Raw genomic sequence first — 55,618 nt, 5'->3', positions numbered from 1 at the left:
CCTCATCGAGCAGGTACGGGACACCGGGGTGACGATCGTGCTGGTCACCCACTTCATGGAGGAGGCCGAACGGCTCTGCGACCGGGTCGCCGTCATCGACCGTGGCCGGGTCGTGGCGCTCGACAGCCCGGCCGGCCTGGTGTCGCGGGTGGCGCCGGAGCAGCGGATCCGTTTCCGGCCGTCTGCCCCGCTGGACGACCGGCTCCTCACCGAGCTGCCCGAGGTGACCGCCGTGCACCGCAGCGGCAGCCAGGTGGTGGTGACCGGCACCGGTGACGTGCTGCACGCCGTCACGTCGGTGCTCGCCCGCAACCAGATCGTGGCCGCCGAGTTGCGGCTGGAGCAGTCCACCCTCGACGACGCCTTCGTCGAGCTGACCGGGCACCGGCCCGCCGAGTGAGGGAGAACGGCATGCACGCCTTCGGGCAGATCCTCAGGATCGAGACCAGGCTCTTCCTGCGGGACCCCGCCGCACCGCTGACGACCGTCGCGTTGCCGCTCGCGCTGCTGGTGGTGTTCGGGCTGATCCCGGCCGGGCGGCAGCCGGAGGCGCAGTTCGGCGACCTGCCCTTCATCCAGTACTTCGCGCCCTCGCTCCTGGTGATCACGCTCGCCATGACCGGGGTGAACATCCTGCCGACGGTGCTGGCCACCTACCGCGAACGCGGGGTGCTGCGTCGGTTGTCCACCACCCCGGCCAGCCCGGTCGCGCTGCTCGCCGCCCAACTGGTCATCTCGCTCGCCACCATCCTGGTCAGCGCCGTGCTGCTCGTCGCGGTCGGGCGGCTGGCCTTCGACGTGCCCCTGCCCCGGCACCTGTTGGGCTTCGCGCTGGCCCTCGTCCTCGGCACCGCGGCCCTGCTCGCGCTGGGGCTGCTGGTGGCGGCCGTGGCGCCCACGACGAAGGCGGCGCAGGCGCTGGCCGTGCCGCTGTTCCTGGTGGTCATGTTCTTCGGCGGGGTCTACGTGCCCCGGTTCCTCCTGCCCGACCTGCTGGTCCGGATCGGTGGCTACACGCCACCCGGCGTGCAGGCGCTGCTCGACGCCTGGACCGCCGATGCGCCGCAGCCGCTGCACCTCGCGATAATGGCGGCGGTCGCCGTGGTGGCGGGCGCGGTGGCGGCGAGGCTGTTCCGCTGGGAGTGAGCGGGGGTCCGATGACGAGCAGCGCCGAGGAGGTCGACCGGCTGGCCACCTGGGAGGACCGCCAGGTGGGCATCCACCGGGTGGTGCCGTACGTGGGGCTGGCCGTCGGCGCGCTGCTCACGACGGCCGCGCCGGCGCCGGTGGGCTTCTCGCTGGCCCCGCACCTGCTCGTGGCCGCGGCCGCGGCGTGCTGGATCACCTGGTTCGTCACCCTGCACCCCGGTTGGGCCACGCGGACCGGACTGATGACCTTCTACTACGTCGGTCTCATCGGGTTCGGCACGGTGCTGGTCCTCGACAGCCCGTGGTACGGCTTCTTCGCCTGGGCCGGTTTCCTGCACGCGTTCGTGCTGCCCGGCAACTGGCGCTTCGCCGGGGTGGGCGCCTCGGCCGTCCTGGCGGCCACCGCCCAGGGCGGCGGCCCGCCGGCGTCCCTGGCGCACTGGCTGCTCTGGTTCGTGCTGCTGGCCTTCAACCTGGGCGTGGCCGGCGCCGTGACCTGGTTCGGCACCGTCGCCGACCGGCAGCACGCCAACCGGAAGCGGCTCGTCGAGGAACTGGCCGAGGCGAACCGGCGGCTGGCCGAGACGATGCGGGAGAACGAGGGGCTGCACGCCCAACTGCTCACGCAGGCCCGCGAGGCCGGCGTCATCGACGAGCGGCAGCGGATGGCCCGGGAGATCCACGACACCCTCGCGCAGGGCCTCACCGGCATCATCACCCAACTGGAGGCGGCCGGCCAGGCCCGGGACCGCCGGGCCGACTGGCAGCGCCACGTGGACACCGCCATCGCCCTGGCCCGCGAGAGCCTCACCGAGGCACGCCGCTCGGTGCGGGCGGTCCGCCCCGAGGCGCTGGAGTCCGCCCGCCTGCCCGACGCGCTCGCCGAGCTGGCCGGGCGGTGGTCGACGATCACCGAGGTACGCGCCGACGTGAGCGTCACCGGCGACGCCCGCCCGCTGCACCCGGAGGTCGAGGTGACCCTGCTCCGGGCCGCCCAGGAGGCGCTGGCCAACGTGGGCCGGCACGCCCGGGCGTCCCGCGTCGGGCTGACGCTGTCGTACATGGAGGACGTGGTCACCCTCGACGTGCGCGACGACGGGGTGGGGTTCGACGTCACCGGCCAGCCGGCCTCCCGCGCCCCTGACGGCGGGTACGGGTTGACCGCCATGCGGCAGCGGGTGGCCGGCGTCGGCGGCGAACTGGCCATCGAGAGTGAGCCGGGCGGCGGCACCGCCGTCTCGGCGTCCGTGCCCGCGCTCTCCGGAGGTGCCGGTTGACCACGCCCGTACGGCTGCTGATCGTCGACGACCACCCGGTGGTGCGGGACGGGTTGCGGGGCATGTTCACCGGTGATCCGGACTTCGAGGTGGTCGGCGAGGCCGGCGACGGTGCCGAGGCGCTCGCGCTCGCCGCCAACCTCCACCCGGACGTCGTCCTCATGGACCTGCGGATGCCGGGCATGGACGGGGTCACCGCCATCGGTCGGCTCGCCCGCTCCGGCAGCACCGCGCGGGTGCTCGTGCTCACCACGTACGACACGGACGGCGACGTGCTACCCGCGATCGAGGCGGGCGCGACCGGCTACCTGCTCAAGGACGCGCCGCGCGACGAGCTGGTCCGCGCCGTACGCGCCGCGGCCCGGGGCGAGTCCGTGCTCTCCCCCAGCGTGGCCGGCCGGCTCATGGGGCGGCTGCGTACGCCCGCCGAGGAACCGCTCAGCCAGCGCGAGCTGGAGGTGCTCACCCTCGTGGCCCGCGGCTTCACGAACCGGGAGGCGGCGGTCCGGCTGTTCATCAGCGAGGCGACGGTCAAGACGCACCTGCTGCACGTGTACGCCAAGCTCGGGGTCAACGACCGGGCGGCGGCGGTGGCCGCCGCGTACGACCGGGGTCTGCTCACCCCCGGCGGGCGGTGAGCGGGTCCGGGGCAGGATGGACCGGTGCGGGCGTCCCGGTTGATCTCGTTGTTGCTGCTGCTCCAGTCGCGGGAGACGATGACGGCCGCCGAGCTGGCCCGCGAGCTGGAGGTCTCGGAGCGGACCATCTACCGGGACGTGCTGGCGCTCTCCGCGGCGGGTGTGCCCGTCTACGCCGACCGGGGACGGGCCGGCGGGTACCGCCTCCTGGGCGGCTACCGGACCCGGCTGACCGGGCTCACCCGGGACGAGGCGGAGGCGCTCTTCCTCGCCGGGCTGCCCGGGCCGGCCGGCGACATGGGCCTGGCCGACGCGGTCGCGTCCGCCGAGCTGAAGGTGCTCGCCGCGCTCCCGCCCAGCCTGCGTGACGCGCCGGCCCGCGCGGGACAGCGGTTCCACCTGGACGTGCCGGGCTGGTTCCGGGAGGCCGGGCCGCCACCCTGGCTCGCCGAGCTGGCCGGCGCCGTGTGGCGGGACCGGACGGTGCGGATGCGCTACCGGCGCGGCGACCGGGAGGTGACGCGGGAGCTGGCCCCGTACGGCCTCGTGCTCAAGAGCGGCACCTGGTACCTGGTCGGCCGGGTCGGCGAGGGGTACCGGACGTACCGGGTGGACCGGGTCGCCGGCGTCGAGGTGGGCGAGGACACGTTCGACCGGGACGACGGCTTCGACCTGGCCGCGTACTGGCGGGGGCAGGCCGGGGAGTTCCTGCGGAGCATGCTCCGGGCCCGGGTCACGCTGCGGCTGAGCGCCGCCGGCCTGCGCCGGCTCCGCCACCTCGTCGACGCTCCCTTCGTGTACGACGAGGCCGTGGCCGCCGCCGACGGACCCGACGCGCAGGGCCGGGTGGTGCTGCGCCTGCCCGTCGAGTCCGTCGAGGTGGCGTACGCCCAACTGCTCACGCTGGGCCCCGAGGTGGAGGTGCTCGACCCACCGGAGCTGCGGGAGCTGATGGCGTCCGCCGCGGCGCGCACCGCGGCGCTCTACGCCTCGTCCGACCCGGTCAGCGGTAGCCGGTGACGTCGGCCGGCTTCCCCCGGTCCTGCACCTCCACGATGTACCGCCACGCGTCCGGCTGGCTTCCGTCGAGGTCCGTGAAGCCGTACACCTTGGCGAGCTCCCCGCTGGAGACCGACTTCCCCGACCAGCGTCCCCGGTCCTCGTCGGCGGCCAGGGCCGCGACCGCCCGGCCGACGTAGGCCGGCGACTCGGAGATGGCGAAGTGCGGCTCCTTGTCGAGCGCGTCCCGCCAGTTCTCCTCGGTCACCCCGAAGATCTCCAGCATGATCTCCGACCGCAGCCAGCCAGGGCTGAGGGCGACGGCCGTGCAGCCGTACGGCTCCAGCTCCTTCGCCTGGCTGAACGCGAGCCGGTTCACCGACACCTTCGCCAGGTCGTAGAAGAGCGACAGCCGGTAGTTGTGGTCGTTGTACGCCGTCGTGCCGTCGCCGATCTCGACGACCAGCCCGCCGGGACGCCGGGTCAGCAGCGGCAGGGCGAAGTGGCTGGTGATGATGTGCGTGTCGACGGCCAGCCGCAGCGTACGCAGGCCGGCCTCCAGGGGCTGGCGCCAGACCGGCTCGTTCCAGGTGACCAGCGACTCGGCACCCCAGATGTCGTTGACCAGCACGTCCAGCCGGCCCTGCTCGGCGTCGATGCGCGCGACGAGGTCGCGGACCTGCTCGGGGACGAGGTGGTCGACCACGACGGGGATGCCCTCGCCGCCGGCCGCGGTGACCAGCTCGGCGGTCTCCTCGATGGTCTCCGGCCGGTCCATCTCCGAGCGGCTGGCGCGGCTGCTGCGGCCGGTGGCGTAGACGGTCGCACCGGCCGCGCCGAGCTGGACGGCTATCTGTCGGCCCGCGCCACGGGTCGCGCCGGCCACGAGGGCGATCTTTCCTGTCAGCGGTTTCGTCATGCCCCGAGGCTGTCACCGATACCCGACAGCCGTTGTCCGGATTTCCGGACCGGTCCTGTGGGGGCGGCCACGGCTGGCGCGACTCCCCGTCAGTCCACGAGGCGGATGCGGACGCGCCGGTTCGCGCGGCCCTTGCTCTCCACCTTGACCACCTGCACCTTGCCGATCTGCGCCGTGGACGCGACGTGGGTGCCACCGTCGGCCTGCACGTCCAGCCCCACGATGTCGACGATCCGCACCTCCTGCTCGTCGGGCGGGATCAGGTTGGACTGGGTACGGATGATGTCCGGCAGCGCGAGCGCCTCCGCCCGGGGCAGCACCCGGACCGCCACCGACCGGTCGGCGGCCACCTCGGCGTTGACGAGTTCCTCGATCCGCGTCTTGAAGTCCGGCGGGACCTCGGGGAGGTTGAAGTCCATCCGGGCCTCGCCGGGTTCCATGTTGCCGCCGGTGACGAGCGCGCCGAAGTCGCGGAAGACCACACCGCAGAGCACGTGCAGGCCGGAGTGCGTCCGCATCAGCCGGGTGCGCCGCTCGTCCTCGACGGCGCCGGTCACCGTGGTGCCGGCCGGCGGCAGCGGGTCACCCTCGGCGGGGATCAGCCACAGGTCGTCGCCCTTGCGCGTGCCCACGATCCGGGTCTGTACGCCCTGCCACAGCAGCACACCGTGATCCGGCGGCTGGCCGCCGCCACCGGGGTAGAAGGCCGAGCGGTCGAGGACGATGCCCTGCTCGGGGTCGGCGTGCAGCACGGTGCACTGCCATTCGCGCAGGGACGGGTCGGCGAGGTCCAGCCGGTGGGTCCGGCCGTGATGTGTGACACCCATGTCAGGGCAGGTTACTCGTTGAGGAAGGCGGAGATCCTCGTCCGAAGGTCGGCGCGTTCGGTCCAGAGCACGCCCGGCCGGTCGTACACGTGCAGCGCGGCCGCCGGGAGCGCAGCCGCGAGCCGTTCGGCGACGTCGACCGGGTGCAGGTCGTCGCCCGCGCAGGCGATCACCAACGCCGGCGCGGTGACCGCCGCGAGCGCGCCGACGTCCGCCAGCGCGACCTGGTCCGGCAGGCTGGCCAACCCGGGGGCGAGCCCGTCGCGCAGCAGCTGGTCGAGGCGCTGGCGCAGGTACGCCCACCCGGCCGGGGTGTTCCGCACGGCGGCCGGCAGCTCGACGCTCACCACGTCGGCGACGGCCGAGGCGTCCCCGCTCTCCACCGCGTCCAGCAGCGCGGTGAGCCGCTGGCGGGCGGCGTCACCGCGCGGGCGGTCGAGCACGGCGGGGAGGAAGAAGACGAGCCGCTCGAAACGGTCGGGGCTCTCCGCGAGCAGCCGGCAGAGCGCCCCCGCGCCGAGGCTGGCGCCGAACGCGCGGCTGGCGCCGCCCAGGTCGGCCATGGCCCGCAGGTCCCGGGCCAGGTCGGCGTAGCTCCACGGGCCGGGCGGGGCGTCCGACCGGCCGTGCCCCCGGAACTGGAAGAAGACCTTGCGCCCGGTGACGCCGCTGCCGAAGGGCCGGGTGGTGGCGATGCCGTTGCCGAGCCCGTGGGCGAACACCGTGACCGGGTCGCCGGTGCCGGTGACGAGCCGTTCCAGGCGTACGCCGTGCGGCGTCGTGACCAGCTCCGTGTCCGGCTCGGGCAGTGCCGGCCGCCCGGTACGCGGGGCGCCCGGGCCGGGGCCCCAGGTCCGCGGACCGCCGTCCGGTGGTGGTGGCCAGCGGAAACTTCTCACCAGGACCCTCGGCCGTCGCTCAGGTCGCGCAGCCCGACCCGGACGTCCAGCAGGTAGATGAGCGCCGCCGCGATGCCGATGAGTCCGAAGAGGCTGATCGGCCCGAACAGCAGCAGGGTGAGCACCAGGCAGACCGCCAGGATCGCGATCCACCCGCCCTTGGGCAGGGTGCCGATGGCGTTGAACGCGTCGGACCGCTGGGTGATGGCGTGCACCAGCGCGACGCCCTGGACGATCAGCGCGAAGACGAGCAGGACCAGCTCGATCACGTAGCGGACTTCGAAGGCGAAGAGCGGCGCGGCGTAGGCCATGACGGCAAGCTTATGCCGGCGACCCCGGAAACGTCCGACAAGGATGCTTCCGGGGCCGCCGGCGTACGGCTCACTCCGCGGACGGGCGGGTCCGCCGGGTGGACCGGGGCAGCTTCGCCGAGGGGGTTTCGGCGGCCTTCGTGGCCTTGCTGGTGGTGGCCTTCGTGGTGCGGGTGGTGCGGGCCTTCTTCACCGCGGCCGGCTTGGCCTCGGCGACCTCGGCCACCTCGGCCGGGGTCGGCACCTCGGCGGCGGCCGGCGTCGGCGTCCCGGTGGCGGTCGCCGTCTCGACCTGCGCGGCCTCGGTCGCCTCGATGTCGGCGTTCACGGTGTCGGCGGCCTCCAGCACGCCGGCCCCGACCACCCGCTCACCGCGGGCGACCAGTGCCCCGTACGCGGCCAGCGCGCGCTCCTGCGCGACCTGCGCGCCGGCCAGCACGACGGCGGCGTTGCGGGTGGCGGCCGCCCGCAGCTTGTCGAGGTCGGCCACCTCGCGCAGCTTGTCGAGGTCGGCCACCTCGCGCAGCCGGTTCAGGTCGGCGGCGGCACGCAGCTTCTCGAGGTCGGCCACCTCGCGCAGCCGGTGCAGGTCGGCCGCGGCGGCCTTCTCCCGCAGGCTCTCGGCGGTCTGGTTGGCGCTGCGCAGCGTCTCGTTGGCCTTCTGGCGCAGCTCGAAACCGGTCACCACGGCCTTGCCGCCCAGGTCGGCGACGACCCGGGTGCCGAGGTCGCTCACCACGGCGGGAAGCTTGCGCAGGCCCTGGAGGGCCAGTTCGCCGGCGCCGGCGGCGGCGTAGAGCGGGGCCGGGATCCGGTTGGTCTTCGGCTGGGTCATGACGATTCCTCCTCGGCCGACTCGGCGGCCTTCGGGGCCGCGTTCTCGGCGGCCTTCTTCTCGGGGTCGGTGGTCCGGGGGGCCGGTGCCGCACCCGCCTCGGTGACCGCGACGGACTCGAGCACGGCCTCCGTGGGCGTACCGTCCGACGTGGTGGGTCCGGTGGTCGTGGGGTTGACCAGCGACGCCGACTCCGTCGGGGTCGCGGGCCGGCCGGCGCCGGGGTGCGGTGCAGTCCGGGCGTCGTCCGCCGCCGCGGTGGCCTCGGCGAGCCGGGCGTTCTCGCGGCGGAAGGTCTCGTAGATCTGGCTCAGGGACTGCTTCTGCGCCATCGTGAGGTCGGGGTCCACGGCGATGGCGGCGAGCACGCCGTGGCCCTCCTTGTCGTCGAGCAGCCCGGCGCGCAGGTACATGGCCGGGGTGGAGACCCGCAGGGCGCTGGCGATCTGCTGGAGCACCTCGGCGCTCGGCTTGCGCAGGCCGCGTTCGATCTGGCTGAGGTACGGGTTGCTGACCCCCGCCTGCTGGGCGAGCTGGCGCAGCGAGATCTTCGCGTTGCGTCGCAGGTCGCGAATGAACCCGCCGATGTCGGGTAGCTCCTTGCCACTGGCCATGCCACCGACGGTAGCCCTCGCTGCTAGCTACTGCAAGCAAAGTGCTAGCCGGAGTTAGCGATGTCTCATTCACACCCTTGCGTGCCGGGCCGCCCGGTGCGTACGGTCCTCCGATGACCAAGATCGAAGTGAACGGCGCCGTGCTGGCGTACGACGACCTCGGCGCCGGCACCCCCGTGGTGCTGCTGCACGCCGGCATCGCCGACCGGCGGATGTGGCGGGGGCAGGTCGACGCGCTCGCCGCCCGGCACCGGGTGCTCGCCCTGGACCTGCGCGGCTACGGCGAGTCCGAGCTGCCGCCGGCGCCGTTCGCCCACCACGACGACGTGGCGGGCTTCCTCGACGCGCTGGGAGTGCCCCGGGCGGCCCTGGTCGGCTGCTCGTTCGGCGGCAAGGTGGCGGTGGACACCGCGCTGGCCCACCCCGATCGGGTCTCGGCGCTCGCGCTCTTCGGCGCCCCCGTCTCCGGCCACGAGTGGTCCGAGGAGACCGAGCAGCTCTGGGAGGACCTGGTCGGCGACGTGGACCCGGAGGACTTCGCCGCCACGGCCGCCGGTGAGGTGCGGTTCTGGGTGGTGGGCCCGGGCCGCCGCACCGAGGACGTCGACCCGGAGCTGATCCGCTTCACCGAGGAGATGGACCAGCGGGCGCTCGCCGCCGAACTGGCGCTCAGCGCCGTCGAGGTCGGCGAACTCGACCCGCCGGCGATCGACCGCCTCGGCGAACTGGCCGTACCCGTGCTGGTCGGCACCGGCGTGCACGACGTCGCGGACATCCGCCGGCTGGCCGACCGGATCGCGGCCGAGGCGCCCCAGGGCGTACGCCTGGCCGACGTGCCCGACGCCGCACACCTCGCACCCCTGGAGCGACCCGAACCGGTCAACGAGGCCCTGCGCGAGTTCCTCCCCTGACCCGCACCCGGCCGGGCGCGGTCACCAGGCCGGGCGGACCGCCCCGACCGGTACGCCGCCGCCGAAGATCGGCACCTCGGCGTACTCGGTGAGCACCGGAGCGTCGACGCCGAGCCGGCGCAGCGCGGAGACGAGCACCGGCATCCGGGCGCGGGCGGCGCCGTCGTCGATCTTGAGGGCGACCGCGCCCACGCCGGGGAGCGCCGCCGCGATGACGCCCTCGGCGCCGACCTTCGCCAGCAGGCCCGGGATGCCGCGCATGAGGCGGGTGTCGTCGGCCTGGGTGCCGCCGACGATCTCCGGGTGGGCGCGCATGGCGTCGACCACCGTCCGCTCCGGGAAGCCGACCTCGGCCGAGACCAGCCGCAGGAACGCCCCGGCCAGCCCGGTGAGCGAGACGGCGAGCACCGGTGCGCCGCACCCGTCCACGCCGACCGCCGCCACCTCCTCCCCGGTGAACTCCTCGACCGCCGCCCGCAGCGCCTGCTGCAACGGGTGCTCGGGCCGCCAGTAGCCGTCCACCGGCCAGCCGGCGGCCTGGCAGGTGAGCAGCATCCCGCTGTGCTTGCCGGAGCAGTTCATCTGGATCCGGGTCGGACCGCCGCCGGCGCGCAGCACCGCCGCCCGGGCCTCCTCGCCGACCGGCAGGTCGGGCGGGCAGTGCAGCGCCGACTCGTCGAGCCCGGCGCGAGCCAGCAGCGCGCCCACCCGGGCCAGGTGGAACTCCTCACCGGCGTGACTGGCCGACACCAGCGCCAGGTCGGCCGGATCGGTCAGCGGCAGGCCGGCGCGGAGCATCCCGACCGCCTGCATCGGCTTGTTGGACGACCGGGGGAAGATCGCGGAGTCGAGGTCGCCCGCGGCGGCCACGACCGCCCCCGTCGCGTCCAGCACCGCGACCGACCCGCGGTGCACCCCCTCCACGAACTCCGACCGGACCACCTCGGCGAGCGGCACGCCGCCCTCGTACGTCTTTCCCACGAGGTGGACGGTACCGACGCGCCGGCGGGACCGGACGGCCGGGTGAGCAGGTCGTCCGCGAATCTGTGACAGGAGTGCCGGACGGGACCGGCCTTACATGCCGAGGAGCTGCCGGGCCTCGGCGGTGGTCAGCGGCGGACGCTGGGCGAGCTGCGCGAACCCGACCGCGCGGGCGACCAGCTGCATGTTGGACTCCACCGGGCGGCCCTTGGCGTACGTCACGGTGTCCTCCATCCCGACCCGCAGGTGCCCGCCCGTGGAGAGCGACGCCAGCAGGACGGGGATGGTGCTGCGCCCGATGCCCGTGGCCGAGAACGTGGTCCCCTCCGGCAGGTCGCGCAGCATCTGCCGCGCGGCGACCAGGGTCTCCGTGGTGCCCGGCATGCCGCCCGGCACACCCATCACGAAGTCGACGTGCACGTGCCCGCCGTGGGGCAGGCCGTACTTCCCGAGCAGCCGCTGGAGGGCGGTCAGGTGGCCGAGGTCGAAGATCTCGTACTCGGGCACGATGCCGCGCTCCTGCATCCGGGTGTGCAGGTCGACGATGAACTCCCACCGGTTGAGGAACACGTCGTCACCGAAGTTGACCGTGCCCATGGTGCAGGAGGCCATGTCGGGCGCGGCGTCGAGCACCGCGAGCCGGTCCGCCTCCGGGTCGGTGACCGCGCCGCCGGAGGAGAGCTGCACGATCAGGTCGGTGCTCTCCCGCAGCGCCGCCACGGTGTCCCGCAGCCGCCCGAGGTCGAGCGTGGGCTTCGCCTCGTCGTCGCGGATGTGGACGTGGATCACGGCGGCGCCGAGCGCCTCGCACTCCTTCGCGGTGGCCAGCAACTCGTCGAGGGTCACCGGCAGCGCGGGAACCTCCGCCTTGGCCGACTCCGCGCCGGTGGGGGCAACCGTGATCAACGTCCCTGTCGTCATGCCCGGATCCTAGACGCCGCCCCGGGGAACGGTCGATCGGCGGCGACCCGGGTGCGTGAGCCGCGCGAGGACGCGGGCCGCGTGTCGAGAGGGGGCCCCGGTCAGAACCTCACTCCGGGTCGATGGCCGCCGCGATGTCGCCGACCATGAGGCGGGCGTCCTCGGGGACGTTCCGCTTGACCACCGCCAGGGCGATCTGGCCCAGCTCGTGGTGGTGCACGGCAGTGCCCACGAAACCGACCGCCCGGCCGTCGAGGGTGACGGGCGTGCCGGCGGCCGGAGGCTGGTCGGTGGTCACCCCGTCGAGGTGCAGCAGGACGAGGCGGCGCGGCGGCCGGCCCAGGTTGTGCACCCGGGCCACCGTCTCCTGGCCCCGGTAGCAGCCCTTGTCCAGGTGCACGGCCGGGCCGATCAGGTTCACCTCGGCGGGGATGGTCCGGTGGTCGGTGTCCACCCCCACGCGCGGCCGGCGGGCGGCCACCCGGACCGCCTCGTACGCCCACAGCCCCGCCACGGGCACCCCGGCGCCGCGCAGTTCCGCGACCACCTGGTCCATCGACTCGCGGGGCACCAGCAGGTCCACGCCGAGCGGCACCCGACGCGCCCACCCCCCGGCGGGCAGCGGCTTCACGGCGTACCGGACGGTCGGCCGGGGCGGCAGTTCACCGTGCCGGAACTTCGGACCCGGCACCGCGACGGCGTCCGGCGCGGCCAGCCCCGTCACGCCCAGCGTCTCCAGGGCGGCCGGCGCCTCCGGGCCGACCAGCGAGAGCAGGGCGTGGTCGGCGGTCGCGTCGCGCGGCTCGACCTTGCTGAAGAAGCGCATCTTCTCCAGGTACGCCAGCAGCCCGGTGGTCGCACCCGGCTCCGTGTCGAGCCAGGTGGTCACGCCGTCCTCGGCCACGAGCGCGTGCTGCTCGATGTGCCCGTGCGGGGAGAGCACGAGCAGCTCCGTCCCCTCGCCGGCCGCCAGGTCCGCGAGGTGCTGCGAGGTGAGGGTGTGCAACCAGCCGGCGCGTTCCTCGCCGGGCACGGCCACGACGCCCCGGTGCGACCGGTCCACCAGGCCCACGGCCGTGTCGAGGAGGCGCTGCTCGCGCATCGGGTCGCCGTAGTGGGCGGCGACTCCCCGCACCCCGGCCGCCGCGTGCACCGGCTCGGGCTGGTCGCGGCTGGCCTCGTCGATGCTCTCGACGGCCACCGCACCCGCGATGTCGATCATTCCTGGTCCCCGTTCTCGCACCGGCCGCAGACGCCGAAGAGTGACACGTGCCCGATGTCGACGCGGAACCCCCGCTGCGCGGCCAACTGGTCGGCGAGGGGGCGGAGCAGCTCCGGATCGATCTCGTCGATGCCACCGCACTCCCGGCACACCAGGTGGACGTGCTGGTCCTCGCCCGCCGCGTGGTACGTCGGCGAGCCGTGGGACAGGTGGGTGTGCGTCACGAGGCCGAGCCGCTCCAGCAGCTCGAGGGTGCGGTAGATGGTGGTGATGTTCACACCGGCCGCCACCTCACGGACGGCGGTGTGCACCTGCTCGGGCGTGGCGTGGCCCAACTCCAGCACCGCCTGGAGGATGAGCTGCCGCTGCGCCGTCAGCCGCAGCCCACGGGAGCGGAGCATCTCCGCGAGCGAGGATTCGGACACCGTCCGATCATAGTTCGCCGTCACGGCGGTCCCGGTTCACCTCGTACGCCGCTACGCTCGGCGGTCATGGTGGCCTCGAGGATCGCCGTGCTGGGCCGGGGCGCCGTCACCGTCGGCGATCCCGTGCTCCGGGGCGACGACCGGGGCGTGCTGCACGGCGACGGGCTCTTCGAGACCATGCACCTGCGCGACGGCCGGCCGTGGCTGCGGGACGCGCACCTCGCCCGGCTGGCCCGGGCGGCCGCCGCCGTCGAGCTGCCGCTGCCGCCCCGGGCCGTGCTCGTCGGGCTGCTCGACGCGGTCCGCGCGGGATGGCCGCCCGAGGTCGAGGGCGCGCTACGGCTGGTCTGCACGCGGGGCCCGGAGAGCGGGGGGCCGCCCACCGTCTACGCCACGCTCGCCGAGGTCCCACCGGCGTCCCGCCGGGCCCGGGCGACCGGGATCACCGTGGCGACCCTGCCCCTCGGGGTGGCGGCGACGGCCCGGGCCGCGCTCGACTGGCTGCCCGCGGGGATCAAGTCGACGTCGTACGCCGTGAGCACCGCGGCCCGGCGCTGGGCGCGCCGGGCCGGGGTCGACGACGTGCTCTGGGTCTCGTCCGACGGGTACGCGCTGGAGGGGCCGACCGCCAACCTCGTGTGGCTGGACGGGGGCACGCTCTGCACCGTGCCGGCGGCCAGCACGGGGATCCTCCCCGGCACCACCGCCGGCTGGCTGCTCGACCACGCCGGCGAGCTGGGCCTGGCCGCCGCCGAACGGATGGTCACACCGGCCGGGCTGCGCGACGCGGACGGGGTGTGGTTCACCTCGTCCGTACGCGGCCTCGTCGAGGTCACGGCACTCGACGGCGAGCGCCGCCCGCGCTGCGCGCACACCGCCCCGATGCAGGAACTCCTCGGCTTCCCGGTGCCCCCCGAGGACGGCGGTCGCCTCAGCCGCCCACCCGGATGAGCCGCGCCGAGAGGTGCGGGTGGAGGCCCTGGCCCACCGCGGCCATCTCCTGGGCGTAGAGCAGGGCGCCCTCGACGATGCCGAACAGCCGGTGGCCCGCCGTGACCTCCTTGGCCGTCGACGTGCGCACCACCGCGTCGGTCACCAGCTCGACCTGCGTGCCCGTACGGCGCCCCAGGTACAGCTCCATGACCCCGGTCGGCGTCATCATGAGCACCTCCAGCTCGTCGGTGGCACGCTCACCGTCGAGCACCGGCCGCCACCAGCCGACCTCGCGGCCGGCGGGACGGACCGGTTGGCTCTGCTCGTCGAGGATCCACGCGCGGGACTCGTAGAACAGGAAGGGCCGGCCGTCGTGGCTGATCCGGATCTCCTGCGCGAAGTCGAAGTCCTCGATCGTGGGGTAGCCGCCCCGGCCGCGGCCGCGCCACACCCCGATGTAGGGCAGCAGGCCGTCCAGCGTGGGATGCAGCTTCGGGCCGACGCGCAGGTCGTGGCTCTCCTCGTACGGGTACGGGTCGACCGGTGGCGCGTTCAGCCACGGAGGCGGCTGCAGCGGGTTGTCGTCCGACGGATTGGCGCTCACCGCGGCATCTCCGTTCGCGACTGCGGGGCTCGCGAGCCCAGCTCACTCCTCGCGCTCACCAGTTTCCTCTCGAGATGCGTACGACCAGATACACCAGGCCACCGGCGAGCGCGCCCAGGCCGGCGACCAGCAGGCTGACGAACCCGATCTCGGTAACCATCGCGGCCATCCTATGCTGGGCGCCATGGCGCGTACTCTCGTCGTCAAGGCCACCGCGGGGGCGGACGCCCCGGAGCGGTGCGCGCAGGCGTTCACGGTCGCCGCGACGGCCGCCGCGGCCGGCGTTCCCGTGTCGCTCTGGCTGACCGGGGAGTCCACCTGGTTCGCCCTGCCCGGGCGTGCCGAGGAGTTCGCGCTTCCGCACTCGGCCCCCCTGGCCGAACTGCTGCACGTGGTGCTCGCCTCCGGCACGGTCACCGCCTGCACCCAGTGCGCGGCGCGCCGCGAGATCGGGCCGGACGACGTGCTGCCGGGCGTGCGGATCGCCGGGGCCGCGGTCTTCGTCGAGGAGGCCATGGCCGACGGGGCCCAGGCCCTCGTCTACTGACCGTTACGCACGGACCGCCGATACTGACCCGACATGTCGGGTTGATGCCTACGATCCTTTTGTGAGCCAGGCGATCGAGCGGTTCTTCGAATCGCTGCCGGCGCGCGCGCCCGAGGTCCTGCGCGGGCTGGTGAGCGGCACCCTCCAGATCGATCTCACGACCGGCGGCCTGACGGAACACTGGCTGGTCCGCATGCGGCCCGGCGCCGTCGCGGTCGGCCGCGAGCGCGGGCCGGCCGACGCGATCTGGTACAGCAGCGCGGAACTGTTCGAACGCCTGGTCACCGGACAGGCCCAGGGCGTCGCCGCCGTGCTGCGCAACGAGAGCACCTTCAGCGGGAACGTGGTGCTGTTCCTCGCCTTCCGGCGGTTCTTCCCCAACCCGCCGGGCACCCGCGACCCCCGCGAGGCCGCTCGGCGTCAGACCGGACGGCTGGCGTGACGGACCTGGTCAGCATCCTGGACGGCAACACGTTCCTGGTGTCCGACCGGCGCGGCGACATCGAGCCCTCGTTCGACTTCCCCACGGGCCTCTTCTCCTTCGACACCCGCTTCCTCTCCACCTGGCTGCTCACCCTCAACGGGGAACGGCTGCACGCCCTCTCCATCGACGACGCGGAGTCCTACCGCACCCGGTTCTTCCTCGCCCCCGGCGAACCGACCCACTACCTCGACGCCAAGGTGTCGGTGATCCGCAGCCGGGCCATCGGCGGCAGCTTCCACGAGGAGCTGACGGTGCTGAACCACTCGGGCGACACCGTCGAGTTCACCCTCCGGCTCGACATCGGCGCCGACTTCGCCGACGTCTTCGAGATCAAGCACGCCCGGCAGAAGAAGGGCCGCACGACAGCCAGCGTGAACGGCAACGAGCTGCGCCTGACCTACCGGCGGGAGGCCTTCCACCGGGAGGTGGCGATAACCACCAGCGAACCGGGCGAGATCGACGTCGCCGGCATGACGTTCCGCATCCGGATCGGGCGGCACGGCGAGTGGACCACCCGGCTGCACGTGGCGACCGTCGTGTACGGCGCGCGAGGCGAGGACATCCGGGCCACCCTCCCGTTCGCGGGCAGCCGGGACGTGGCCACCATCATGGCCGAGCAGAACGAACTGATCGAGCGGGCGCCGAAGCTCGGCTGCGACTGCGAGCCGCTCGCCACCGCGTACCGGTGCAGCCTCAACGACCTCGCGGCGCTGCGGTACGAGTCGATCGCCCTCGGCGTACGGCTGCTCGCCGCCGGACTGCCCTGGTTCATGACCCTGTTCGGGCGCGACAGCATCTTCACGTCCCTCCAGGTCCTGCCGTTCCTGCCCGAGCTGATCCCCCCGACCCTCCAGATCCTCGCCGGCCTCCAGGGGTACCGCCTCGACGACTTCCGGGACGAGGAGCCCGGCAAGATCCTGCACGAGCTGCGGTACGGCGAGACCGCCGGCTTCGAGGAGCAACCCCACTCGCCGTACTACGGGTCGGCCGACACGACGCCGCTGTTCGTCATCCTCGTCGACGAGTACGAGCGGTGGACCGGCGACAGCCAACTGGTGCTGATGCTCGAATCGGCGGTCCGGGGAGCGCTGGAGTGGATCGACACCTACGGCGACCTGCTCGGCACGGGCTACATCTGGTACCAGACCCGCAACCAGGAGACCGGGCTGCCCAACCAGTGCTGGAAGGACTCCCTGGACTCGATCTCGTACGCCGACGGCCGCCTGCCCGGCTTCCCCCGGGCCACCTGCGAACTCCAGGGCTACGCGTACGACGCGAAGATCCGCGGGGCGAGGCTGGCGCGTGCCTTCTGGAACGACCCGGAGTACGCCGACCGGCTGGAGCGCGAGGCGGCGGAGCTGAAGCAGCGGTTCAACCACGACTTCTGGATCCCCGACCGGGAGTACTACGCGCTCGCCCTGGACGCGGACGGCCGGCAGGTCGACGCCCTCGCGTCGAACATCGGCCACCTGCTCTGGAGCGGCATCGTGGACGAGACCCGGGCCGGGCGGATCGTCGAGCACCTGCTCGGACCACGCCTCTTCTCCGGCTGGGGTGTGCGTACGCTCGGCGACGACCAGGGGCGGTACAACCCGATCGGCTACCACGTGGGCACGGTCTGGCCGTTCGACAACTCGATCATCGCCTGGGGCCTCTGGCGGTACGGCTACCGCGAGGAGGCCGGGCGGATCTGCGACGCGATGCTGAGCGCCTCCCACTACTTCGACGGCCGCCTGCCCGAGGCGTTCGCCGGCTACGAGCGGAGCCTGACCGAGTACCCGGTCCGGTACCCGACGGCGTGCAGCCCGCAGGCCTGGTCGACGGGGACCCCGCTGCTCCTGCTCCGGGTCATGCTCGGCCTCGAACCGCAGGGTGAGCACCTCATCATCGACCCGTACGTGCCCGAGGGCATGGGCCGCATCGAACTGCTCGACATCCCCGGCCGCTGGGGCCGGGTGGACGCCCTCGGCCGCAGCCGTACCCCCACCGACGCCCGCCGCCCCAACCCCTGACCCACCCGCCCCCACCCGTCCCCGCGCCGTTCCCCGCCTGGCCCGTTGATCATGGAGTTATCGCCACGACACGCCGAGCAGGCGGCAATAACCTCATGATCAACGGGCCGAGACCGCCGGGACGGAGCCGCGGGCGGGGCCGGGGACGGGGACCGGGCGGGGTGGGTCAGGGGTGGGGGCAGGGGGTGGTGGCTGCCAGGTGGGGGTCGTCTGCCGTCGTGTCGGCGAGGACGGTGACCGAGCCGGCGCGGTACGCGTACGCCTCGGGGCCGTCGAGGATCGGGCCGTCCGCGGCGAGCGGGGCGAGGGCGCCGGGGTCGAGGCCGACCGCGGCGCGTACGGTCCGGGCGACGCCGCCACCGGGACAGGGGGCGGTCACCACCTCGGGGGCCGGGTCGTCGGGGCGGTCGAGGGCGCGCAGCGCGTCGGCGAGTACGCCCGCCTCCGGGCCGGCCGCCGCGGGGGCGGGCGTGTAGCCGGCGCCGACCGGCCGGCAGCCCGTGTCGACGGTCAGCCGGACCCGGCCGTCGCCGACGGGCCGCCCCGTCACGGTCACGAACTCGCCGGCGTCGGCGCGCAGCCGCAGCCCGTCGGTCGTCATCCGCACCCCGGCCCGCCAGTCCGCCGGCAGCCGGTCGGCGACGCCCTCCAGCAGATCCCGCTCGCCGCCCCCGGCGGCGGCCAGCCACACGTGCCGGGTCAGGACCGCGCCGGCGGCGAACGGGGTGACCCGGCAGCCGCGCTCGACCCGCGCCGGGGTCAGCTCCAGGAGGGCGGTGCCGCCGGCCGCGACCAGCTCGCCCGCCGCCCGGTCGACGACCGGGCCGGCCTCGGCGATCGTGCGCTGTTCCCGCACCGTGGGCGGGTCGTCGCGGACGGAGATCCAGACCAGCAGCGCGAGCAGCAGCGCCCAGGCGACGGTCGCGACGATCAGCCACGGACGCCGGGTGGGTGCGGGCGCGCCGGGACCGGTCTGCGGGACGTACCCCGTCTGCACACCACCGCTCACCCGGCCATCGTGACACGCCGGGCCCGACCGCCCCGACCCGCACCCACGCCCGCCCGCGGTCGGTCTCACCCTGCGGATGGCGGCGCCGCCGCCCGGACGCGGCCGGGGCCGCCCGTCGGGTGGACGGGCGGCCCCGGACGATCAGAGCGTGGGTCAGGCGGCGACGGTGACGGACACCTCGTTGATGCCCCGGCCGGCGGTCACGGCGGTGTCGCCGTTGCCGTGCCGGGAGAGCGCGCGCAGCGTCCAGCTGCCCGGCGCCGCGAAGAACCGGAACTGCCCGGCCGCCGAGGTGACGACCTCCGCGGTGAACTCACCGCTGGAGTCGAGCAGCCGGACGTACGCGCCCGGCACGACCTCGCCCTCGGCGGAGCGGACGATGCCGCTGATGACGGTCTCCTTCTCGAGGTCCAGGCCGGCCGGCAGCGGCGCGGCCTGGTCGGGGGCGGCGCAGCCCGCGGCGGTGGGAGCGGTCATGTCACGCCTCCCCGGGCTCGTCGCCGAGCGCGACCGGCACGCCGACCAGCGAGCCGTACTCGGTCCAGGAGCCGTCGTAGTTCTTCACGTTGCGGTGGCCGAGCAGCTCCTGGAGCACGAACCAGGTGTGCGAGGAGCGCTCGCCGATCCGGCAGTACGCGATGGTCTCCTTGCTGTCGTCGAGCCCCGCGTCGGCGTAGATCTTGCGCAGCTCGTCGTCGGACTTGAAGGTGCCGTCCTCGTTGGCCGCCTTCGACCACGGCACGCTGATGGCCGTCGGGATGTGCCCACCCCGCTGCGCCTGCTCCTGCGGCAGGTGGGCGGGGGCCAGCAGGCGTCCCGCGTACTCGTCGGGGGAGCGCACGTCGACCAGGTTCTTCGTGCCGATGGCGGCCACCACCTCGTCGCGGAACGCGCGGATCGAGGTGTCCGGCTCCTGCGCCACGTACTGCGTGGCCGGGCGGGTCACCACGTCCTTGACCAGCGGCCGGGCGTCGAGTTCCCACTTCTTGCGCCCGCCGTCGAGCAGCTTGACGTCGCGGTGGCCGTAGAGCTTGAAGTACCAGTAGGCGTACGCGGCGAACCAGTTGTTGTTGCCGCCGTACAGGATCACGGTGTCGTCGTTGCCGATCCCGCGCTCGGACAGCAGCTTCTCGAACTGCGCCTTGTTCACGAAGTCCCGGCGCACCGGGTCCTGCAGGTCGTTCTTCCAGTCCAGCTTGATGGCACCGGCGATGTGGCCGGTGTCGTAGGCGGTGGTGTCCTCGTCGACCTCGACGAAGACGACGCCCGGGGTGTCGAGGTTCTTCTCGGCCCAGTCGGCCGAGACGAGTGCGGTGTCGCGACTCATCAGATCACTCCCTGGTGAGGATGGACGGTGAGCCAGCGCGCGGAGATCGAGATATGTGATTGTCGCACCACGCGCGGGACCCTGGGTTAGAGACGGATCACGGGTTCGTGCGACGGCGCCGCTGCCGGGCGGAAGAGGTGCAAGCACCGAAGGGTACGCGGACCCTGCGTGCGGACGGCCGCGTCAGGCGGCCGAGGACAGCCCCGCCGTCAGATGACGGGGCGACACAGGCAGGTGGCCACGCGGCACAGGTCGACCGCGCGCCGTTTGGTGAGGAGCGTCCCCATGAGCAGGGAGCCTACCAGCCAGCGTGCTCCGCGCCACCGGCCCGACCAGCATCCGGGACGGCGACGACCCGCGGGGGCGGCCGTGGGCGGCCCTCCGCGGACACCGCGGCCCGGGCGTCAGCCGGCCGCGTTGATGGGGACGTTCGTGGCGTCGCCGGTGACCGTCAGCCCCTCCGGCAGCGGGCGGACCTCGCGCACGGTGAGCTGGAAGGGCAGCTCCGGAAGGGGTACGTCGATCGAGATGGACCGGGCGTAGTTGGTCAGCAGTTGACGGGCCAGCGGCACGTCGGGCAGGCCCTCGGCGGTCAGGTCGGCGAAGCGCAGGCTGACCTTCCCCTGCTCGCCGACCGTCACGTCGGCGGTGCCGGTGATGGTGAACGTCTGGCCGAGGAAGTCCACCGGCGCGGTGACGGCGAGCTTGCCGCCCTGCTCGCTCAGCTTGAGACCGGGACGGTCGAGCAGCGCCGCCAGGCTGTCGTAGCTGATGGTGCCCGTGCCGGTCACCCGCTCCGCGACCACCTCGCCCTGCCCGGAACGGAGCGTGTCGAGCGACGCCCGCACGTCGCGGGCGTCGATGTCGAGCCTCGGCAGGCTGATGGCGTCACCCTGCACCGAGCCGCGCACCTCGCGCAGCACGATGGAGATGTGCTGGTAGCGACCGTCGAGCACCTGGGTCAGGAACGGGAACCCGCCGACCTCGACCTCCGGCGGCGAGGACTGGGCGTCCTGCTTCGCGACCTCCTGCCGGACCTGGTCGGCGATGGCCCGCTCGGCCACCCCGACGGCCACCCGGTCGGCGACCACGAGAAGCCCGACCAGCAGCAGGAGCAGCACCACGAGCACCACGAGCGCCCTGCGCCCGCGCCGCCGGGGACGTTCCTCGTACGCCGCCTGCGCCACGCCCGCCTCCTGTCCGTCGCCGCCTCGCGGCCCGTTCCGCACCCGTCCGCCGCGTCGCGGCGTCCGGGTTGTACCCGACCGCTTCCGCGCTCAACCGTACGTTCAGAGGAACAGCATGCACATGGCGTACGCCGCCGGGGCGGCCAGCGCGAACCCGCCGAGGGGACCCTGCATGTGCCGCGCCACCCACATCGTCGGCTGCTCGCCGGCCATCAGCCGGCCCGCCTCGGCGTACCCGACGGCGAGGTCGGCCAGCACGGCGACGACGGCCGCCACGAGGCCGATGACGGCGGCGCGCGTCGGGGTGAACGGGGTGACCAGGTAGCTGCCGAGGACCGCGCTGACCAGCGTGCCGAGCATCGCGCCGCCGACCACGCCGGCCGCGCCGCGAGGCACCTGCGGGGCGAGCCGGGGCCAGGGGGCCACGGCGTCGGTCAGCCGGGCGACGGTCAGCGCCACACCGCTGGCGGTCAGGCAGACGGTGATCGCCTGGGTGCCGGCCGGGATCCGGCTCAGCACGATGAGCGTGCCGAAGGCGACGACCCCCACCACGATCAGCAGGGTGCTGCCGAGCGAGTCGGTCACCCGCACCCGGTCGACCCGGCGCACCAGTTGGCCGAGCACGGCGAGGATGAAGCCGCCGGCGGCGGCGTACCCCAGCGGCGCCAGCCCGGCCACGTCGGACCGCACCGCGGCGACGTCGGCGACCACGGCCACCCCGGCGCTGACCAGCGCGACCAGCAGCATCGCCGGGGGACGCATGGCCATCGCCCAGGCCAGCACGAACAGCAGCTGGACACCGACGATGACGATCGCGAAGGGCAACCGGTGGCCCGGCCCGGAGGTCTGCGCCCCGAGCACCAGGCCGACACCGAGCAGCGCGGAGAACCCGGCGACGGCGAGCGCGAGCGGCCGGCGCACCTCGACCCGTGCCACCGGCTCCTCGTCCGGCTCGGCGGCGACCTCGACGTCGGGTCGGCGGGCCGGCTCACCGCCGCGCCGGGCCCGGCGGGGGCCGCGCTCCGGGCGTTCACCGTCGTCGGCGCCGGAGCCGCTGCGGGGCGCCGGCGGCGGGCCGTAGGACGGCCCGGGCCGGGGCCCGTCGGACCACGGGTCACGGCCGGTCTCGGGCGAGGTGGAGGGATACACGCCCCGATCGTGCCAGACCGGCGGCCCGCCGCGGGGGGCTGCCCGCCCCGGCGGGGTCACGGTTTCGGCAACGTTAAAACCTGAGCCCTGATCGCGGGCAAAGTGCACAAACGGGAAATGGCCGGCGGGCGGCGACCGACCCATCGGTTACGCTCAAGCCGCTACCCCGCCCGTCAGCGACGCCGGGACCCACGTTGTATGCAGCGCATTCCACACGGAGTGCCGCTGGTCGCGCGCGGCCCTCCGGGCCGCCGGGACGGAGGTGATCGTGGAGATCCTGTTGCTGGTGAGCGCCCGCGCAGGTGAGCCGTCCGCCGTGCTGCCGGCACTCGACCTGCTGCCCCACTCGGTCCGCACCGCGCCGCGGGACGTCCGCACGCTGGTCGCCGGCCCGAGCCCCGACGCCGTCCTGGTGGACGCCCGCTCCGAACTGACCGAGGCCCGCGCGACCTGCCGCATGCTGCACGCCACCGGCCTGGGCGTGCCGCTGGTCGCGGTGGTCACCGAGGCCGGGCTCATCGCGTTGAACGCCGACTGGGGTGTCGACGACGTCATCCTCGCCTCGGCCGGGCCGGCCGAGGTGGAGGCGCGGCTGCGGCTCGCGGTGGGACGACTCAGCAGCGCGGTGGCGGCCGGCGGCTCGATCCGGGCCGGCGAGCTGACCATCGACCCGGACACGTACGCCGCGAAGCTGAAGGGCCGCCCGCTCGACCTCACCTACAAGGAGTTCGAGCTGCTGAAGTTCCTCGCGCAGCACCCGGGCCGCGTGTTCACCCGGGACCAGCTCCTGCGCGAGGTCTGGGGGTACGACTACTTCGGCGGCACCCGGACCGTGGACGTGCACGTCCGGCGGCTGCGGGCCAAGCTCGGCTCCGAGTACGAGTCGATGATCGGGACGGTACGCCAGGTGGGCTACAAGTTCGTGGTCCCGCCGTCGCGCCCGCTGCCCGACGCGGAGCCCGCGCCCCTGCCGGTCTGACCGCCGGCGAAGCGTGTGCGGCGGCCGGTCCGCCCGTCGGCGGCGCCCCGCCCTGCCGGTCTGACCGCCGGTTCTCCCGTTGCCGCACCCCCTCTCGGGGGATATTCGTTGTATGCCCTATTTGCGCAGGTAGACGGCTTTATCCTGATCGCCGGGCTTGCGAATGAAGGGCGGCGGTGCGTGCGATGGCCACGGGGGGCGGACTCTGGCGGACCGACCGGTTACGGGCACTGCTGCGGCCCGGCTCGACCGCACGCGCGGCAGTGGTGGCCGCCGTCGTGGCGGTCGCGCTGCTCAGCTCGGCGTACGCGCTCGGCCGGAGCCTGATCCCCGACCGGCCACGGCACAGCGCCACCGGGGCCACCGGGCAGTTGGACGGCAGCCACTACGCGGACCAGCCGCCAGCCGACCCGACCGGGCCGGAGCAGGCCGGCCAGGAGGGGAGCTCCGCCAGCCCCTCCCCGACCGCGTCGGACCGCGCCGGGGACGCCGTCGACGAGACCCTCTTCGGCGCGCACGTACGCACCGGCGACGACCGCGTGGCGCTGACGTTCGACGACGGGCCCGACCCGCGGTACACGCCCCAGGTCCTCGCCGCGCTGCGCTCGCACGGCGTACGGGCCACCTTCTGCGTGGTCGGGGAGATGGCGCAGAGCCACCCCGACCTCGTCCAGGCCATCGTGGCCGACGGCCACACCCTCTGCAACCACTCCTGGAACCACGACGTCACCCTCGGCAAGCGCTCGCCGGACCAGATCCGCGCCGACCTGATCCGCACCAACCAGGCGATCCGGGCGGCGGTGCCCGACGCGCCGATCGTCTGGTACCGCCAGCCCGGCGGGGCCTGGACCTATCCGGTGGTGTCGGCGGCGCGCGCACTCGGCATGGCGCCGCTGCACTGGGACGTGGACCCGTCGGACTGGGAGGCGCCGGGGGCGCGCAAGATCGCCTCGACCGTCCTGTCCCAGGTCGGGCCCGGCTCGATCGTCCTCATGCACGACGCCGGCGGCGACCGGCAGGGCACGGTGGACGCGCTGTGGCAGATCCTTCCCCAGCTGGCCGCCCGGTTCGAGCTGGAGGCGCTGCCCACCGACACGACGTGAGCGGGCCGTCCACCCGGGACGCCGGGAGGCGGCGGCCGGCCGGGGCGGGCCGGTTAGGGTGAACCGGTGAGCAGTGCCGAGCCCGTCGCCGACGGTGTGACCCGCGCCGACCGGCTGACCCCCGAGGAGATCACCGACGTCCTGGCGCTCGCCGCGGCGGCGGGTGACACCGACGGCGCCGACCCTCTCGACGAGCACGTGCTGCTGCGACTGCGCGACCCCGACGCCCCGGCCGTGCACCTCACCGCCCGGGCCGAGGACGGGACGCTGACCGGGTACGCCCACCTGGACACCACCGACCCCGCCGGCGGGATCGGGGTCGAGCTGGTGGTGCACCCGGCGTACCGGCGGCGGGGCACGGGCCGGGCGCTCGCCCGGGGCGTACTGGCCGCGGCCGGTGGTCCGCTGCGGGCCTGGGCGCACGGCGACCACCCGTCGGCCGCCGCGCTCGCGGTCGACCTGGGCTTCGCCCGGGCCCGGGTGCTCTGGCAGCTGCGCCGGTCGCTGGCCGCCCCGGTGGACGAGCCGCGCCTGCCCGAGGGGGTGGCGCTGCGCGCCTTCCGGCCCGGCGTCGACGACGCCGACTGGCTCGCGCTCAACGCCCGGGCCTTCGCCAGCCACCCCGAGCAGGGTCGGTGGACCGCCGACGACCTGCGCGTACGGCTCGCCGAGCCGTGGTTCGACCCGGCCGGCTTCCTGCTCGCCGTGGACGAGTCGACGGGGCAGTTGCTCGGCTTCCACTGGACCAAGGTGCACGAGCGGCCGGGCTCGGCCCGCATGGGCGAGGTGTACGTGCTGGGGGTGGACCCGTCGGCGCACCGCGGCGGTCTGGGCCGGGCGCTGACCGCGGCCGGGCTCGCGTACCTGCGGGACCGGCGCGGCCTCGACCGCGTGATGCTCTACGTCGACGAGTCGAACGCTCCCGCCGTGGCCCTCTACGAGCGGACCGGCTTCCTGCGCTGGTCCGCGCACGTGAACTACCAGCTCGGCTGACGGCGGTCCCGCCCGTGGGCCCGGTCCGTGCCGGGCAGCGTCACCGCACCCGGGCAGGACCGGAAATATACGCATAGTTCCGACACATGCCTGCCAGTTCACGTAACGGACAACTCACCCTCAGCGTGCCGTCACCTCCTCTGCCGAACGTGTTCACCCCTCGTTCACTTGCGACCGGCGAGCCGGCTACCTGGCGCTCCTAGCTTGTGGAATCAGCCGGTCACTGCCGGTCCCCCGGGCGACCACCGGGGCGCCAAGTCAGACGTGAAGGGAAACCCCTCAGGTGAAGCTCCAGCGGCACGGCGCGCTTGCCTGCCTCGCTCTTACCGCGACGCTCGCTCTCAGTGCATGCGGCTCGGACAACAACGAGCCGGCGACCGGTGCCAGCGCCTCCGGCTCGGCCGCCGCGGTCGACTGCGCCACCGGCACGGTCAACGCCCAGGGCTCCTCAGCCCAGAAGAACGCCATGGCCGAGTGGATCAAGGCGTACCAGCAGAAGTGCTCCGGCTCGACCATCAACTACGAGCCCAGCGGCTCCGGCGCGGGCATCCAGGCCTTCATCGCCGGCACCGCCGACTTCGCCGGCTCCGACTCCGCGCTCAAGCCGGAGGAGCAGCCGCAGGCCGACGCCAAGTGCGTGGGCGGCAAGGCCATCCACCTGCCGATGGTGATCGGCCCGGTGGCCGTGGCCTACAACGTGAGCGGCGTGGACAACCTCCAGCTCAAGCCCGCCACCCTGGCGAAGATCTTCGCCGGCAAGGTGACCAAGTGGGACGACCCGGCCATCAAGGCCGACAACCCGGGCGCCACCCTGCCGTCGACGACGATCCAGACGGTGCACCGGTCGGACGAGTCGGGCACCACCGACAACTTCACCAACTTCCTGAGCAAGACCGCCGAGGCCGACTGGACGTTCGGCAAGGCCAAGGCGTGGAAGGCCCCGGGCGGCACCGGCTCCAAGGGCTCGGACGGCGTGGCCAGCTCCGTGAAGGGCGCGGACGGCTCCATCGGCTACATGGAGTGGTCGTTCGCCGAGAACGCCGGCCTCAAGATGGCCAAGATCGGTAACGGCAACGGCGAGTTCGCCGAGCTGACCGCCGAGAACGCCGGCAAGACCATCGCCGGGGCCAAGATCGAGGGCCAGGGCGACGACCTCAAGCTGTCGATCGACTACAACACCAAGGAGGCCGGGGCCTACCCGATCGTCCTGGCGACCTACGAGATCGTCTGCAGCAAGGGCCTCGCCGCCGACAAGCTGCCGCTGGTCAAGGGCCTGCTCAGCTACGCCGCCAGCACCGAGGGCCAGGCCTCTCTGACCGAGCTGGGCTACGCCCCGCTGCCGGAGTCGGTCCGCACCAAGGTCGAGGCCGCCGTCCAGAACATCTCCTGACCTGACACACCACCTCCGCAACCGAATCGAGCGAGCAGATGGGTGAAACCCCCCACCGCTCGGCCGACGCCGGCACCGGCGGGACCCGCGTGACCCAGAGTCACGAGTGGCCCGCCGGTGCCTCGGCGCGTGTGGCCGAGGCACCAGTGAGCACCCGTACCCCGGGCGGCAGCGGGCTGGGCGGCGGCGGCGCCCTGCCCCGGGCCCGCAAGTTCGGCGCCGAGCGGGCCTTCCGCGGCCTCTCGATGGCCGCCGGCGCCGCCGTGCTGGTCATCATCGCGGCCATCGCGATCTTCCTGATCGCGAAGGCGGTGCCGGCGCTGCGCGCCGACACCGAGAACTTCTGGACCTACGAGGGCTGGTCACCCAACGAGACCGAGCCGAAGTTCGGCATCGGCACGCTCGCGTTCGGCACCGTGCTGAGCTCCGCGCTGGCCCTGCTGATCGCGGTGCCGGTGGCGCTGGGCATCGCGCTCTACCTCTCGCACTACGCGCCACGCCGGGTCGGCACCGCACTCGGCTTCCTCATCGACCTGCTCGCCGCCGTGCCGAGCGTGGTCTTCGGCCTCTGGGGCCGGGACGTCTTCATCAACCCGGTCCGGGACTTCTCGGTCTGGCTCAACACGTACTTCGGCTGGCTGCCGATCTTCGGCGGCGACGGGCCCTTCGGACGGTCGATCCTGCTCGGCGCCCTCGTCCTCGCGATCATGGTGCTGCCGATCATCACCTCGCTGTCCCGCGAGGTGTTCCTCCAGACGCCCACCGCGAACGAGGAGGCGGCCCTCGCCCTGGGCGCCACCCGCTGGGAGATGATCCGCACGGCCGTCCTGCCGTACGGGCGGCCCGGCATCATCGCCGCCGTGATGCTCGGCCTGGGCCGCGCGCTCGGCGAGACCATCGCCCTCGCGATGACCCTCGGCATCACGTTCGGCATCTCGTTCAACCTGATCCAGAACGGCGGCAACACCATCGCCGCGAACATCGCCAACGCGTTCGGCGAGGCCAACGAGACCGGGCGGGGCGCGCTGATCGCCTCCGGCCTGGTGCTGTTCGCCATCACGCTGATCGTCAACATCACCGCCCGGGCGATCATCTACCGCCGGCGGGAGTTCACGGAGTCGGCCGCATGACCACCACCGTCACCACCCACCGGCCCCGCCCGGCCGCGCAGCCGGACAGCCTGCGGGCCAAGCGACTGCCGCGGTACGCCGCGCCGGCCATCGCGCTGGCCGCCCTGCTGGTCGCCGCCGCCGTCGTGTACGGCACCGGCATCGGCGGCGCGGTGCTCGTCGTGGTGGTCGGGGCGCTGCTCTACCTGGTCGGCCTCTTCGCCGCGGCGAACGCGGTCGAGGGCCGTCGTTCGGCGCGCAACCGCACCTGGAGCGCGCTCATCCACTCGGCGTTCGTCCTCGCCGTCCTGCCGCTCGCGTCGGTCGTCTGGACGCTGCTCAGCAACGGCGTCGACCGGCTCGACGGGAACTTCTTCCTCACCTCGATGAACAACATCGGGGCCCGGGACCCGGAGGGCGGCGCGTACCACGCGATCGTCGGCACGCTGGAGCAGGTCGGCATCGCCACCCTGATCACCGTCCCGCTCGGCGTCCTCTGCGCCATCTACGTGGTCGAGTACGGCCGGGGTCGCTTCGCCTTCGCGATCCGCTTCTTCGTGGACGTCATGACGGGCATCCCGTCGATCGTCGCCGGCCTCTTCGTGCTGGCCTTCTGGGTGCTGATCGTGTCGCCCTGGTTCAACGACGGCCGGCCGAGCTTCTCCGGTTTCGCCGCCGCGCTCGCCCTGAGCGTGCTCATGCTCCCCACCGTGGTCCGCTCGACGGAGGAGATGCTCCGCCTCGTCCCGGCGCCGCTGCGGGAGGGGGCGTACGCCCTCGGCGTGCCCAAGTGGAAGACCATCCTGCGGGTCGTGCTGCCGACGGCGTTGCCGGGCATCGTGACCGGCGTCATGCTCGCCATCGCCCGCGCGGCCGGCGAGACGGCGCCGGTGCTGCTCGTCGCCGGCGGCGGTGCGGCCATCAACTTCAACGCCTTCGAGAACAACCAGTCGTCGCTGGCCCTCTTCGTCTACCAGCAGGCCGGCGACGCGTCGCGGTACGCCCCCGCCCGGGCGTGGACCGCCGCCCTCACCCTGGTCGCCCTCGTCCTGGTCCTGACGATCGCGGCGAAGCTGCTGGCCCGCCGTAACCGCCTCGGCCGATGAACCCCGGAGGTACCACCACCATGGCCAAGCGCATCGAAGCCTCGAACGTCACCGCCTACTACGGCGCCTTCAAGGCGATCGAGAACATCAACCTCACCGTCGAGCCGAAGACCGTCACCGCCCTCATCGGCCCGTCCGGCTGCGGCAAGTCCACGTTCCTCCGCTCGATCAACCGGATGCACGAGGTGCTCCCGGGCGCGCGGGTCGAGGGCAGCCTCACCATCGACGACCAGGACATCTACGACCGCGACGTGGACGTCACGGCCGTCCGGCGCATGATCGGCATGGTGTTCCAGCGGCCCAACCCGTTCCCGACGATGAGCATCTACGAGAACGTCGTGGCCGGGCTGCGCCTCAACGGCGTACGGAAGAAGTCCATCCTCGACGAGGCGGCCGAGAAGGCGCTGCGCTCGGCGAACCTCTGGGACGAGGTGAAGGACCGGCTCGGCAAGCCGGGCGCGGGCCTCTCCGGCGGTCAGCAGCAGCGGCTCTGCATCGCCCGGACGATCGCCGTCGAGCCGCAGGTGGTGCTCATGGACGAGCCCTGCTCGGCGCTCGACCCGATCTCCACGCTGGCCATCGAGGACCTGATCTTCCAGCTGAAGGACAAGTTCACGATCATCATCGTGACGCACAACATGCAGCAGGCCGCCCGGGTCTCGGACCGGACGGCGTTCTTCTCGATCGACAAGACCGGTGAGCCCGGCCGGCTCATCGAGTACGACAGCACGCAGAAGATCTTCAGCAACCCGAGCCAGAAGAAGACCGAGGACTACATCACGGGCCGCTTCGGCTGAGCCGTTCCGGGGCGCCGGTCGTGTCGACCGGCGCCCCTCGTGGCGCCCGGGCGCCCCGTCCGGGCGGAAGCCCCGCGAGCGGGATCAGCCCAGCGTGGCGAAGAAGCCGCGCAGGTCGTCGACCAGCAGGTCGGGCGCCTCGTGGGCGGCGAAGTGGCCGCCCCGGTCGTACGTGTGCCAGGAGACGATGTTCTTGTGGTCCCGCTCGGCCAGCGTGCGGATCGACTGGAAGTCCCACGCGAAGTTCGCGAGGCCCAGCGGCACCGTGGTCGGCTCCAACGGCGTGGTGCCACGACCGTTGACCTTCTGCGTCGGCGGCACCACCTCGGCGTCCTCGAAGTAGTAGCGGGCCGATGAGGCCGCGGTGTTGGTCAGCCAGTAGATCGTCGCGTTGACCAGGACGTAGTCGGGATCGAGCTGCTCCCCCATCAGCTGGGCCAGCCACCCCAGCAGGCCGGCCGGCGAGTCGGCCAGCGCGTGCGCGACGTTCTGCGGCTCGGTCGAGTGCAGCCGGTCGTAGCCGCCGCGCCGCTGCACGAACCACTCGGCGAAGGCCACCTTGCCCCGCTCCTCCTCCGTGAGCGCGGCCAGCTCGTCGGGGTCGCCGGACGGCAGCGAGAAGATCTGGCTGACGTGCACGCCGAGCACGTGCTCCGGGTCGGCGCGGCCCACCTCCGGGCTGACGAACGCGCCGAGGTCGTTGCCGGCCGCGCCGTAGCGCTCGTACCCGAGGCGGCGCATCAGCTCGGCCCAGGCCCGGGCGACGCGGAACCTGTTCCAGCCCCGCTCCCGGGTGGGACCGGAGAAGCCGAAGCCGGGGACCGACGGGATGACCAGGTGGAACGCGTGCGCCGGGTCGCCGCCGTGGGCCCGCGGGTCGGTGAGCGGCCCGATCACGTCCAGCCACTCGACGACCGTCGTCGGCCAGCCGTGCGTGAGGATCAGCGGGGTGGCGCCCGGTTCGGGCGAGCGGACGTGCAGGAAGTGCACGGTCTGCCCGTCGATCTCGGTGGTGAACTGTGGGTACGCGTTGAGCTTCGCCTCCCACGCGCGCCAGTCGTACGTCGTCCGCCACCGCTCGACGAGGCGCTTCACGTAGCCGACCGGGACGCCGTACTCCCAGCCCGGCGGAACCGGACCGGCCGGGGTGGCGGCGGGGTCGGCGGGCAGTTCCTCGGCCCAGCGGGTGCGGGCCAGCCGGTCGGCGAGGTCGTCGAGGTCGGCCTGGGGGACGTCGATGCGGAACGGAACGATCGCGGTGTTGTCAGCCATGCCATCACCGTAGAGATCAATTAGGAACAGTCCGTTCCTAATGCACTGGCAGAATTCCAGGAATGTTGGAGACCTCGGCGCGACTGCTGCGCCTGCTGTCGCTGTTGCAGACCCCGCGCGAGTGGACCGGCACCGAGCTGGCCGAGCGGCTGTCGGTGAGCACCCGGACCGTCCGCAACGACGTGGAGCGGCTGCGCAGCCTGGGCTACCCGGTGCACGGGACCCGTGGCGCGGTCGGCGGGTACCGACTCGGGGCGGGCGCCGCGCTGCCCCCGCTGCTGCTCGACGACGAGGAGGCCGTCGCGGTGGCCGTCGGGCTACGCACCGCCGCCGGTGGAAGCGTCGCCGGCATCGAGGAGACCTCCCTGCGCGCGCTCGCGAAGCTGGAACAGGTCCTCCCCCACCGGCTGCGCCGCCGGGTGAACGCGCTGCACACCCACACCGTGCGGGTGCCCCACGACGCGCCCGGCCCGACGGTGGACGCGGACACGCTCAGCACGATCAGCGCCGCCTGCCGGGACCGGGAGCGGCTGCGCTTCGACTACGTCCGGCACGACGGCACGGCCGACCGGCGGGACGTCGAGCCGTACCGGCTGGTCAACTGGGGGCGGCGCTGGTACCTCGTGGCGTTCGACCCGGGGCGGGACGACTGGCGGACGTTCCGGGCGGACCGGATCACCCCGCGTACGCCCACCGGCCCCCGCTTCCCGGCCCGGGAGCTGCCCGAGGACGTGGTGGACCGGGTCCGGCGCGGGGTCTCCTCGGCGGCGTGGCGGCACCGCGCCCGGGTGCTGGTGCACGCGCCGGCCGAGGTGGTCGCCGAGCGGATCAACCCGGCCGTCGGCACCGTCGAGCCGGTCGACGCGCGGAGCTGCCTCCTGCACACCGGTGCCGACCGGCTGGAGACGGTGGCGGTCTGGCTGGGCCTGCTCGACGCCGACTTCACCGTCCAGGATCCGCCGGAGCTGGCCGACCTCCTGCGCACCCTGGGCACGCGCTACCTGCGCGCAGCCCCCTGACCCCCGCGATCTTGCAGTTTCGGCCCCCGGATCGCGGCTTGTGCCCCGGTTTGCCGGGGCAGAAAGTGCAAGATCGCGCAGGGCCTCCGGGTCAGGGGAGGACGAAGCGTGCCGCGCCGTCCTCGGTGAACTCCAGGGTGGGGGTCACCGGGGTGGCGGCGTCCCGCACGGCGGCGGCGCGGACCACGCCGGACAGGTCACCGGCGGCCGCCACCTCCCCGAGCGTCACGAGCGTCGGCGGCAGCATGGCCAGCTCGCCCGCCTCCGCCCGGGTCACGGCGTCCGCGGGACGCACCCACAGCGTCCGGTCGGCCTCGCCGGACACGTCACGGGTCCGCTGTCCCTCCGGCAGCAGCGCCACGAAGAAGTACGTGTCGAAGCGGCGCGGCTCGAACTCCGGCGTGATCCACCGGCTCCACGGCAGCAGCAGGTCGGACCGGAGGGTCAGCCCCCGCTCGGCGAGGAACTCGGCGAAGCCCGACCGGCGCTGCTCCAGCGCCACCCGGGCGCTCTCCCAGTCGTCGCCGCTCACGTCACCGACGACGCTCGTCGCGTCCGCGCCGGCGAGAAGCACCCCCGCCTCCTCGAAGACCTCGCGGGCGGCGGCGCAGACGACCGCCTGCGCCGCGTCGGGGGCGAGCCCCAGCCGCGTACCCCAGTCGGCCGGCGCCGGGCCGGCCCAGTCCAGGTGGGTCTGCGAGTCCGACCGGTCCACACCGCCGCCGGGGAAGGCGTACATCCCGCCGAAGGTCATCGCCGCGACCCGGCGGATCAGGTACACCTCGAAGTCGGCGCCCGCCGGGCGGAGCAGCAGCACGGTAGCCGCCACCCGGGGCACCGCCGGCACGCCGCCCTCGGCCCGGAACCGCCGGGCGTGCTCCTGGAGGGCCGGCGGGGCCGGGAAGCCGTCGCGGTGGATGGTCATGACGTGAGCCTAGTCCCGGCCCCCGGAACGGATGACCGGTCGCCGGCCGGGCTGGACTAGCGTGGCCGCCATGACTCGTTGGGGGATCCTCGCCACCGGCCACATCGCCGGCCGCTTCGCCGAAGACCTGCGGCTGGTGCCGGGCGCCGAACTGGTCGCGGTCGGTTCGCGCACCGCCGAGAGCGCGAAGCTGTTCGCCGAGCGGCACGACGTGCCGCGGGCGTACGGCTCGTGGGCCGAACTGGCGGCGGACCCGGACGTCGACGTGGTGTACGTGGCCACCCCGCACGCCGCGCACCACGAGGCCGCCATGGTGTGCCTGTCCGCCGGCAAGGCCGTGCTGCTGGAGAAGCCGTTCACCCTCGACCTGGCGACCAGCACCGAGCTGATCGAGACCGCCCGCGCCGCCGGTGTCTTCCTCATGGAGGCCATGTGGATGCGGACCAACCCGCTGATCCTGCGCATGGTCGAGCTGATCGCCGACGGCGCCATCGGGACGGTCACGAGCGTCCAGGCCGACTTCGGCGTCGCCGGGCCGTTCCCGCCCGAGCACCGGATGCGCGCCCGGGTGCTGGGCGGCGGCGCCCTGCTCGACCTCGGCGTCTACCCGGTGAGCCTCGCGCACCTGCTGCTCGGGGTGCCCCGGCACGTCCGGTCCTGGGCCACCATCAGCCCGGAGGGCGTCGACGAGAACACGGGCATCGTCCTCGGCTACGACTCGGGCGCGGTCGCGACGTTGAGCTGCGGCATCGTGGGCGCCACCCCGGTGGTCGCCTCGGTCACCGGCACCGCGGGCCGGATCGACCTGCCCTCGCTGTTCTTCCGGCCCGACTCGCTGACGCTGCACCGGGCGGGCGCCGAGCCGGAGACGATCCCCGCCGACCTCACCGGGGGCGGATACCAGTACGAGGCGATCGAGGTGCAGCGCTGCCTGGCGGAGGGCGCCCTGGAGAGCCCGCTCGTGCCGCACTCCGCGACTCTCGAGGTGATGGCCCTGCTCGACACGATCCGCGGTCAGATCGGCGTCGACTACGTCTGAGAGGGGCCCCGGTGGCACGCGTGCCACCGGGGCCCCTGTCGACGTGGCTCAGCCGAAGAGCGGGCGGACCACCAGGTAGGTGAGGCAGGCGATCAGCGCCGCCGCGGGGAACGTGACGACCCACGCGACCACGATGTTGCCGGCGACGTTCCAGCGCACCGCGGAGAGGCGTTTCGTCGCGCCCACGCCCATGATCGCCGAGGTGATCGTGTGCGTGGTGGAGATGGGGGCGTGCAGCACCAGGGCGTTGAAGTAGAGCACCGAGCTGGCGACCGTCTCGGCCGCGAAGCCCTCCGGCGGGCCCAGGTCGATGATCTTGCGGCCGAGGGTGCGGATGATCCGCCAGCCACCGGCGTACGTGCCGAGCGCCAGCATGGTGGCGGACGTCCAGAAGACCCAGCCGGGGATGTGCGTCTTGCTCTCCTGGAAGCCGCCCGTGTAGAGGGCGAGCACCACGATGCCCATGGTCTTGGCGGCGTCCTGCATGCCGTGGCCGACGGACATGGCCGCCGCCGACGCGGTCTGCGCCCAGCGGAAGCCGCGGTTCAGCTTGCCCGGCTGGCCCCTCCGGAACAGCCAGAGCAGCGCGAGCATCAGCACGTAGCCCAGCGTGAGGCCGACGATCGGCGAGAGCACCATCGGGAGGATGACCTTCTCGACGATGTTCATCCACTGGACCACGCCACCGACCGCGAGCAGGGTGGCGCCGACCAGGCCGCCGAAGAGCGCGTGCGACGAGGACGACGGCAGGCCGAAGTACCAGGTGATCAGGTTCCAGGCGATGGCACCGAGCACGCCGGCGAAGACCACGCCCAGACTGCCCACGCCGGTGGGGAGTGTGACGAGACCGTCCCCGACCGTCTTCGCCACGCCGGCGCCGAAGTGGGCGCCGACGAAGTTGCCGACCGCGGCCAGCAGGAGAGCGACCCGGGGTGTCAGGGCGCGGGTGGAGACGCTGGTCGCGATCGCGTTGGCGGCGTCATGGAAGCCGTTGGTGTAGTCGAACGCCAGGGCGACCGCGATCACCGCCAGCACGGCGATGAGTTCGGGTGTCACAGGATCAGGACTCCTTGACCGCGATGGTCTCGACCGTGTTGGCCACGTGCTCGAAGGCGTCGCAGGCGGCCTCCAGCTCGTCGGCGACCTCCTTCATCTTCAGCACGGTGAGCGCGTCGTACTCACCGGAGAAGAGGCGGACCAGCAGCATCCGGTACGCCTGGTCGCCGTCGTTCTCGAGCCGGTTGCACTCGATCCAGTAGTCCTCGAGATCCTTCATCGACTTGAGCCGCGGCATCGCCTCGGCGGTCAGCTTCGCCTGCTGGTCGAGCACGTTGACCAGCTCGTGCATCTCCCGCGGCAGGGAGGGCAGCTTGGTCAGGCCGTACAGGTAGAGAAGGTTCCCCACCGCCTCGAGGTGGTCCATCACGTCGTCGAGCAACGAGCCGAGCCGGTAGATGTCCTCCCGGTCGAAGGGCGTGATGAAGGTGGAGTTGATCTTCTTGTACAGCTCGTGGGTGATCTGGTCGCTGTCGTGCTCCACCTCGGTGAGCCGTTCGCTGACCGACTGCACCTCGACCCCGGGCAACGCCAGCTCGTTGAGCAGCTCGGTGCCCCGGACCAGGTTCTGCGCGGCCCTGGTGAAGAGCTCGTAGAAGGCACCCTCGGTGGGGCGGAAGGAAAACTTCACTGCACGGACCTCGTCGTGTCGGTGGAAGGGTGGCGGACGCCGCCGGGACGCCTGCCCTGGGAATGCTAGGGAACGGCAGAGGCGGGAAATTCCCGGCCCACCCCTGGCCAGGCCGCATTCATCGGTCGTTCACCTGCCGTTCACCTCGGGCGTCTCTCCTGTCCCCCACTGCCCCGGAACGAAGCCGCTCCCGCTCCCGCGCCACGTCGAAACCGGCGGCCGGATACCCGAGGGCGAGAGTGTCGAACGTCTCGCGCAGCAGATGCGCCACCGCCCAGTCCCGGTACCACTTCCGGTCGGCCGGCACCACGAACCAGGGCGCGGCGTCCGTGCCGCACCGGCCCAGCGCCTCGGCGTACGCGGCCTGGTAGTCGTCCCAACGCGACCGCGCGTCGACGTCGGCGGGGTTGTACTTCCAGTGCTTGCGCGGGTCGTCCAGCCGTTCGAGCAGCCGCTCACCCTGCTCCGCGTACGAGATGTGCAGCATCACCTTCACGAGCGTCACCCCCGCCCCGGCGAGTTCCCGCTCGAAGGCGTTGATCTCGTCGTACCGGGCCCGCCAGGCGGCCTCCGGCACCAGGCCCTCGACCCGCGCCACCAGCACGTCCTCGTAGTGGGAGCGGTTGAAGATCCCGACGTAGCCCGGTGGCGGGAGGGCCCGGCGGATCCGCCACAGGAAGTCGTGCCGCAACTCCTCGGCCGTCGGGGGACCGAACGAGCGGATGTGCAGGCCGAGCGGGTTCATGGCGCCGGCCACCCGCTTGATCGTGCCGTCCTTGCCGCCGCAGTCCATCGCCTGGAGCACGAGCAGCAGCCGCCGCACGGGCCCGTGCGCCGCCCCGCTGGCGGCCAGGGTGCCGGAGCCGTCCACGGGCCCGGGAAGGCCCTCGGCGGCCTTCGCCGTCGCGTAGAGCATCTCCTGCTGCCGGCCCAGTTCGGCACCGATCAGCCGGACCTGGTCCCGCGCCCAGGCCTTGCGGTGCTCACCGGTCACGTCCGCGCCCGGCAGACCCGGCGTGGACCGCGGGTCGATCGCGCCGAGGTCGACCGGCGCCGCCACCCGCAGCAGCTCCCGCAGCCGCCCAGTGGGCGGCACGATCTCCGTCGGCCGAGGTGCGCTCACCCCCGGATCATCGCCCAGCGGTGGCGCGTCCGCTCGCCGAGCGGGCGCGACCGTCCGACGGTCCGCCACGGCTCGGCGCGGCCGCGACGACCGGGCCTCGGTGCCGGATGACCAGGGTCGCCGCCTGGAGCGTGGCGCAGGTCACACCCGCTACCGGTCACATCGTGCGCCGCGAGCGTGTCCAGTGGGCGGGAGGATGTCCGCCGGACGCCGGGCCGGTGCCCGGGTCGGGAGCCGGTGGCCACGCCCGGCGGGAGGAGCACGTGGTGCGGGATCTGGCGACGGAGTTCGAGGCCGAACGGGGACGGCTGCTGCTCGCGGCCCACCGGATGCTCGGCAGCCGCAGCGACGCCGAGGACGCCGTGCAGGAGACCTGGTTGCGGTACGCGAGCGCCCTCGCCGACCCGGCCGCCCGCGCCGAGATCCGCGATCTGCGCGGCTGGCTGACCACCACCTGCGCGCGCATCTGCCTCGACGTGCTCCGGTCCGCCCGGGTGCGCCGCGAGGCGTACGTCGGCCAGTGGCTGCCCGAACCGATCGTGACGCCGCTGGACAGCGGCGGTGGCAGCGACGGCTTCGCCCCCGACCCGGCCGAGCGGGCGGTCCGCACCGACCAGGTCGGCACCGCCCTGCTGGTGGTGCTCGACCGGCTCTCGCCGGAACAGCGGGTCGCGTTCGTCCTCCACGACGTGTTCGCCCTGCCGTTCGCCCGCGTCGCCGACGTGCTGGGCACCACCGAGGCGGCCGCCCGGCAGCTCGCCTCCCGCGCCCGCCGCGCCGTGAGCGCGCCGGAGGCTCCCCGGCACACCGCCGATCCGGTCGAGCACCGGCGCGTGGTGGCGGCGTTCGTCGCCGCCGCCGAGTCGGGCGAGCTGGAACGTCTCGTCGCGCTGCTCGCCCCGGACGTCGTCTTCGTCGGCGACAGCAACGGGCACTTCCCGACGGCCCGCCGGCCGGTGGTGGGGGCCGTCGCGGTCGGTCGCTTCACCCTCGGCATCCTCGACCGGGCCGGGCGCCACGGGCACCGCGTGCTGGCCCGGCCGGTGCTGGTCGACGGCGCGCTCGGGTTGCGGGTGGACGCGCGGGACACCGACGGCCGGCCGATGCGGATGGTCACCGCGTTCGCGGTGCACGACGGCCGCATCACCGGCATCTTCAACCAGGCCAATCCGGAGAAGCTCGCGGACCTGCCGCCGCTCGACCCGACGGACGCCTGGCCGCCCCGCCTGTGACGGCCCGCGGGGGTCAGCGGCTCAGACGACCAGGGCCAGCCACTTCCGGTACGAGGTGGCGAAGGGCTCGGTGCCGTCGCCGAGCGCGGCGAAGAGCCAGCGGGCCGCCGCCTCCGCCTCGGCGACCAGCTCGTCCGGGTAGCCGAAGCGGACCCGGTGCTCGGCGAACTCGTCCTCGTCACGCAGCTCCACGGCGCCCGTGGCGCGTCGCCGGACCACGTCGAGATCCAGGTCGTAGAGGTGGACCGTGTCGTCGGACTCCCAGCGGGCCGGGCTCGCGATGTCGCAGTAGACCTCGCTGGTGCGCGGCGGCGGGTTGAACATCCCCGTCCACCAGGCGTGGTGGGGCACGAGGAGCACGAACGGGATCTGCTCCACCGACGGCCGTCCGTGGTAGACCGACGGGGTGCCGGCGGTCACGCCGAGCCAGACGCCGAGGTCGTCCTCCGCGAGACGACGGGCCGGGTAGTCGCGGTGTGCGCTGCCGTCGTACTTGCGGTAGATCACGCGGACCACGTCGCTCGGCATGAGTCGCACCCTAACCGATACCGCCCACTCGGCGTAGTGCCGACGTAACCGTCACGAGTGGGCCGGAACTCGTTCCCGCCACGCGGCGGAGCGGCGGGTCCGGTGTCGCCCGCGACGGGTACGGTCGCACGGTGACCCCGCCCCGCGCCGCCACCGGTTCCACCGCCCCGTCGGCCCGTGACCGGCGGCGTCGGGGCGACCGGCCCAGCGCGGCGGAGCTGCTCGCGGCCGCCGTGTCGGCCGTGCCGGGCGGCGCGGCGCGCCCCGGCCAGCAGCAGATGGCCGCGGCCATCGAGGAGTGCGTGGCCGCCGGTGAGCACCTGCTGGTGCAGGCCGGCACCGGCACCGGGAAGTCGCTGGCCTACCTCGCTCCGGCGCTCACCGTCGACGGTCCGGTCGTGGTCTCCACGGCCACCCTCGCCCTCCAGTCCCAGCTCGTCGACCACGACCTGCCGAGGCTCGCCGACGCCGTCGAGCCGCTGCTCGGCCGCCGGCCCACGTTCGCGGTGCTCAAGGGCCGGCACCACTACCTCTGCCTGGCCCGGCTCGACAACTCGACCGAGGCCGAGCCGGAGGACGCGCTGTTCGACGCTCCCCCGGCCCGCCCGGGCGGCGCCTGGCTCGGCGAGGCCGGCCGGCTCGGCAAGCAGGTCCAGCGGTTGCGGGACTGGGCGATGGAGACGGAGACCGGCGACCGGGACGAACTGGACCCGGGCGTCGACGACCAGGCGTGGCGGCTCGTCTCGATGCCGGCGCGGGAGTGCGTGGGCGCGACCCGCTGCCCGTTCGGCGCCGAGTGCTTCGCCGAGGCGTCCCGCGCCCGTGCCCGCGAGGCGGACATCGTCGTCACCAACCACAGCCTCCTCGCGGTCGACATGCTGGCCGGGCGCCAGATCGTGCCGCCGCACAAGCTGCTCGTCGTCGACGAGGCGCACGAACTGGCCGACCGGGTGTCCTCGGCCGCCCAGGCCGAGCTGGTGCCGGAGCTCATCGACCGGTCCACCCGGCGGGCCCGCCCGCTGCTCAAGCCGGAGGTCGCCGAGGCGCTCACGGCGGCCGGTGACGCGCTCGCCGTGGGCCTGGCCGAGGCGCCGGCGGGGCGCATCACCGCCGGCCTGCCCGCGCCGCTGCGGGAGGCGTGCACCCTGCTGGACGCGGCCACCCGGGGCGCGCTCGACGCGATCGGCGACGTGAAGGCCGACGATCCCGACCCCGTACGCAAGCAGCAGGCCCGGGCCGTCCTGGACGAGCTGTCGACCACGGCGCAGCGGCTGCTGGAGGAGAACGAGCACGACGTCGCGTGGGTGGAGAAGTCCGACAACGGCGGCCGGCGGGCGCTGGTCGTCGCCCCGCTCTCGGTGGCCGGCACCCTCGCCACCCACCTGTACGAGGACCGCACGGTGGTCGCCACGTCGGCCACCCTGACCCTCGGCGGCCGGTTCGACACGGTGGCCCGGGCGCTCGGGCTGGACGCCCCGCCGCCCTCGCCCCCGTCCCCGGCCGCCGCCGCCCTGGCCGCCTCGACCGGCCAGCGCGCGGGCGAGGCCACGGACGCCCGTGCCGGCCGCGCCGCGCGGGGCCGCACGGCCGACGCCGCGGCCACCCCGGCCACCGAGGGCCCGGGCTGGCGTTCGCTGGACGTCGGGTCGCCGTTCGACTACGCCCGTCAGGGCATCCTCTACGTCGCCGCCCACCTGCCCCGGCCCAGCGTGTCCGGGCTGCCCGACGCCGCCGGTGAGGAGCTGTTGGCGCTGGTCGAGGCGCTCGGCGGCCGTACGCTCGGCCTCTTCTCCTCGCGACGGGCCGCCCAGCAGGCGGCGGAGCTGCTCCGCGCGCGCACCGACCTGCCGGTGCTGTTGCAGGGCGAGGAGGCGCTGCCGCTGCTGGTCCGCCGGTTCCGGGAGGAACGGTCGAGCTGCCTGTTCGGCGTCATGTCGCTGTGGCAGGGGGTGGACGTGCCGGGCGACTCGTGCCAGCTCGTGGTGATCGACCGGCTGCCGTTCCCCCGGCCGGACGAGCCGCTGGCCGCGGCCCGGGCGGCGGCGGTGGACGCGAGCGGCGGCTCGGGCTTCGCGGCGGTCAGCGTGCCGATCGCGGCGGTCCGCCTGGCACAGGGTGTCGGGCGGCTCATCCGGGCGACCGGCGACAGGGGCGTCGTCGCCGTCCTCGACTCGCGGCTGGAGACGGCCCGCGGCTACGGGCCGTTCCTGCGCCGCTCGCTGCCGCCGTTCTGGTACACGACCCGCCCGGACGTCGCGCGCGGGGCCCTGAAGCGCCTCGCCGCCGGCTGAGGCGCCGGGACGGCCGTCAGGGGGCCTGGGAGGCGACCACCACGGCGTCCGGTGGGGTCTCCGGCACCGTGCGGGCCGCGAGCCGGCGGACGGCCGTGTTCAGCACGGCGATCAGCGGTACGGCGACGAGCGCGCCCGTGATGCCGGCGAGCACCACCCCGGCGGCGATGCCGATGATGACGGCGAGCGGGTGGATGGCGACGGCCCGGCCCATGATGAGCGGCTGGAGCACGTGCCCCTCCAACTGCTGCACCCCGATCACGGCGCCGAGGATGATCAGGGCGGTGACCGGGCCGCTGTCGACGAGGGCGATCAGGACGGCGACCCCACCGGAGAGCGCCGCCCCGACGATCGGGATGAACGCACCCAGGAAGACCAGCGCCGACAGCGGCAGCGCGAACGGGATGTCGAAGATCACCAGGAAGATGCCGATGCCCACGGCGTCGATGAAGGCGACCAGCACGGTGGCCCGGACGTAGGCCACGAGGGTCGCCCAGGCGGCCCGTCCCGCGTCGTCCACCCGCCAACGGGCGGCCACCGGCAGCAGCCGGACGAGGAAGCGCCAGATCCGATTGCCGTCACGCAGGAAGAAGAACGTGGCGAAGAGCACGAGCAGCGTGCCGGTCAGCACCTCGGCGAGGGTGGCGGCCGTGGTGGTCGCCGCGCTGGTGAAGCGGTCGGTGTTGTCGTTGACCCACTTCTGACCCTCGTCGATGTAGCGGTCCAGCTGGCTGTCGGAGACGTGCAGCGGGCCGGTCTTGAGCCAGTTCTGGATCTGCCGGACGCCCTGCGAGGACTTCTCGCTCAGCTCCGGCACCCCCTTGATGAACTCGTTCACCACGAGGGTCAGCGTGCCGACCACGGCGGCCAGGCCGCCGACGAGCACCACGGCGGTGGCGAGCGACCGGGGGAAGCGGGCCCGCAGCAGCCAGCCCACCGAGGGCGCCAGCAGGGCCGAGAGCAGCAGCGCGATGGCGAGCGGGATGATCACGATGCGGACGGTGCTGACGATCCTCAGCAGCGCCCAGGCCACCAGGCCGATCACGATCAGACGCCACGACCAGGCGGCGGCGATCCGCAGCCCGTGCGGCACCTCGGCGTCGTCCCGGCTGGTGGTGCTGCCCGGTGAGGGGGCCGGAGCCTCCGCGCCGACGACCGTGGCGGTCGGCGGGGCCACGGGACCGGGCGACGTCGGCGACGCCACTCCGCCCTCCTCGTGCTCGCCTTCGGACGCGACCCGCCGGGACCGCACGGACGCCCGTCCCGACTCGTACGCCCGGCGCAGCCGGTCGCGAATCCGCTCGAAGCGGCTCAAGCGCACCTCCTGGCAAGACGGCCGGCCCACGGCGACAGGGCGGACAGCATACGCCGACCCTCCGTCACGATAGGCCGGTTCCGCTACATTGCCCCGGTCACCGACCCGGCAACCACCGGGTTCCGGGCCGGGCGCGACACGGTAGCGTCTGCGGCGTGACCGCCGACAAGAATCTCGACTCCGGCCTGCCGATTCGCCTGCTGCACGACCGGGTGCTGGTGCGGATGGAGGGGAGCGAGGGCGAGCGCCGCTCCAGCGCCGGCATCGTGATCCCGGCGACCGCGGCGGTGGGCAAGCGCCTGGCCTGGGCCACCGCCGTCGGAGTGGGTCCGAACGTCCGCTCCATCGTCTCCGGCGACCGCGTCCTCTTCGACCCCGACGACCGCTCCGAGGTGGAACTGCACGGCCAGGGCTACGTCATGCTCCGCGAGCGCGACGTGCACGCCGTCGCCGCCGAGCGGATCGAGAACAACGCCACGGGTCTCTACCTCTAGCAGGGGCGAAGACGCCGCCGACGTCGTTTGCACCGCTCCCCTCCGGGAAGCCAGGGCGCACCACCGGCCCTGGGGAGGGACGATGCCCGAATGGATCAGGAAGCTGTTGTTCTGGGGCTTCATCGCGTTCCTGATCTACTTCATGGCGTTCCGGCCGGACGGCGCGGCGAACATCTTCAAGGCGATCGGAGCGGGGCTCGTGGCGATGTTCCAGGGTCTCGGTGACTTCCTCACCAGCCTGATGACCTGACGGGCGCCGCCCGCCGACCGCGACGCCCGCGACCGGTCGGTGCCGGCTCGCACACCGGCGCCGACCGGATCAGGCGTGCCCCGGCCAGCCCGGCCGCAGGTTGGGCCAACCGGGAGGGTTGTGCACCGGCGGCGGGGCCGCCAGCACCACGGGAATCGGCACCACGGGCTCCTCGGGAGCCTCCACGGTCCGCTGCGAACCGTCGGGGAACCGCAGGTGGTAGCGGTCGCCGTCCCACACGCCGGCGGGTGCCTGCGGATCGCGACCCACGAAGAACGACCGGTACGCGGTGATCGCCTCGAGCAGCTCCCGCTCCTCCCGCGCCGTCCGTTCCCGGTCGGTCGCCTTGCGGTCCAGGCCGCGCAGCGACCCGTCCCGCAGCAGCGCCAGCCGGGTGGCCGCGAACTGGTAGCCGCGCATGGCCCGGACACCCGCGTCCCCGGCGACCCGGCGCGCCCAGGCGCGGGCCGCGTGCCGGCGGCCGAGGCTGCTGAGCGCCGCGACCTCGGGCGGGCTGAGCCAGCCGGCCCGGACGTAGTCGGGCAGCCGCCGTTCGGTGAGCCGTCCCTCCCACGCCCGCAGCCACAGCGCCAGCCCGACCATGCCGAAGAAGATCGGGACCATCACCCCGATGAAGCCGTACAGCATGATCACCGCCTGGCCGGTGACCTGGGTGAGCGTCGGCAGCAGGTTCCAGGTGCCGTGCAGCATCATGGCCAGCAGCAGGCCCGCGATCGGCGCCAGTACGCGCACCCGGCGGTCGGCAGTGCGGGCGGCGATGCCGAGCCCGACGCCGGTCATCGAGGTGAACAGCGGGTGGGCGAACCCGAACAGCAGGATCCGGACGATGAAGATGGCGATGACCTGCTGCGCCCCGGTCGCCGGCCCGAACCGCTCCGCACCGGACGCGAAGCCGTAGCCGCCCAGGTAGAGGATGTTCTCGACCATGGCGAAGCCGACCGCGGAAAGACCGCAGTAGACCAGCCCGTCGGTGATACCCGACCACTCCCGCCGCCGGAAGACCAGCAGCAGGATCGGCCCGAGCGCCTTGGTCAGCTCCTCGATGAACGGCGCCACCAGCACACCGGTCAGCGGGGCGGGGAGCCCCGCGTCGGCGAAGCGGCCGGCCGCGAAGTCGTTCACCGTCAGCGAGGCGGCCGTGGAGACGAAGGCGCCCCAGGTGAAGCAGAAGATCAGGTACTTCAGCGGTTCCGGCTCGTACCGGTCGAGCCAGAGGAAGCAGGCCACCAGCACCGGAACCGGCAGGATGGCGGCCACCACGCCGATCAGCAGCGCCTGGAGGCCGAGGCTCTCGCCCAGGGTGAAGACCATGAAGACCGCGCAGGCGGCGATGAGGAGCACCACCCCGGCGAGCACCAGGAACCGCCGCCAGCCCAGCCGGCGCAGCGGCATCCGCGGCGCGGCACCGGGTGGGGCGGACGGCACGGGCGGCGGCGCGCCGCCGGGCGGGGTGTCGGCCATGCGGTCAGCGTAGTCACCCCCGGCCGGCTGGTTCCCGGGCATCGGCGCCCGTTATGCTGCGGCAAGGTCACGAGCGCCAGCGTCAAGCCCCGGCTTGCTGGCCGGCAACCCTCGTCGAGTTCGCGGTGGGGTGCCCCGGGTGATGACCGGGCCCGGCCCGAACCGCGCGCCGGGCAAGCGCGGACCCCGTCCCGACGCCGCCCGGGGTCCCTGACCCCGGAGGTTCCGGCATGTCCGTCACCCTCGTGCCCCCGTCCGCCGCCCCGACGACCGTCGCGCCCGCCGCCGGGCCGCTCGACGTCCTCGGCGTACCGGGCGAGATCAACCTCGACTACGCGGCCACCGCGCCGTGCGCGCGGACCGCGGCCGACGCGGTCGCCGAGCTCCTGCCGTGGTACGCGAGCGTGCACCGCGGCGCCGGCGCGCTCTCCCGCCGCTGCACCCTCGCCTACGAGCGGGCCCGGCAGACGGTCGGCGACTTCTTCGGCGCCCGCGCCGACGACCACGTGATCTTCACCCGCAACACCACCGACGCGCTGAACCTGCTGGCCCGGTCGCTGCCCCCGGGCACCACGGTGGTCACGTTCGCCAGCGAACACCACGCGAACCTGCTGCCCTGGCCGCGCGGCTCGGTGCGGCTGCCGGTGCCGGCCGACGCGGGTGGGGCCGTGCGCGCGCTCGACGCGGCCCTCACGGAGCTGCGCCGGGCCGCGAACCCGGGCCTGCCGGTGCTGGTCGCGGTGACCGGGGCGAGCAACGTGACCGGCGAGCGCTGGCCGGTGTCCGAGCTGGCGCGGGTGGCCCGGCGGCACGGGGCACGGATCGCGCTGGACGCCGCGCAGCTCGCCCCGCACGCCCCGGTCGACCTGCTCGCGCTGGACGTCGACTACCTCGCCGTGTCCGGCCACAAGCTCTACGCCCCGTTCGGCGCCGGGGTCCTGATCGGGCGGGCCGACTGGCTCGACGCGGCCCCGCCGTACCTGGCCGGTGGCGGGGCCACCCAGCGCGTCGGCGCGGGCACCCACGAGGTCACCTGGGCCGTCGGACCGGCGCGGCACGAGGGAGGCACCCCGAACCTGCTCGGGGCCGTGGCGCTCGCCGCGGTCTGCGCGGCGCTCGCCGACGCCGACCGGGCCGCCCTGCACGAGCACGAGCAGCGTCTGCTGGCCCGGCTGCGAGACGGCATCGCCGCCCTGCCGCACGTGGTGGAGCTGCGCACCTTCGGGCCGGACGCGCCGCGCGTGGGCATCGTCTCGTTCGTGGTGGCCGGCCGGGACTCCGCGGAGGTGGCCGCCGAGCTGGCCCGGGAGCACGCCGTCGGGGTGCGGGACGGCCTGTTCTGCGCGCACCCGCTGGCCCGCCGGCTGCTCGCCGAGGCGGCCGCCCGGACGGGCCGGCGGGACCTTCCACCGACGGCGGTGCGGGCCAGCATCGGCCTGGGCAGCACCCGGGAACACGTGGACCGTCTGCTCGCGGCCCTCGCCACCCTCGTCTGAGGCAGGTCAGCCGACGGGAGGCGCGGTGGGCGGCTTCGTCCGGCCCTCGTCCGGTTCGGGCCGCTCACCCCGGGGCGTCTCCTGTTCGCCGAACGACTTCCGGATCAGCCGGTTCGCCTCCTCCTGCTCGATGCCGGAGGCCACCAGGAGGTCGCTGGCGGCGGTGCGGATCTGGGCGACGACCACGCTGCCGGAGAAGCCCACCCCGTGGCCGTACGCCCGGCCGGCCTCGCTCACGGCGCGCAGCGCCCGCTCCCGGGCCTGTTCCGGCTCGTCGCCCACGGAGAACTCGTGCCGGAGCAGGCGGACCGCCTCGGCGAGATGGGCCACGGCGTCCGGCATCGGGTCGGGGATCGGCTCCTCGTCCTCGATGAGGGTGACCGAGCGCCGGATGAGGGTGCCGCTGTTCCGCATCGCCCGGTCGATCGGCTCGGCCGCCTCCGCGTAGTGGGTGAGCTCGTTGCGGCGGTGCCAGCGGGCCGGCGACAGCGTGGCGGTCTCCTTCGCCCCCTCGATCGCCTCGTTCAACATCGCCAGCTCGCCCTGATTTCTGCGCAGCCGGTCCAGCGCCTGCTGCACGCGCTGCCGGTCGCGCGTACGCAGCCCCTCGGCGGCGGCGTCGAGCTGGTTGGCGAGCAGGTCCAGCGCCGGCCGGGCGGCGCGGTTGAGCACGCGCAGCGGGTTGAGCGGCAGCAGGATCGCGGTCACCAGCAGCGCGATCCCGCCGCCCAGGAAGGCGTCCACGAACCGGGGTATCTCCAGGTTCTGGGTGGACGGGGTCAGCGTCACGATCAGCACGGCGGTGGCCGCCGCCTGGATGACGATCGCCACGCTCGCCCCGGCGAAGATCGTGAGGATGATGGCCAGTGTGACCACCGCTCCGAGCTGCCACGCCCCGGTGCCGAGCACGTAGATGATCCCGTCGCCGACCGCCACGCCGACCGCCACCCCGACGATCAGCTCCACGGTCCGGCGGAAGCGCTGGCCGACCGAGGCGGCCAGGGTGCCGACCGCCGAGATCGGCGCGAAGACCGGCTGCGGGTTGTTCAGCAGCCGGTGCGACACCAGGTACGCGAGCGCGGCGGCGAGCCCGGCCTGCACGGCCAGTCCCGCGGCCATGCGGACCCGGTGCAGCCGGTCGTGCAGGGTCGCCTTGCTGATCTCCCGCGCCTGGCCCACCGCCTCGGCGATGCGCGCGCTGTCGACGTCGGTGAGCCCACGGCGCAGCTCCCGTGGGCGCACGCGCCACAGCCGTCTGCGCTCCCGGGCCTCCGCCATGCCGGCTACTACCCGAGTCACGCCGGGTGAATCCTCGGTCCCGCGGCGCGTCCGCCGATGCGGCAGACTCGGCGGGTGGCCGAGCTTCTGGACCGGTGGCGGGCGGCGGCCCGGGGCGCCGGGGCGACCCGCGAGACGGACCTGACCGGCACCGGGGAGGACCTGGTGCGCCGCTGGCGGGAGCCGCACCGGCACTACCACACGTGCGACCACCTGCGGGCGGTGCTGGACGTCGTCGACCGGTACGCCGACCTGGCCGGGCGGCCGGACCTGGTGCGGCTCGCCGCCTGGTACCACGACGCCGTCTACGACCCCCGGGCGGCGGGCGACGCCAACGAGCGGGACAGCGCGGCGCTCGCCGTGCGCGTCCTCACCGGTCTCGGGCTGTCGGGCGCCGCCGTGGACGAGGTCCGCCGGCTGGTGCTGCTCACCGCCGGGCACGTGGTCGGGCCCGGGGACGCCGACGGCGCCCTGCTCTGCGACGCCGACCTCGCCGTGCTGGCCGCGGCGCCCCCGGTGTACGACCGGTACGCGGCCGCGATCCGGCGGGAGTACGCGCACGTGCCCGACGCCGACTTCCGGGCCGGCCGGGCACGGGTGCTCACCGCCCTGCTCGCCCTGCCCGCGCTGTTCCGGACGCCGCCGCTCGCCGCCCGGTGGGAGCGGCCGGCCCGGGCGAACCTGCACCGCGAGTTGGCGGCGCTGACCGCGCCCGGCTGATCATTTGGTGCCACGGCACGCCGGCGCGGCCGACGACGGGTGACGGTGGCGGCCGGTCAGGGTCGTACGAGGTGCTTCGGGCGGCGCAGCCCGGCCTCCCGGAGCAGCCGGACCAGTTCCCGGCTGGGCACCACCCGCGCACCGAGCCAGACGGCCATCGCGAACCGCTCGGCGGGGATGTCGTAGTGGTCCCGGTCGAAGCCCCGGCGGGGAGCCCCGAGCGCCTCGGCGAACGCGTGCAGCTCGGCGTACGAGACGTCGCTGACCAGGTGGGACCAGAGCCGGCCCCGGGACGGCCAACCGGGGCGGTCCAGGTAGATCATGCCCACCACGCTAGCCCCGCCTGTGGATCATGTTGATGATCGGCTGCCGGCCACCTAGCCTCTGCACCATGGTTTCCCCCCTCCTCGACGACCTGCGTGCCGCGCTCGGCGAGAACGGCGTGCTGACCGACCCGGACCTGCTCCGGATGCACGAACGCGACGAGGCCGACCTCTGCGCCGCCGGCTCGCCACTGGTCGTGACCCGGCCGCGCAGCACCGAGGACGTGGTGGCCGTGGTGCGGGCCGCGGCCCGGCACGGCGTACCGGTCGTGCCGCAGGGCGCGCGCACCGGACTGGCCGGCGCGGCGAACGCCGTCGACGGCGCCGTGGTGATCAGCACCGTGGCGATGGACGAGATCCGGGAGATCGACCCGGTGAGCCGGATCGCCGTGGTGCAGCCCGGCGTCGTGAACGCCACCCTGGCGGCCGCCGTGGCGAAGCAGGGGCTGTGGTACCCGCCGGACCCGGGCTCCTGGGAGTCCTCCACCATCGGCGGCAACGTGGCCACCAACGCCGGTGGCATGTGCTGCGTGAAGTACGGCGTGACCACCGAGTACGTGCTCGGCCTGGAGGTGGTGCTCGCCTCGGGCGAGGTGCTGCGCACCGGGCGGCGCACCGCCAAGGGTGTCGCCGGCTACGACCTCACGCGGCTCTTCGTGGGCTCGGAGGGCACCCTCGGCGTGATCACCGAGGTGACCGTGGCGCTGCGGCCCGCCCCGGCGGAGTCGCTCACCCTCGTGGCGGTCTTCCCGTCCACCGCGGCGGCCGGCGCGGCGGTCGCCGAGATCGCCGCCCGCGGGCTCAGCCCGAGCCTGCTGGAACTGCTCGACCAGACCCACCTGCGGGCCATCGAGGCGTACCAGCCGATGGGCCTGCGTACGGACGCCGAGGCCCTGCTGCTGGCCGCCGCGGACACCGGCACCCGGGCCGCGGAGGACCTGGCCGCCCTCGCCGAGGTCTGCGAGTCGGCGGGCGCCGACGAGGTCTACGCGGCCACCGACGCCATCGAGGCGGCCGCCCTGCTCCAGGCCCGCCGGCTGGCCCACCCCGCCATGGAGAAGTTCGCGGCGGACGCCTACCCGGGCGGCAACGGCGGCCTGGTCATCGACGACGTGGCGGTGCCCCGCGGTGCGCTCGCCGCGCTGCTCGACGGGGTGTCCCGGATCGCGGCGGAGTGCGACGTGCCGATCGGCGTCGTGGGCCACGCCGGTGACGGCAACATGCACCCGAACATCGTCGTCGACCGCGCCGACCCGGCCAGCCTGGAGCGCGGCCGGCGGGCGTTCGACGAGATCATGCGACTCGGCCTCGACCTGGGCGGCACCTGCACTGGCGAGCACGGGGTGGGCCTGCTCAAGCGGGACTGGCTGGCCCGCGAGATCGGGCCGGTCGGCGTCCGCGTGCACCAGGCGATCAAGGCGGCGCTCGACCCGACCGGCCTGCTGAACCCCGGAAAGGTGCTCTAGAGCCTCAGCCGGTCAGCTCGGCCGGGGTGGCCTGGGTGAGCAGCAGGAGGATCTCACCCGCGATCTTCGGACGCTCGGCGCCGGGGCAGTCCTCGGAGGTGATCGGGCCGACGGCGGTGAGCAGGCTCGACGTCAACGCGTCGATGCAGGTGGCCCGGTACTGGCGGGCCTCGTCGGTCTCCCCGGCCAGCCCGGGGTCCGCGAGGAGCTGCTGCAACCGGCTCACCTGCTCCGGGGTGAGCGTGCCGGTCGAGTTCACCCCGTCGCCCGCGCAGTCGGTGCACTTCCACGTGCCGTCCCGCTCGACCCGGAGGGTCCGCAGTGGACCGGTCGTGCCGAGCTTCTGGAAGAGGCTGACCTGCCCCTCGCCGACGGTGGTCGGCGCGTCCGGACCCGGCAGCCCGGTGGCCGCCGGCGCCGGTGAGGCATCGGTGTCGTCAGTGGACGCGTGGACGAGGGTGCAGCCGGTCAGCGCGACGGCCAGCGCCGCGCCGAGGAGGGGAACGAGCAGACGGGAGGGGGAACGGGGTAGCACTTGCCGGAAGCTACAGGACCGTAGGTTGCCGCTGGTACCCCTACACCTCGGTAGCTTTCCGCGGATCCCCGTCGGCCCAGCCGCACCGGCCGGGGCGCGATCGGCACCGACCGACCGCGCCGGCCCGCCCGCCGGGTCGCGCCCGGCCCGCCGCCGTCGACGCCGGCTCAGCCCGAGGGCAGTTCGGCCGGGTCGCCGTCGCCGCCGCGGTCCGCGGCGAAACCGCGGACGTCCGGCGCGCCGAGCCGGGCCGCGTCCGCCGCCACGTCGTCCGGCATGAGCTGGGACTGGCGCTCCGCCTCGACCCGCGCCCGGTAGTGCGCCACCTCGCGGGCGCGCCGCGACGCGTCCCAGCCGAGCACCGCGCCCATCAGCTCCGCGGCGTGCTCCGCCGAGTCGACGCCCCGGTGGCTGGTCTCGAAGGAGATCCGGGTACGCCGCGTGAGCACGTCCTCCAGGTGCAGGGCGCCCTCCGCGCGGGCCGCGTAGGTGACCTCGGCCGCCAGGTACTCCGGTGCGCCGGCCAGCGGGGATGCGAGCAGCGGATCGGAGTCGATGAGCGCGAGCAGGTCCAGCGTGAGCGTGCCGTACCGCTCCAGCAGGTGCTCCACGACACCGACCGGCACGCCGTGCCGCCGGGCCAGGTCGGCCCGGTCCCGCCACATGGCGGCGTACCCGTCCGCGCCGAGCAGCGGCAGGTCGGCGGTACGGGACGGGCGTACCCCGCCGAGGCGGCGGGCGGCGCGGTCCACCACGTCCGAGGCCATCACCCGATACGTCGTGTACTTGCCGCCGGCCACGAGCAGCAGCCCGAGCATCGGTTCGACGACCGCGTGCTCGCGGGAGAGCTTCGAGGTCGAGTCCGCCTCGCCGGCCAGCAGCGGGCGCAGCCCCGCGTACACCCCCTCGATGTCGGCGGTGGTGAGCGGGCGGTCGAGCACCCCGTTGACCTGCTGGAGCAGGTACTCGATGTCGCGCGCCGACGCGGCCGGGTGCGAGCGGTCCAGCCGCCAGTCGGTGTCGGTGGTGCCGATGATCCAGTGGCCGCCCCACGGGATGACGAAGAGCACGCTGGTGGCGGTGCGCAGGATCAGCCCCGCCTCGCCGGTGATCGCCGAGCGCGGCACCACGAGGTGCACGCCCTTGGAGGCCCGCACCCGCATCCCGGGGCGCAGCCCCACGTCGTTGAGCATGCGCGACATGTCGTCGCTCCACACACCGGTGGCGGCGATCACCGTGCGCGCCCGCACCTCGAACTCCGCGTCCGGCGAACCGGGCGGGGCCTCCAGGTCCCGTACGCGGACGCCGGTCACCTCCCGCGCCTGCCGGATCAGGCCGACGGCCCGCGCGCTGCTCACGACGGTGGCGCCGAGACTGGCCGCCGTGCGGGCCAGGGTGACCACCAGCCGGGCGTCGTCGACCTGCCCGTCGTAGTAGCGGATCGCACCGGCGAGCGCGTCGGCCCGCAGGCTCGGGAAGATCCGCCGCGCGCCCTCGCGCGTCAGGTGCCGGTGCAGCGGCATCCCGCGGCCGCTGCCGAAGATGCCGGCGAAGACGTCGTACGTCGCCACGCCCGTGCCGTAGTACGAGCGGCGGAACACCCGCCTGGGCAGGTCGCGCAGCCCCCGGCCGGCGGGCAGCGGCACGAGGAACGGCACCGGCCGGACCAGGTGCGGCGCGAGCCGGGTGGCGAGGAGCCCGCGCTCGGTGAGCGCCTCGTGGACCAGGTGGAACTCCAGCTGCTCCAGGTAGCGGAGCCCGCCGTGGATGAGCTTGCTCGAACGGCTGGAGGTGCCGGCGGCGAAGTCGCGGGCCTCGACGAGCGCGACCTTGAGCCCGCGCGAGGCCGCGTCCAGCGCGGCGCCCGCGCCGGTGACCCCACCCCCGATCACCAGGACGTCGAACCGCTCGGCCCGCAGTTTGCGCAGGTCGTCGGCGCGGCGCTCGGGCGACAGCCGGCCGGCGACGGATCGGGACACGTTGGGGTCGCGCACCCGTCCACCGTAACCGCCAAGAACATCCGGCGGCACTCCGCACGGCCCGGGCGGGTCCCGGCGCGGTCCACAGGGCCGGGCACGAACGTCCCCGGGGCTGGTCCGACAGCCGTCGCGGCCCCGGGGACTCCCCCGGCACCCGCCGGTCGCCGGGGGTCGGGCGGTCCGTCGTACTGTTTCGCAATGCAGGCCGTACCCCCGGCGTGGGCCGGCGCCCGCCCGCCGCACCATCCTCCGTCCGGTCCCTGGCCCGTCGTCGCGGCCGTGCTCACCGGCTGCTGGACCGTCGCGGTCACCGTGCCCGGGCAGCTGGGCGGTTGGCTGGTCGACCAGGTGCTGCTCGGCTTCGGGCGGGACCGCGTGCCGTGGCTCTGGCCGGCGGCCGGCCTGCTCACGGTGGTGCTCGTCGGCACACCCGCCCTGCTGCTGGCCCTGCTCCCCCGCTCCGCAGCCGTCCGCGCCACCGGCCGCGCCTGGCTCGCCGCCGCGCTGGTGCTCGGCGTGTTCGGGCTGCTGCGGGCCGTCCCGCCGGTGCACCACGAGGCGTACCTCGCCGGGCTCGCCGCGACGGCCGCCGTGGCCGCGCTGGTGCTGCGCCGGGTCCTCCGCCGGCCGGTCGACCAGACGGTGGCGCCGGGGCCGGTCCCGGGCACGCCGGCGGCCGTCGAGGGCGGGTCACCGGTCGTACGCGCCGGCCGGCCGGACCCCGCCACGCTGCTGGCGATCGCCGCCGGGCTCGCCCTCCTGCTGCCCTGGGCGTGGCTGGGCGCGCTCGGCGGGCTGCTGGAGACGGTGCTCGCCGCGCTGGCCGCCGCCGCTGTCGGGGCGGTCGCCGGGGCGCTGCTGGGCACGACGTTCTGGTCCCGGTTCGCGGTCGGCGAACCGCCCCGACCGGCCCGCCTCGTGCTGGTGGGCGGCCTGGTCTCCGGTGTGGCGCTGCTGCTGCTCGCGGCCGGCTCAGGTCAGTCCGGGGCGCAACTGCCGGCCCTGCTCACCCTCCCCCCGACCGGTTTCGCGCTGGCCGCCCTGTACGCGGTGGCGCGCCGCCGGCGCCCCGCCGGCTCGGTGCCCACCGCACCGACCCGGTGGCTCGTCGGGTTCGCCGCGTTCGGGCCGCTGGCCTTCGCCGACCCGGAGGAGATCACCCTGCTGCTGGTGGGCAGCCGGGACGTGCCGTTCTGGGTGGCGGTCGCCGGCGGCGCCGGGCTCGGCGTGGCGCTGCTGCTCGCCGCCGCGTACGCCGTGCTGTTCGCACGCCGCGGCGCACGCGTGCCGAGCCGGCGGACGGCGGCCGTCTGCGCGGCGGTCCTGCTCGTGACGCTGGCCGCCGTGGATCTCGGGCCGGGCCAGCCTGGACTGCACGGCGAGCGGCTGTTCGTGGTGCTGCGGGAACAGGCCGACCTGACCGGGTTGCCGGCCGCCGCGCCGGGCCGGGCCGGCCGCGACGCGCGGGCCCGCGAGGTCTACCGCCGGCTCGTCGACACCGCCGACCGGACGCAGGCCGACCTGCGCCGGGAGTTGACCCGGCTGCGCCTGGACCCCGAGCCGTACTACCTCGTGAACGCGATCGAGGTGGACGGCGGGCCGGGGGTGCGGGCCTGGCTCGCCGGCCGGCCCGAGGTGGGCCGGGTGCTGGTGAGCCAGCGGCTGCGCCCGCTGCCCGCGCCCGCCGGCACGACCCGCGGCACGGACCCCGCGCCGACCGGTTCCGAGTGGAACATCCGGCGGATCGGCGCGGACCGCGTCTGGTCGCAGCTCGGGGTGACCGGCGCGGGCGTGGTCATCGGCAGCTCGGACTCCGGAGTGGACGGTCGCCACCCGGCGCTGGCCGGGGGCTTCCGGGGCGGTGACGACTCCTGGTACGACCCGTGGGACGGCACCCGCGTCCCGACCGACAGCGGCGGGCACGGTACGCACACGCTCGGCAGCGCGGTGGGGCGGGGCGGCATCGGGGTGGCACCCGGCGCACAGTGGGTGGGCTGCGTGAACCTGGACCGCAACCTCGGCAGCCCGGCGCACTACCTGGACTGCCTGCAGTTCATGCTGGCCCCGTTCCCGACCGGCGGCGACCCGTTCACCGACGGGCGTCCCGAGCGCGCGCCGGACATCCTCACCAACTCGTGGGGCTGCCCGGGCATCGAGGGCTGCGACGCGGGCGTGCTCCGGCCGGCCACCGCCGCGCTGGACGCCGCTGGCATCTTCGTGGTGGCCGCCGCGGGCAACACGGGCCCGTGGTGCGCCTCGATCGACGACCCGCCCGCGCCGTACCCGGACGTGCTGACCGTCGGCGCGGTGGACCAGCGGGACCGGGTGGCGGAGTTCTCGTCGCGGGGGCCGGTACCGGGCGGCGCGACCAAGCCGGACGTGCTGGCGCCCGGCGTCGGGGTGCGCTCGGCGATGCCCGGCGGCGGATACGGCACCCTGGACGGCACCTCGATGGCCACCCCGCAGGTGGCGGGCGTCGTGGCGCTCATGTGGTCGGCGAACCCGGCCCTCGTCGGTGACCCGGCCCGGACCCGGCAACTGCTGCGGGAGACCGCCACACCGGCCGAGCCCACCTACCGCTCGCGCGCCCCGGGGGACGCCTGCGGCGGTCCCGCGAACATCACGGGCGCGGGACTGGTGGACGCGTACGCGGCCGTCGAAGCCGCCCGCTGACGGTACGGGCAGGGCCATCCGGCGGTACCCGCGTCCGCGCTCTTGCGCCGACCCGTACCTCGTGATCTAGGGTCGGCGACCATGGAGATCGACATCGTCGACCTGACCCCCGAGCGGGCACCGGCCGTCGTACGGCTCGCCGAACGCGCGCTGGACCTGCCCGAGGACGCGGCCGAGGCGCACGCCATCGTGGACGCGCTGTGGACGCGCGCGGCCGCCGACCGGCCCGTGTTCACGCTCGGCGCGTACGACGGGGACGTGCTGGTCGGGGCGCTCGTCGGCTCGACGTCGGCGGCCGACCGGCGGCTCGGGCACGTCGATCTGGTCGCCGTGGCGCCCGAACACCGCCGGCAGGGCGCGGGACGGGCGCTGCTGACGGCCGCCGAGCGGCGGCTCGCCGGGCTGGGCGCCGCCGAGGTGCTGCTCGCGGGCAACCCGCCCTACTACGCGTGGCCGGGCATCGACGTCCGCTACACCCCGGCGGTCTGCGCGGCGCTCGCGCTGGGCTACCGGCAGGACCGGACCGCGTGGAACATGACGGCGGACCTGTCGTACGACGACTCGCCCGCCCTGCGGTCGACGGAGGCCGGGGAGCGCCGGCTCGCCGAGCAGGGCGTCACCGTACGTCGGGCGGAGCCGGCCGACCTGCCGGCGCTGGCCGCCTTCGCCCGTACGACCTTCGGCGGCGCCTGGGACGCCGAGCTGGCGGGTTCGCTGGGCCGGTCGGGGGCGGGCTGCCACCTGGCGGAGCGGGACGGCGAGGTGCTCGGGTTCGCGGCGTACGGCTCGTCCCGGCCGGGCTGGTTCGGGCCGATGGGCACCGCGCCGGCCGCG

General features: G+C 74.2%; 58 protein-coding genes and 1 riboswitch (2 of these 59 cut by a window edge). Of the genes, 28 read left to right on the top strand and 30 right to left on the bottom strand.

The genetic code is table 11. From position 1 onward, the window contains the following. The 5 genes in view from D7I43_RS17870 to D7I43_RS17850 are tightly spaced (at most 24 nt apart) and all read left to right on the top strand, a layout consistent with a single transcriptional unit that may run on beyond the window. Positions 1 to 400: the end of an ABC transporter ATP-binding protein gene (locus D7I43_RS17870; RefSeq protein WP_120329662.1), read on the top strand. 509 nt of this gene lie to the left of the window's left edge; only the last 400 of its 909 coding nucleotides appear in the window; its start codon lies off the left edge, out of view; the stop codon is at positions 398 to 400. A gap of 11 nt (positions 401 to 411) precedes the next feature. After that, complete coding sequence (locus tag D7I43_RS17865; RefSeq protein WP_120329661.1) at positions 412 to 1,146, top strand: ABC transporter permease; 735 nt, start codon at positions 412 to 414, stop codon at positions 1,144 to 1,146. 11 nt (positions 1,147 to 1,157) lie between these two features. Then, a complete protein-coding gene (locus D7I43_RS17860; RefSeq protein ID WP_192902185.1) occupies positions 1,158 to 2,426 on the top strand; it encodes a sensor histidine kinase in 1,269 nt (422 codons plus the stop codon). Beyond that, the gene (locus D7I43_RS17855; RefSeq protein ID WP_120329659.1) at positions 2,423 to 3,064 is read left to right on the top strand and encodes a response regulator; all 642 of its coding nucleotides are present in this window, start codon (positions 2,423 to 2,425) and stop codon (positions 3,062 to 3,064) included. The genes D7I43_RS17860 and D7I43_RS17855 overlap by 4 nt, the downstream gene beginning before the upstream one ends. A gap of 24 nt (positions 3,065 to 3,088) precedes the next feature. Continuing rightward, on the top strand, positions 3,089 to 4,084 hold the full coding sequence (locus tag D7I43_RS17850) for a helix-turn-helix transcriptional regulator (RefSeq protein WP_120329658.1): 996 nt from the start codon (positions 3,089 to 3,091) through the stop codon (positions 4,082 to 4,084). Here the strand turns inward: D7I43_RS17850 and D7I43_RS17845 are convergent. The 6 genes from D7I43_RS17845 to D7I43_RS17820 form a co-directional block, all read right to left on the bottom strand. Continuing rightward, on the bottom strand, positions 4,068 to 4,982 hold the full coding sequence (locus tag D7I43_RS17845) for an SDR family oxidoreductase (protein ID WP_120329657.1): 915 nt from the start codon (positions 4,980 to 4,982) through the stop codon (positions 4,068 to 4,070). The two genes, D7I43_RS17850 and D7I43_RS17845, sit on opposite strands and share 17 nt — an antisense overlap. 89 nt (positions 4,983 to 5,071) lie before the next feature. Further along, positions 5,072 to 5,809, bottom strand: coding sequence for an alanyl-tRNA editing protein (locus tag D7I43_RS17840; RefSeq protein ID WP_120329656.1), 738 nt, complete (start codon positions 5,807 to 5,809; stop codon positions 5,072 to 5,074). 11 nt (positions 5,810 to 5,820) lie between these two features. After that, a complete protein-coding gene (locus D7I43_RS17835; protein ID WP_120329655.1) occupies positions 5,821 to 6,708 on the bottom strand; it encodes an alpha/beta fold hydrolase in 888 nt (295 codons plus the stop codon). Next, the gene (locus D7I43_RS17830) at positions 6,705 to 7,019 is read right to left on the bottom strand and encodes a DUF2516 family protein (protein WP_120329654.1); all 315 of its coding nucleotides are present in this window, start codon (positions 7,017 to 7,019) and stop codon (positions 6,705 to 6,707) included. Before D7I43_RS17830 ends, D7I43_RS17835 begins: the two co-directional genes overlap by 4 nt. Positions 7,020 to 7,089: 70 nt before the next feature. After that, the gene (locus D7I43_RS17825) at positions 7,090 to 7,854 is read right to left on the bottom strand and encodes a hypothetical protein (RefSeq protein WP_120329653.1); all 765 of its coding nucleotides are present in this window, start codon (positions 7,852 to 7,854) and stop codon (positions 7,090 to 7,092) included. After that, entirely contained in the window at positions 7,851 to 8,468 is a 618-nt protein-coding gene (locus D7I43_RS17820; RefSeq protein ID WP_120329652.1) for a helix-turn-helix domain-containing protein, read from the bottom strand. Before D7I43_RS17820 ends, D7I43_RS17825 begins: the two co-directional genes overlap by 4 nt. Positions 8,469 to 8,581: 113 nt before the next feature. Here D7I43_RS17820 and D7I43_RS17815 point away from each other — a divergent pair, with 113 nt between their 5' ends. After that, positions 8,582 to 9,379: an alpha/beta fold hydrolase gene (locus tag D7I43_RS17815; RefSeq protein WP_120329651.1), complete on the top strand. Its 798-nt coding sequence runs from the start codon at positions 8,582 to 8,584 to the stop codon at positions 9,377 to 9,379. 21 nt (positions 9,380 to 9,400) lie between these two features. Here D7I43_RS17815 and D7I43_RS17810 read toward each other — a convergent pair whose 3' ends face one another. The 4 genes from D7I43_RS17810 to D7I43_RS17795 form a co-directional block, all read right to left on the bottom strand. Next, positions 9,401 to 10,360, bottom strand: coding sequence for an asparaginase (locus D7I43_RS17810; protein WP_120329650.1), 960 nt, complete (start codon positions 10,358 to 10,360; stop codon positions 9,401 to 9,403). 93 nt (positions 10,361 to 10,453) lie between these two features. Continuing rightward, entirely contained in the window at positions 10,454 to 11,281 is an 828-nt protein-coding gene (locus tag D7I43_RS17805; RefSeq protein ID WP_120329649.1) for a beta-keto acid cleavage family enzyme, read from the bottom strand. Positions 11,282 to 11,390: 109 nt separating this feature from the next. Continuing rightward, positions 11,391 to 12,503 (bottom strand): CAF17-like 4Fe-4S cluster assembly/insertion protein YgfZ, encoded by a 1,113-nt coding sequence (gene ygfZ / locus D7I43_RS17800; protein WP_120329648.1) that lies wholly within the window; start codon positions 12,501 to 12,503, stop codon positions 11,391 to 11,393. Continuing rightward, complete coding sequence (locus D7I43_RS17795; protein ID WP_120329647.1) at positions 12,500 to 12,928, bottom strand: Fur family transcriptional regulator; 429 nt, start codon at positions 12,926 to 12,928, stop codon at positions 12,500 to 12,502. The genes ygfZ and D7I43_RS17795 overlap by 4 nt, the downstream gene beginning before the upstream one ends. A 66-nt stretch (positions 12,929 to 12,994) precedes the next feature. Here D7I43_RS17795 and D7I43_RS17790 point away from each other — a divergent pair, with 66 nt between their 5' ends. Then, positions 12,995 to 13,879: an aminotransferase class IV gene (locus D7I43_RS17790; RefSeq protein WP_120329646.1), complete on the top strand. Its 885-nt coding sequence runs from the start codon at positions 12,995 to 12,997 to the stop codon at positions 13,877 to 13,879. On the opposite strand, the gene D7I43_RS17785 is transcribed toward D7I43_RS17790, so the two are convergent. After that, complete coding sequence (locus tag D7I43_RS17785) at positions 13,860 to 14,465, bottom strand: heme-binding beta-barrel domain-containing protein (protein WP_120329645.1); 606 nt, start codon at positions 14,463 to 14,465, stop codon at positions 13,860 to 13,862. The genes D7I43_RS17790 and D7I43_RS17785 overlap by 20 nt on opposite strands. Before the next feature lie 55 nt (positions 14,466 to 14,520). After that, the gene (gene mtfM / locus D7I43_RS34105) at positions 14,521 to 14,625 is read right to left on the bottom strand and encodes a small membrane protein MtfM (protein ID WP_275670844.1); all 105 of its coding nucleotides are present in this window, start codon (positions 14,623 to 14,625) and stop codon (positions 14,521 to 14,523) included. A 12-nt stretch (positions 14,626 to 14,637) separates the two neighbouring features. On the opposite strand from mtfM, the gene D7I43_RS17780 reads away from it, so the two are divergent. The 3 genes from D7I43_RS17780 to D7I43_RS17770 all read left to right on the top strand — a co-directional run bounded on the left by D7I43_RS17780 (position 14,638) and on the right by D7I43_RS17770 (position 17,508). Further along, positions 14,638 to 15,012: a DsrE family protein gene (locus D7I43_RS17780; protein ID WP_120329644.1), complete on the top strand. Its 375-nt coding sequence runs from the start codon at positions 14,638 to 14,640 to the stop codon at positions 15,010 to 15,012. A gap of 61 nt (positions 15,013 to 15,073) precedes the next feature. Further along, positions 15,074 to 15,454: an SCP2 sterol-binding domain-containing protein gene (locus tag D7I43_RS17775; protein ID WP_120329643.1), complete on the top strand. Its 381-nt coding sequence runs from the start codon at positions 15,074 to 15,076 to the stop codon at positions 15,452 to 15,454. Further along, the gene (locus D7I43_RS17770; protein WP_120329642.1) at positions 15,451 to 17,508 is read left to right on the top strand and encodes an amylo-alpha-1,6-glucosidase; all 2,058 of its coding nucleotides are present in this window, start codon (positions 15,451 to 15,453) and stop codon (positions 17,506 to 17,508) included. The genes D7I43_RS17775 and D7I43_RS17770 overlap by 4 nt, the downstream gene beginning before the upstream one ends. 166 nt (positions 17,509 to 17,674) lie before the next feature. On the opposite strand, the gene D7I43_RS17760 is transcribed toward D7I43_RS17770, so the two are convergent. From D7I43_RS17760 to D7I43_RS17740, 6 genes are all read right to left on the bottom strand, one after another. Continuing rightward, complete coding sequence (locus tag D7I43_RS17760) at positions 17,675 to 18,517, bottom strand: hypothetical protein (RefSeq protein WP_120329641.1); 843 nt, start codon at positions 18,515 to 18,517, stop codon at positions 17,675 to 17,677. A gap of 153 nt (positions 18,518 to 18,670) precedes the next feature. Next, the gene (locus D7I43_RS17755; RefSeq protein WP_120329640.1) at positions 18,671 to 18,994 is read right to left on the bottom strand and encodes a DUF1416 domain-containing protein; all 324 of its coding nucleotides are present in this window, start codon (positions 18,992 to 18,994) and stop codon (positions 18,671 to 18,673) included. Between the two features lies 1 nt (position 18,995). Next, positions 18,996 to 19,844: a sulfurtransferase gene (locus tag D7I43_RS17750; RefSeq protein ID WP_120329639.1), complete on the bottom strand. Its 849-nt coding sequence runs from the start codon at positions 19,842 to 19,844 to the stop codon at positions 18,996 to 18,998. A 209-nt stretch (positions 19,845 to 20,053) separates the two neighbouring features. Next, positions 20,054 to 20,131, bottom strand: coding sequence for an Ms5788A family Cys-rich leader peptide (locus D7I43_RS34270; protein WP_311202345.1), 78 nt, complete (start codon positions 20,129 to 20,131; stop codon positions 20,054 to 20,056). A 117-nt stretch (positions 20,132 to 20,248) separates the two neighbouring features. Further along, positions 20,249 to 21,031, bottom strand: a complete 783-nt coding sequence (locus D7I43_RS17745; RefSeq protein ID WP_120329638.1) for an LmeA family phospholipid-binding protein — start codon at positions 21,029 to 21,031, stop codon at positions 20,249 to 20,251. 102 nt (positions 21,032 to 21,133) lie between these two features. Next, positions 21,134 to 22,180, bottom strand: a complete 1,047-nt coding sequence (locus D7I43_RS17740; RefSeq protein WP_120329637.1) for a hypothetical protein — start codon at positions 22,178 to 22,180, stop codon at positions 21,134 to 21,136. Positions 22,181 to 22,442: 262 nt separating this feature from the next. Between D7I43_RS17740 and D7I43_RS17735 the strand changes: the two genes are divergently transcribed. The 7 genes from D7I43_RS17735 to pstB all read left to right on the top strand — a co-directional run bounded on the left by D7I43_RS17735 (position 22,443) and on the right by pstB (position 29,657). After that, on the top strand, positions 22,443 to 23,159 hold the full coding sequence (locus D7I43_RS17735; RefSeq protein WP_192902184.1) for a winged helix-turn-helix transcriptional regulator: 717 nt from the start codon (positions 22,443 to 22,445) through the stop codon (positions 23,157 to 23,159). Positions 23,160 to 23,344: 185 nt separating this feature from the next. Then, positions 23,345 to 24,262 carry a polysaccharide deacetylase family protein gene (locus D7I43_RS17730; RefSeq protein WP_120329636.1) on the top strand — a complete coding sequence of 306 codons (918 nt, stop codon included), beginning with the start codon at positions 23,345 to 23,347 and terminating at the stop codon, positions 24,260 to 24,262. Positions 24,263 to 24,328: 66 nt separating this feature from the next. Continuing rightward, on the top strand, positions 24,329 to 25,255 hold the full coding sequence (gene mshD, locus D7I43_RS17725; protein WP_120329635.1) for a mycothiol synthase: 927 nt from the start codon (positions 24,329 to 24,331) through the stop codon (positions 25,253 to 25,255). 283 nt (positions 25,256 to 25,538) lie between these two features. Next, a complete protein-coding gene (pstS, locus tag D7I43_RS17720) occupies positions 25,539 to 26,645 on the top strand; it encodes a phosphate ABC transporter substrate-binding protein PstS (protein WP_120329634.1) in 1,107 nt (368 codons plus the stop codon). 38 nt (positions 26,646 to 26,683) lie between these two features. Further along, positions 26,684 to 27,775, top strand: coding sequence for a phosphate ABC transporter permease subunit PstC (pstC, locus tag D7I43_RS17715; RefSeq protein WP_120329633.1), 1,092 nt, complete (start codon positions 26,684 to 26,686; stop codon positions 27,773 to 27,775). Next, a complete protein-coding gene (gene pstA / locus D7I43_RS17710; protein WP_120329632.1) occupies positions 27,772 to 28,860 on the top strand; it encodes a phosphate ABC transporter permease PstA in 1,089 nt (362 codons plus the stop codon). Before pstC ends, pstA begins: the two co-directional genes overlap by 4 nt. 20 nt (positions 28,861 to 28,880) lie before the next feature. Beyond that, positions 28,881 to 29,657, top strand: coding sequence for a phosphate ABC transporter ATP-binding protein PstB (gene pstB / locus D7I43_RS17705; protein WP_120329631.1), 777 nt, complete (start codon positions 28,881 to 28,883; stop codon positions 29,655 to 29,657). An 84-nt stretch (positions 29,658 to 29,741) separates the two neighbouring features. On the opposite strand, the gene D7I43_RS17700 is transcribed toward pstB, so the two are convergent. Next, on the bottom strand, positions 29,742 to 30,929 hold the full coding sequence (locus D7I43_RS17700) for an epoxide hydrolase family protein (RefSeq protein WP_120329630.1): 1,188 nt from the start codon (positions 30,927 to 30,929) through the stop codon (positions 29,742 to 29,744). Between the two features lie 62 nt (positions 30,930 to 30,991). Here D7I43_RS17700 and D7I43_RS17695 point away from each other — a divergent pair, with 62 nt between their 5' ends. Further along, positions 30,992 to 31,948 (top strand): helix-turn-helix transcriptional regulator, encoded by a 957-nt coding sequence (locus D7I43_RS17695; protein WP_120329629.1) that lies wholly within the window; start codon positions 30,992 to 30,994, stop codon positions 31,946 to 31,948. A gap of 91 nt (positions 31,949 to 32,039) precedes the next feature. Here D7I43_RS17695 and D7I43_RS17690 read toward each other — a convergent pair whose 3' ends face one another. After that, on the bottom strand, positions 32,040 to 32,873 hold the full coding sequence (locus D7I43_RS17690) for an NUDIX hydrolase (protein WP_120329628.1): 834 nt from the start codon (positions 32,871 to 32,873) through the stop codon (positions 32,040 to 32,042). A gap of 70 nt (positions 32,874 to 32,943) precedes the next feature. Between D7I43_RS17690 and D7I43_RS17685 the strand changes: the two genes are divergently transcribed. Continuing rightward, positions 32,944 to 33,912, top strand: coding sequence for a Gfo/Idh/MocA family protein (locus D7I43_RS17685; RefSeq protein ID WP_120329751.1), 969 nt, complete (start codon positions 32,944 to 32,946; stop codon positions 33,910 to 33,912). 48 nt (positions 33,913 to 33,960) lie between these two features. Here the strand turns inward: D7I43_RS17685 and D7I43_RS17680 are convergent, their stop codons facing one another. From D7I43_RS17680 to D7I43_RS17670, 3 genes are all read right to left on the bottom strand, one after another. Then, entirely contained in the window at positions 33,961 to 34,968 is a 1,008-nt protein-coding gene (locus D7I43_RS17680) for an inorganic phosphate transporter (protein ID WP_120329627.1), read from the bottom strand. Positions 34,969 to 34,972: 4 nt separating this feature from the next. Beyond that, complete coding sequence (locus D7I43_RS17675; protein WP_076466922.1) at positions 34,973 to 35,599, bottom strand: DUF47 domain-containing protein; 627 nt, start codon at positions 35,597 to 35,599, stop codon at positions 34,973 to 34,975. Positions 35,600 to 35,717: 118 nt separating this feature from the next. Beyond that, positions 35,718 to 36,722 (bottom strand): PPK2 family polyphosphate kinase, encoded by a 1,005-nt coding sequence (locus D7I43_RS17670; RefSeq protein WP_120329626.1) that lies wholly within the window; start codon positions 36,720 to 36,722, stop codon positions 35,718 to 35,720. Positions 36,723 to 36,988: 266 nt separating this feature from the next. Here D7I43_RS17670 and sigJ point away from each other — a divergent pair, with 266 nt between their 5' ends. Beyond that, positions 36,989 to 37,954: an RNA polymerase sigma factor SigJ gene (gene sigJ / locus D7I43_RS17665; RefSeq protein ID WP_120329750.1), complete on the top strand. Its 966-nt coding sequence runs from the start codon at positions 36,989 to 36,991 to the stop codon at positions 37,952 to 37,954. Positions 37,955 to 37,975: 21 nt separating this feature from the next. Here sigJ and D7I43_RS17660 read toward each other — a convergent pair whose 3' ends face one another. Further along, entirely contained in the window at positions 37,976 to 38,482 is a 507-nt protein-coding gene (locus tag D7I43_RS17660) for a DUF402 domain-containing protein (RefSeq protein WP_120329625.1), read from the bottom strand. Between the two features lie 218 nt (positions 38,483 to 38,700). Here D7I43_RS17660 and D7I43_RS17655 point away from each other — a divergent pair, with 218 nt between their 5' ends. After that, on the top strand, positions 38,701 to 40,773 hold the full coding sequence (locus D7I43_RS17655; protein WP_420870218.1) for an ATP-dependent DNA helicase: 2,073 nt from the start codon (positions 38,701 to 38,703) through the stop codon (positions 40,771 to 40,773). A 16-nt stretch (positions 40,774 to 40,789) separates the two neighbouring features. Here the strand turns inward: D7I43_RS17655 and D7I43_RS17650 are convergent, their stop codons facing one another. Beyond that, positions 40,790 to 42,088, bottom strand: a complete 1,299-nt coding sequence (locus tag D7I43_RS17650; RefSeq protein ID WP_192902183.1) for an AI-2E family transporter — start codon at positions 42,086 to 42,088, stop codon at positions 40,790 to 40,792. Between the two features lie 155 nt (positions 42,089 to 42,243). On the opposite strand from D7I43_RS17650, the gene D7I43_RS17645 reads away from it, so the two are divergent. Continuing rightward, positions 42,244 to 42,582: a GroES family chaperonin gene (locus tag D7I43_RS17645; RefSeq protein ID WP_120329622.1), complete on the top strand. Its 339-nt coding sequence runs from the start codon at positions 42,244 to 42,246 to the stop codon at positions 42,580 to 42,582. An 82-nt stretch (positions 42,583 to 42,664) separates the two neighbouring features. Continuing rightward, a complete protein-coding gene (locus tag D7I43_RS33055; RefSeq protein WP_165947321.1) occupies positions 42,665 to 42,832 on the top strand; it encodes a hypothetical protein in 168 nt (55 codons plus the stop codon). Positions 42,833 to 42,901: 69 nt separating this feature from the next. Here the strand turns inward: D7I43_RS33055 and D7I43_RS17640 are convergent, their stop codons facing one another. Continuing rightward, positions 42,902 to 44,356: a PrsW family intramembrane metalloprotease gene (locus D7I43_RS17640; RefSeq protein WP_120329621.1), complete on the bottom strand. Its 1,455-nt coding sequence runs from the start codon at positions 44,354 to 44,356 to the stop codon at positions 42,902 to 42,904. Between the two features lie 23 nt (positions 44,357 to 44,379). Further along, positions 44,380 to 44,500, top strand: a riboswitch (SAM riboswitch). A gap of 44 nt (positions 44,501 to 44,544) precedes the next feature. Between D7I43_RS17640 and D7I43_RS17635 the strand changes: the two genes are divergently transcribed. Next, complete coding sequence (locus tag D7I43_RS17635) at positions 44,545 to 45,810, top strand: aminotransferase class V-fold PLP-dependent enzyme (RefSeq protein ID WP_120329620.1); 1,266 nt, start codon at positions 44,545 to 44,547, stop codon at positions 45,808 to 45,810. A gap of 6 nt (positions 45,811 to 45,816) precedes the next feature. Here the strand turns inward: D7I43_RS17635 and D7I43_RS17630 are convergent, their stop codons facing one another. Beyond that, entirely contained in the window at positions 45,817 to 47,088 is a 1,272-nt protein-coding gene (locus tag D7I43_RS17630) for an FUSC family protein (RefSeq protein WP_120329619.1), read from the bottom strand. 75 nt (positions 47,089 to 47,163) lie between these two features. On the opposite strand from D7I43_RS17630, the gene D7I43_RS17625 reads away from it, so the two are divergent. Continuing rightward, positions 47,164 to 47,808: an HD domain-containing protein gene (locus tag D7I43_RS17625; protein WP_192902182.1), complete on the top strand. Its 645-nt coding sequence runs from the start codon at positions 47,164 to 47,166 to the stop codon at positions 47,806 to 47,808. Positions 47,809 to 47,864: 56 nt separating this feature from the next. Here the strand turns inward: D7I43_RS17625 and D7I43_RS17620 are convergent, their stop codons facing one another. Then, positions 47,865 to 48,131: a DUF4031 domain-containing protein gene (locus tag D7I43_RS17620; protein ID WP_120329617.1), complete on the bottom strand. Its 267-nt coding sequence runs from the start codon at positions 48,129 to 48,131 to the stop codon at positions 47,865 to 47,867. 68 nt (positions 48,132 to 48,199) lie between these two features. Here D7I43_RS17620 and D7I43_RS17615 point away from each other — a divergent pair, with 68 nt between their 5' ends. Beyond that, positions 48,200 to 49,597, top strand: a complete 1,398-nt coding sequence (locus D7I43_RS17615) for an FAD-binding oxidoreductase (protein ID WP_120329616.1) — start codon at positions 48,200 to 48,202, stop codon at positions 49,595 to 49,597. Between the two features lie 4 nt (positions 49,598 to 49,601). Here the strand turns inward: D7I43_RS17615 and D7I43_RS17610 are convergent, their stop codons facing one another. Next, positions 49,602 to 50,132, bottom strand: coding sequence for a hypothetical protein (locus D7I43_RS17610; RefSeq protein ID WP_120329615.1), 531 nt, complete (start codon positions 50,130 to 50,132; stop codon positions 49,602 to 49,604). 167 nt (positions 50,133 to 50,299) lie between these two features. Continuing rightward, a complete protein-coding gene (locus D7I43_RS17605; RefSeq protein ID WP_120329749.1) occupies positions 50,300 to 52,111 on the bottom strand; it encodes a glycerol-3-phosphate dehydrogenase/oxidase in 1,812 nt (603 codons plus the stop codon). A gap of 198 nt (positions 52,112 to 52,309) precedes the next feature. On the opposite strand from D7I43_RS17605, the gene D7I43_RS17600 reads away from it, so the two are divergent. Continuing rightward, positions 52,310 to 54,784 (top strand): S8 family serine peptidase, encoded by a 2,475-nt coding sequence (locus tag D7I43_RS17600; protein ID WP_120329614.1) that lies wholly within the window; start codon positions 52,310 to 52,312, stop codon positions 54,782 to 54,784. 81 nt (positions 54,785 to 54,865) lie between these two features. Beyond that, positions 54,866 to 55,618, top strand: the 5' portion of a protein-coding gene (locus tag D7I43_RS17595; RefSeq protein WP_120329613.1) for a GNAT family N-acetyltransferase. Its footprint extends 177 nt past the window's final position; the window shows 753 of its 930 coding nt (coding positions 1-753); its start codon is at positions 54,866 to 54,868; the stop codon falls past the right edge of the window.

The sequence above is a fragment of the Micromonospora globbae genome, assembly GCF_003610785.1.
Taxonomy (GTDB): domain Bacteria; phylum Actinomycetota; class Actinomycetes; order Mycobacteriales; family Micromonosporaceae; genus Micromonospora; species Micromonospora globbae.
The sequence above is the reverse complement of the archived record's forward strand: the minus strand, read 5'-3'. Positions and strand labels throughout refer to the sequence as shown.

Coding starts and splice junctions, on each gene's coding strand:
- D7I43_RS17790 (WP_120329646.1), top strand. CDS start 12,995: ATGGTGGCCTCGAGGATCGCCGTGCTGGGCCGGGGCGCCGTCACCGTC.
- D7I43_RS17600 (WP_120329614.1), top strand. CDS start 52,310: ATGCAGGCCGTACCCCCGGCGTGGGCCGGCGCCCGCCCGCCGCACCAT.
- D7I43_RS17840 (WP_120329656.1), bottom strand. CDS start 5,809: ATGGGTGTCACACATCACGGCCGGACCCACCGGCTGGACCTCGCCGAC.
- D7I43_RS17695 (WP_120329629.1), top strand. CDS start 30,992: ATGTTGGAGACCTCGGCGCGACTGCTGCGCCTGCTGTCGCTGTTGCAG.
- D7I43_RS17640 (WP_120329621.1), bottom strand. CDS start 44,356: ATGCCCGGGAACCAGCCGGCCGGGGGTGACTACGCTGACCGCATGGCC.
- D7I43_RS17615 (WP_120329616.1), top strand. CDS start 48,200: ATGGTTTCCCCCCTCCTCGACGACCTGCGTGCCGCGCTCGGCGAGAAC.
- D7I43_RS17660 (WP_120329625.1), bottom strand. CDS start 38,482: ATGCCGAGCGACGTGGTCCGCGTGATCTACCGCAAGTACGACGGCAGC.
- D7I43_RS17620 (WP_120329617.1), bottom strand. CDS start 48,131: ATGATCTACCTGGACCGCCCCGGTTGGCCGTCCCGGGGCCGGCTCTGG.
- D7I43_RS17815 (WP_120329651.1), top strand. CDS start 8,582: ATGACCAAGATCGAAGTGAACGGCGCCGTGCTGGCGTACGACGACCTC.
- D7I43_RS17805 (WP_120329649.1), bottom strand. CDS start 11,281: ATGACGACAGGGACGTTGATCACGGTTGCCCCCACCGGCGCGGAGTCG.
- D7I43_RS17685 (WP_120329751.1), top strand. CDS start 32,944: ATGACTCGTTGGGGGATCCTCGCCACCGGCCACATCGCCGGCCGCTTC.
- D7I43_RS17825 (WP_120329653.1), bottom strand. CDS start 7,854: ATGACCCAGCCGAAGACCAACCGGATCCCGGCCCCGCTCTACGCCGCC.
- pstC (WP_120329633.1), top strand. CDS start 26,684: ATGGGTGAAACCCCCCACCGCTCGGCCGACGCCGGCACCGGCGGGACC.
- D7I43_RS17865 (WP_120329661.1), top strand. CDS start 412: ATGCACGCCTTCGGGCAGATCCTCAGGATCGAGACCAGGCTCTTCCTG.
- ygfZ (WP_120329648.1), bottom strand. CDS start 12,503: ATGATCGACATCGCGGGTGCGGTGGCCGTCGAGAGCATCGACGAGGCC.
- D7I43_RS17700 (WP_120329630.1), bottom strand. CDS start 30,929: ATGGCTGACAACACCGCGATCGTTCCGTTCCGCATCGACGTCCCCCAG.
- D7I43_RS17755 (WP_120329640.1), bottom strand. CDS start 18,994: ATGACCGCTCCCACCGCCGCGGGCTGCGCCGCCCCCGACCAGGCCGCG.
- D7I43_RS33055 (WP_165947321.1), top strand. CDS start 42,665: ATGCCCGAATGGATCAGGAAGCTGTTGTTCTGGGGCTTCATCGCGTTC.
- mtfM (WP_275670844.1), bottom strand. CDS start 14,625: ATGGTTACCGAGATCGGGTTCGTCAGCCTGCTGGTCGCCGGCCTGGGC.
- D7I43_RS17845 (WP_120329657.1), bottom strand. CDS start 4,982: ATGACGAAACCGCTGACAGGAAAGATCGCCCTCGTGGCCGGCGCGACC.
- pstB (WP_120329631.1), top strand. CDS start 28,881: ATGGCCAAGCGCATCGAAGCCTCGAACGTCACCGCCTACTACGGCGCC.
- D7I43_RS17860 (WP_192902185.1), top strand. CDS start 1,158: ATGACGAGCAGCGCCGAGGAGGTCGACCGGCTGGCCACCTGGGAGGAC.
- D7I43_RS17780 (WP_120329644.1), top strand. CDS start 14,638: ATGCTGGGCGCCATGGCGCGTACTCTCGTCGTCAAGGCCACCGCGGGG.
- D7I43_RS17820 (WP_120329652.1), bottom strand. CDS start 8,468: ATGGCCAGTGGCAAGGAGCTACCCGACATCGGCGGGTTCATTCGCGAC.
- D7I43_RS34270 (WP_311202345.1), bottom strand. CDS start 20,131: ATGGGGACGCTCCTCACCAAACGGCGCGCGGTCGACCTGTGCCGCGTG.
- pstA (WP_120329632.1), top strand. CDS start 27,772: ATGACCACCACCGTCACCACCCACCGGCCCCGCCCGGCCGCGCAGCCG.
- D7I43_RS17690 (WP_120329628.1), bottom strand. CDS start 32,873: ATGACCATCCACCGCGACGGCTTCCCGGCCCCGCCGGCCCTCCAGGAG.
- D7I43_RS17635 (WP_120329620.1), top strand. CDS start 44,545: ATGTCCGTCACCCTCGTGCCCCCGTCCGCCGCCCCGACGACCGTCGCG.
- D7I43_RS17750 (WP_120329639.1), bottom strand. CDS start 19,844: ATGAGTCGCGACACCGCACTCGTCTCGGCCGACTGGGCCGAGAAGAAC.
- D7I43_RS17730 (WP_120329636.1), top strand. CDS start 23,345: ATGGCCACGGGGGGCGGACTCTGGCGGACCGACCGGTTACGGGCACTG.
- D7I43_RS17830 (WP_120329654.1), bottom strand. CDS start 7,019: ATGGCCTACGCCGCGCCGCTCTTCGCCTTCGAAGTCCGCTACGTGATC.
- D7I43_RS17630 (WP_120329619.1), bottom strand. CDS start 47,088: ATGGCGGAGGCCCGGGAGCGCAGACGGCTGTGGCGCGTGCGCCCACGG.